The following is a 56318-nucleotide window of genomic DNA, read 5'->3' as shown; positions in this document are numbered from 1 at the left end:
ATGGCGACGCGCGTCGGGCCGCCTGCGCCGGCCAGAATCGGTACCTTGCCCTTGCAAACTTCAGTCGCGGTACGCACCACGTTCGAGTAGTCGTTATGCGTCAGCGAGAAGAACTCGCCCGTGCCGCCTGCAACGAACAATGCCGACGCGCCATACGGAGCCAGCCATTCCAGGCGCTCGGCGTAAGTGTCGGCGCGGAAATCGCCGTTTGCATCAAAGTCGGTGACCGGGAAGGAGAGGAGGCCTTCCGAAACGATCTGCTTGAGTTCCTGCGGTGTAGTCATGATGTATGTATCCGGGCGTCGCTATGGGTTGGGATCGGTTGGACCGGGTTATCGATAGAAATGAAGATTTCTTATACGTCATCGTACAACAACAATTCGGCTAACTCAACGGGGTTTTCGCGGCATAATGCTGGTCATAGGGTAAATACGGAACATCCGGGCAAACATGTATGTTGTAGGATGACGTATGAATAGCTGGCGCAGAAGGCGTAAATCGCCATAAGGATCGATGCAATGGAACTCTCACCGCTCTACATTCGCGTTCACCCCAACGACAATGTCGCGATCGTCGTCAACGACGGCGGCCTGGGCGAAGGCGCGGTTTTTCCCGACGGCCTCGTGCTGCGCGAGCGCGTCCCGCAAGGGCACAAGGTCGCGCTCGCCGACCTGGCCGAAGGCGACGAGGTCATCCGCTATAACGTGGTGATCGGCTATGCGCTCAAGGCGCTGCCCAAGGGTAGCTGGATCAATGAACACGTGATCCGCATGCCGAGCCCGCCGGGGCTCGAGGACCTGCCTATCGCCACCATCAAGGCGCCGGAAATGCCGCCGCTGGACGGCTACACGTTCGAGGGCTACCGGAACGCCGACGGCTCGGTGGGCTCGCGCAACATCCTGGCGATCACCACGACCGTGCAGTGCGTCGCCGACGTCGTCGAGCACGCGGTCGTGCGGATCAAGTCCGAACTGCTGCCGAAATATCCGAATGTCGACGACGTAGTGGGCCTCGGCCACACCTACGGCTGCGGCGTGGCAATCGACGCACCGGACGCAATGGTGCCGATCCGCACGGTGCGCAACATCGCGCTGAATCCGAACTTCGGCGGCGAGGTGATGATGGTGAGCCTCGGTTGCGAGAAGTTGCAGCCCGAGCGTCTGATGCCTCCGGGCACGATCCCCATCGCCGCGGCGCAGAATCCGAGCGAAATCGCGGATATCGGCGATCTCGGCGCCGACGAGAACGGCGACGTGGTCGTGCTCCAGGACGAAGCGCACGTCGGCTTTCAGTCGATGATCGAGTCGATCATGAGAACGGCCGAAGGCCACCTGAGGCGGCTGAACAACCGGCGTCGTGAAACCTGCCCGGCGGCGGATCTCGTCGTCGGCGTACAGTGCGGCGGCAGCGACGCGTTCTCCGGTCTCACGGCAAATCCAGCCGTCGGCTTCGCGACCGACTTGCTGGTGCGCGCCGGCGCCACGGTGATGTTCTCGGAAGTCACCGAAGTACGCGACGGCGTCGACCAGTTGACGGCGCGCGCGGCGAACGCGGACGTCGCTCAGGCGATCATCCGCGAGATGCAGTGGTACGACGATTACCTGAAGCGCGGCGGCGCCGACCGCAGCGCGAACACCACGCCGGGCAACAAGAAGGGCGGGCTGTCCAACATCGTCGAAAAGGCGATGGGCTCGATCATCAAATCGGGTAACTCGGCGATTTCGGGCGTGTTGTCGCCGGGCGAGAAAGTGCGCCAGAAAGGGCTGATCTACGCGGCCACGCCGGCGAGCGACTTCATCTGCGGGACGCTTCAGCTTGCGGCCGGTATCAACCTGCACGTCTTCACGACTGGCCGCGGCACGCCGTATAGTCTCGCGGAAGTACCCGTCATCAAGGTCGCTACGCGCTCGGACCTGGCGCGCCGCTGGCATGATCTGATGGACATCAACGCCGGCACGATTGCAACAGGCACGGCAACGATCGAAGAAGTGGGTTGGGAGCTGTTCCGCTTCATGCTCGACGTCGCAAGCGGCCGCAAGAAGACCTGCGCGGAGAAGCTCAAGCTGCACAATGCGCTGGCGCTCTTCAATCCGGCGCCGGTGACCTGATTCCCAGATCCAGCGGGCCGCGATTTCGCGGCTCGTTTTACTTTGGGCTTGACGGCTCGTCGCATGACTGGCTCTATTCGCCTTTCTCGCTTCACTGACAGTGGCTATCAATAACTAGAAAGACATGACTGATTCGAATTCTGACCGCACGGCTGCACAAAAACCTTTCCGACGCCTTCTGCTCACCGGTGCGGCGGGCAATCTCGGCACTCAATTGCGTGGCGCGGTCGCGGCGTGGGCCGACGTTGTGCGCGTAACCGACATAGCGCCGCTCGGCGAAGTGGCGGAGCACGAAGAAGCGTCGATCGTCGACCTCGCAGACGAAGCCGCGGTGCACGCGCTGCTCGAAGACGTGGACGCGGTGATCCATCTTGGCGGCATCTCGGTCGAGGCGCCTTTCGAAGATCTGCTGGAAGCGAATATTCGCGGACTGTACAACCTGTATTCGGCTGCGCAGAAACAGGGCGTGAAGCGCGTCGTGTATGCGAGTTCGAATCACGCGGTAGGTTTTCACCCAGTGACCGAAGTGGTGGATATCGACGCCCCGTTGCGCCCCGACAGCCTGTACGGCGTGACCAAATGCTTCGGCGAATCGCTGTCGCGCTACTACTTCGACCGCTTCGGCCTGGAGACGGTGTGTCTGCGGATCGGCTCGTCGTTCGAACAGCCGAAGAACCCGCGCATGCTCGTCACGTATCTCAGCTTTCGCGACTTCATCGAGCTGGTGCGCTGTTCGCTGTTCACCAATCGCGTCGGCCACGCGATCGTGTACGGCGTATCCGACAATCGCACGAAGTGGGTCGATAACACGAAGGCGGCGTTCCTCGGCTTTCGTCCGCAGGACAGCTCAGTCCAATTCGAACATCTCTTCCCCGTCGCGGCTCCGACCGCCGATCTCGACGATCCCACGCAACGCTTCCAGGGCGGCGCCTTCGTGCTGGCCGGACCGATGGAGCCGAAGCGATGAGCGCGGCGGGCAATCCGCGCGTCGAGCGTGTCGAGGCAGCGGGGCAGGCGCCGGCTCTCGTCGGTGAAAGTCCGGTCTGGCGTGTTGCCGAACAGGCGCTTTACTGGGTGGACATTCCTGCGCGAAAAATCGTGCGGCTCGTGGTGGAGACGGGCGAGCGCTCCGAATGGCTGTTGCCCGAGAAGGTCGCGTGCATCGCGTTCGACCGTCGCGGCACGGTGCTGGCAGGCTGTGAGACCGGACTCTTTGCGGTGACTCTGAGCGAGATTTCGACCGACGCCACGGCGCAAGCCGTGCGCGCTAATGAGCCCGTCGAAGTAACCGGACGCAAGCTCGCCGCGCCTGTATTCCCTTGTGGCGACATGCGTTTCAACGACGGCCGCTGCGATCGGCAAGGTCGCTTCTGGGCCGGAACGATGGTGCAGGACATGGCCGCAGCAAATCCGGCCGGTGCGCTCTACCGGTTCGACGCGCAGGGCGTGCTCTCGGCGCCGGTTGTCGACGGGCTCATTACGCAAAACGGTCTGGGCTGGTCGCCGGATGGCAAAACCATGTATCTGTCCGACTCGCATCCGCTCCGCAAACAGATATGGGCTTTCGACTACGAAGTCGAGACGGGTGAGCCGGGCAACCGCCGTGTTTTCGCGGATCTGAACCACTATGTGGGCCGACCCGATGGCGCCGCTGTGGATTCCGACGGCTGCTACTGGATCTGCGCGAACGACGCGGGCGCACTGCTGCGCTTTACGCCGCAAGGCAAACTCGACCGGCAGATTGCCGTGCCTGCGATCAAGCCGGCCATGTGCGCGTTCGGCGGGCGCAATCTCGACACGCTCTTCGTCACGTCGATTCGTCCGGGCGCGGGCGCCAGCGAACATGACGGGCATCTTTTCGCCGTACGTCCTGGCGTGAGCGGCTTGTCTGAGCCGGAATTCGGCGGCGAGCTCTAAGCCGCTGCGCAGTGTTGTCCAGTAGGGCGCTGGCCTGCGACCTGGCCGGTGCCCGATGTTCACGTCCAGCTATTCATCACTCGTCATACAACATTGTCGTGCAAATGCGACATTTGCGGGTGCGACGGGTGGATCTGCGCCGGTTCAAAACCTCTCTTCAGTTCTCCGCGCAATCGACCGTACGGCCTCGCTCGAGCCCGTACGGCGCCCCTTTAGGTCATCTGTACCGAACTGTTGTTTCCTCGGGTAAATACCGTCTGTACAACTCAAACTGCGTTTAATAGACTTCGTATGTCGTCGTACAACGTATAAGCGCAAACAGATAGCTTTCTGCGCTTTTCGAGATGGCAGCGCGATGAGTGGCGCACTTTAGCGCGCGCAATCGCTCGTGCGAATGTGCGCCGACGCAGCAGAAGTACAAGAAGTCGAGTTGTCCGACAGGAGTGCTGATCATTGTGCCGGGGACGTTGCACGGACAGCACGGCAAAGCGTTCGCCAACGGTAGGAGACCACGAGCGCCGCGCCGGGAGACCCAGCAAAACCATGTCACATCCGGGACGGCCGTCCCGGACTGGCCGTCCGCGACTGGCCAGCCGTCAGCGGCCTTCCGCATCGATTGGGTGTCTATTTTTCAAGGAATGTCATGATGAACAAGAAGTTCGCCTCTTCCCGTGTTTCGTTGATCGTCGCCGCATCGGTGCTGGCCTTTGGCGCCATGTCGGCGCAAGCGCGCGTGTTCCGCGTGTCGGACGTGCACGGCGACACCTACCCGACCAATATGGCCGTGAAATACATGGGTGAGCAGATCAAGACGGCAACCGGCGGCAAGGATTCCGTGAAGGTCTTCGGCAACAGCGCACTTGGTTCGGAGAACGACACAATTGACCAGGTGCGCATCGGCGCGCTCGACATGGCGCGTGCAAACGGCGCGGCATTCAACGAGATCGTGCCCGAATCGATGATTCCGTCGCTGCCGTTCCTGTTCCGTGACATCGACCATTTCCGCAAGGTCATGTACGGCCCGGAAGGCCAGAAGATTCTGGACGCCTTCAAGGCAAAGGGAATGATCGCGCTGACGTTCTATGAAAGCGGTGCCCGTTCCATCTACACGAAGAAGCCGATCCACACGCCGGCCGACATGAAGGGTCTGAAGGTCCGCGTGCAGCCGTCCGATCTGATGGTCGACGAAATCAGGGCAATGGGTGGCACGCCGACGCCGATGCCGTTTGCCGAAGTCTATACGGGACTGAAGACCGGCCTCGTCGACGCAGCGGAAAACAACCTGCCTTCTTACGAAGAGACCAAGCACTTCGAAGTCGCGCCGATCTATTCGCAAACCCAGCATTCGATGACGCCGGAAGTTCTGGTCTTCTCGAAGAAGGTCTGGGACACGTTGTCGCCGCAAGAGCAGGAAATCATCAAGAAGGCCGCGGCCGACTCGGTGCCTTACTACCAGAAGCTGTGGACCGCGCGTGAGAACGACGCGAGCAAGACGGTGACGAAGGGCGGCGCGCAGATCGTCGCATCGTCGCAGATCGATCGCGCGGCTTTCGTCAAGGTGATGCAGCCGGTTTGGGCGAAGTACGAGAAGACGCCGCAAATGAAGCAACTCGTCGACGAGATCCAGGCAATCAAGTAACGCTCGCATCGCGCTTTGGCGACAGCGGAAAAGCCTTGCAGAAAAACTGCGAGGCTTTCCGCTGTCTGCCGGTTGCGTAACTGGTGACGGAAAGTAGCGAAAGTAGCATTACTAACGAGTAAAAACGGTCCGTCGTAGGCAAGAATGGGGTCAAGAGATTCATGAAACGCCCAAACGATTTTATCTTTCGCGCGCTGGCTGTCGTCGCCTCGCTCAGCCTCGCAGCGCTGAGTCTGCTGGTGATCTACAGCGTCGTGATGCGCTACGTGTTTAGCGACGCTCCCGATTTCGTCGAGCCGATCGCATTGCTGCTGGTGATCGTGATCGCAATGTTCGGCGCGGCGCTGAAGGTCCGCGAAGGCGGCCATATCGGGCTCGATTCGCTGGTGAAGAGCTTGCCGGAAAAAGGTCAGCTCGCCGCGCACACGTTCCAGCATCTGTGTCTCATCGCGCTCGCCGTGGCGATTTTCTTCGGCTCGCTGCAGATGGCCGAGACCACGCTGCATGACAAGATTCCAATTCTCGGCTTGCCCGAAGCTCTCCGCTACGTGATCCCGGTCATTGCCAGCGTCTGCATCGCGTTGTTCTCATTCGAGAACCTTCTGACGCTTTTCGCAAAGAAACACAAATAGAACAATCATGGAACTTGCACTCCTCTCTATCAGCTTTATCGTATTTCTGGTGCTCGGCGTTCCTGTTTCGTTCGCGCTGGGGCTGTCCTGCGTGCTGACGTATCTGTATGAAGGGCTGCCCGCGGCCACCGCGATGCAGTCGATGATCTCGGGGATGAACGCGTTCTCGTTCCTCGCTGTGCCGTTCTTCATCTTCTCCGGCGAACTGATGTTGCACGGCGGCATCGCCGATCGCATCCTGCGTTTCGCGCAGGCAACGGTCGGGCATTTCCGCGGCGGCCTCGGCATGGCGAACGTCGTCGCATGTACGCTGTTCGGCGGCGTCTCGGGTTCGCCCACGGCGGACACTTCGGCAATGGGCGGCGTCGTGATTCCGCTGATGAAACGCGAGGGTTACAGCGCGGCTTACGCGGTCAACGTCACGACGCATTCGTCGCTCGCGGGCGCGCTCATGCCAACGTCGACGAACATGATCATCTACGCGTTCGCGGCGCAAGGCATTACGGGCACGCTGAACGGTGTGCCGATGAGCGGCGTGTCGATCGGCGATCTGCTGTTCTCGGGGCTGTTGCCCGTGTTGTGGGTGATGGGCTTCGTGCTGATCGCCGCGTACTGGCAAGCCGTGCGCTATGGTTATCCGCGCCGTCCCGACGGTTCGACCGGACTGCAGCGCTTCCCGGGCTGGATGGCGGTCGCGCGGACTTTCCTCGGCGCATTGCCCGGCCTGATGGTGATCGCGATCATTCTGGTCTGCGTGGCGAAGGGTATTGCAACAGCGACGGAAGCCGCTGCTATTGCGGTGGCTTATTCGCTGGTGCTGACGGTCGTGGTGTATCGCTCGATGACGCTGAAGAAGCTCGCCTTCGCATTGTCGAAGGCAGCGAAGACCACAGGCGTCGTGCTGCTGCTGATCGGTGTATCGAACATGCTGCGCTACCAGATGGCGTATCTGGAGATCCCGGATGCAATCGAGCACATGCTCGACGGCGCGACGAGCATCCCCTGGCTGATGCTGCTGTATATCAACATCATTCAGGTGTTCCTCGGCACGTTCGTGGACATGGCGGCGCACATTCTCATCACCACGCCGCTGTTCCTGCCGATGGCGATGCATAGCGGCGTCGGTCCCGTGCAGTTCGGCATCATGATCCTGCTGAACTGCGCATTGGGTCTCGTTCACCCGCCGATCGGCTCGGTGCAGTTCATTGGTTGCGCGATCGGCAATGTGTCGATTGGGGAAACTACCAAGGTGGCTTGGCCTTATTACCTCGCTATCTTCAGCGCCATCAATATTGTGACTTACGTGCCGATGTTTTCCACGTGGTTGCCGAGCGTGATTAATGGACACCCGGTCTTCTGACCTGAAATCCCCGATTCACCGGTTGCGCGGTTCAGACAATGACCGGTAGTCAAGAACAATTTTTTAAAGAGGAGCATAAATGAAAAAGGCACTAGCAACCTCCGCCCTTGGCCTGTTCGCCCTTGGCGCACACGCTCAGAGCAGCGTGACGTTGTACGGTATCGTCGATACGGGGATCGGATATCAAAGCAGCTCGACGACGCTCGGCTCGACTTCGGGCGGCCGCTCGGTTGTCAAGATGAACAACGGCATCTGGGCGGGTAGCCGCTTCGGCCTGAAGGGTGGCGAGGATCTTGGCGGCGGCACGAAGGCCATTTTCCAGTTGGAGCAGGGCTTCAACAGCGCAACCGGCGCACAGAGCGTGAACGGCCTCGGCTTCAGCCGCCAGGCATGGATCGGCGTGACGAACCCCGCGTACGGTACGCTGACGGCCGGCCGTCAGTACACGTCGTACTACACGATGCTGTCGCCGTATAGCCCGACTACGTGGCTGACGGGCGCTTACGGCGCGCATCCGGGCGATCTCGATTCGCTGGATACGATCTATCGCGCGAATAACTCCCTCGTGTACACGTCGCCGAGCATGTATGGTCTGACGGTGAGCGGTTCGTACTCGTTGGGCGGCGTGCCGGGCAGCTTCAACGCCGGCTCGACGTGGAGCGCCGCGGTGCAGTACCTGAACGGTCCGTTCGGTATCGCAGCAGGCTTCCAGCGCATCAACAACTCGACGCCTGGCGGCGGTCTCTGGGGCCCCGATTCGACTACGTCGAACAACGGCGCGACGAGCGGCCCGGGTCTGTCCGGCATCACCAACGGTTATCGCACGGCGCAGGCTCAGCAGCGCGTCGCGGTTACCGGCGGCTACGCGTTCAACTCGCAATGGGACGTGTCGTTCTCGTACTCGAATGTGCAATACATTCCGGGTATAAATTCGTCTTTCCGTCACCAGGCGACTTTCAACACGGGCGGCGCGGTGCTGCACTTCAAGCCGATCGGCGCACTGGATCTGGCAGCTGGCTATAGCTACACGCGTGCGACGCAATCGAACGGCATTTCGAGCGCGGCGAGCTATAACCAGTTCAACCTCTCGCAGTACTACAGCCTCTCGAAGCGTACCGGTCTGTATGCGGTGGAAGCGTATCAGCGTGCGAACGGCCAGACGATCGGCAACAACGGCGTGAGCATCATCAACGCGACGGCCAATATCGGCGACGGTCAGAACAGCGCGCCGTCGTCGTCGCGCAGCCAGGTTGCAGGCGGCGTGGGTATCATTCACCGCTTCTAATGGCCTTAGGGTAGCGGCGGCGTGTTGTTACGCCGCCACAGCGACGCATTTTATTCATGCGTCGCGGAGCAATAAAAACGCTGCGCGCACCACGCGCGCAGCGCTTCAATTCAACTTCCGCTGTCGGACCACAAGCGTCCTCCTGTTGCCCAATTTTCGCGCTTCACGTCGGTAAGAATGATGTCCACCGAATTCGGCTCGACGCCGAGCGACTCGCAAGTCGCTTTCGTGATTGCTTCGACGAATTGGCGTTTCTGTTCCAGCGAACGGCCTTCGAACAGTTCAATATGAAACGTGGGCATGGGGTTCAGCTCCGTTGAAAATGTAATCGACGCCGCGCGCCGCATAATCAGTTGCGGTATTCATCGCGCGGTATTGTCAGGCGTAGTTCACGTATTAGTTGCCTATTAGTCGCCTATCAGTCGCGATAGGTTGGATCGAGACGATCCAGCTTGCGCAGCAACGCAGGCCATTCAAGTGTTCCTTCAATTGCGCCGCCGTCATGCAGTCGCTCGGCCGTACGCGTGGCGACCGCGTCGTCGGGCACGACCAGTGGGGCGCCGCAAGCTTGTGCCTGCAACTGGATCTCGCACGCTTTGAGCAACGTGGCCATCAGCACGTACGCTTCGGCGACGGTGCGGCCCACGGTCAGCGGACCGTGATTGCGCAGCAGCATGGCCGGCTTGTCCGCCAGATGCTCCACGAGGCGCCGGCTCTCGGCCGGCGTAAAGGCGAGGCCGTCATAGTCGTGATACGCGAGTTGCCGATAAAAACGCAGCGCGTGTTGTGACGCGGGCAGCAAGCCCGCGGGCTGTGCGGACACGGCCACGCCTGCCGTGCTGTGCAAATGCATCACGCAGAACGCGTCTGCGCGAGCCGCGTGCACGGCGGCGTGAATGGCGAAGCCGGTCACGTTCACCGCATGTTCGCTCGCGCCGACAATGTTGCCGTCGATGTCGATCTTCACGAGATTCGACGCGCTCACCTCGTCGAATGCAAGGCCGAATGGATTGATCAGAAAGTGGCCCGGCTCGTCTGGAACGCTCGTGGAGATGTGCGTGTAGATCAAGTCGTCCCAACCGTTGAGCGCGACGAGGCGATACGCGGCGGCCAGGTCGACGCGAGTCTGCTGCTCCGCTTGCGACGCCGGCCCGGATTGCGCAATGCGGCCTGCGGGTGTGTGGATGAAAGACATACATGTCTCCTGAGGTTGTCTGGTATTCCCCGATCTTGCCTGACGGCCGGAGTCTCAGCGAATGGTACGCTGCCTCAGCCATTGCACGCTCCACGTTGCAGCGACGAAAGGCGCGCTTAGCGCTGCGAAGCCGACGTAAGCCGCTGCCGCTTGCAACGCCACAGAAATAGCCACGCCGCCGAGCATCCACAAGACGCCGCAATCGGTCAGTGCGAGTGCAGTGAGGGCGCCGTTGAATCCTAGCAGGCCCGCATCGAACGAGCTTGCCGCCGCGCCCAGCAGAATATGCAGGCTGCTTGCGAGTGCCGCGCCAATCAGCGCGCACAGCGCGTGTCGTGTCGATGCCGCCGCGATCCCGATCAGCACGAATGCACCGGCCATTGCGCCCGACGCGAAGCCGGTTTGCGCGAGACCGGCGAGCACGCCGCCGCCGAGATGCGCCGCGTCGAGTGTAGATGTTGCTGCGAGACGCGCCGGCTCAGGTCCGCTTGCCACCATCGGCAGCCAGAGCCACGTGACGATCAGGAACGGGCTTGAGAAGTAGCCCAGTTGACGCGTGCGCAGCCATCGCGACCACGGTTCGAGAAGCCATGCCGTGCCTGTGGCTGCGAGAATCGCGATTGCGGCGGCGGTCGCATTGTCGGCAATGAAGCTGAACGCGGCGAGTCCGGCCAATGCGCCGTTAAAGCCGTGCAAGCCGGCGCGCAGGTCATCGTCGGAATAAGCGGTCAGCACCGCACTCACGTTGGCCGCGACCGCGCCGATCAAGGCGGCACATGCAAGGCGCGGGTCACAAAGCAGCCAGCCGGCAACGAGGCACGCGCCCGTGAATGCGTTCGCCTGGAGCACGATCTGCCCAAGGCTGCGCATCAGTGTGCGCAAGGCGGCGGGGTGCGCTTCGGTCGCGGCGGCGTGCATGGTTTCCGGTCGATGAGCGTTCGGCGGCGCGCGTCTTTGGAATCGAATGGCGCGCCAGAGGCGAACAGTTGCGAAACGCGAGCATAGGGCACTGGCGCGGCTGCGTGCATGGTCGCGCGTTGATAGTGGCTATTTGCAGAGCCTTCGCACGACGTGGCGGTAGGACGACGTATCGCCGATTGTCCGGCGTTCGCGCTACGATATGAAGCGCGGCGCGCTTGCCGCGCGTTTCATCATACGGAGGCGATCTGATGCGGGAACTACGGTGGGCATCGCAAGAGGGCGACGGAGTCGAACACCTGTCGTTCGACGCACGCGACGACGGCTTTGAAGTAGAAAGCGTCGTGGTCGGGCAGCGCTACGGCAAGGCCTACGGGTTGCACTACAAAGTGCGCTGTGACGCGCAATGGCGCACGCGTTACGCATGGCTGAAGATCGTGGCCGGAGGAGAACTTGAATTGCACGGCGACGGCGAGGGCAATTGGCGCGATGGGCACGGCCTGCTGTTGAGCGCGATTGAAGGATGCATTGACATCGACATTGCCGCCACGCCGTTTACCAACACGTTGCCGATTCGCCGGCTACAACTCACGCAAGGGGAGCGTCGGCCTATCCAGGTCGCGTACATATCTACACCGGACTTGCAGGTGACGCGCGTCGAGCAGGCGTATTCGTGTGTCGAGTTGAACCTCGAGTACCGCTATGAAGGCATCTTCCGCGACTTCACGGCGAACATGAAAGTTGACAATGATGGCCTTGTAATCGACTATCCCACGCTATTCACTCGCCTGCCGCGCGAGCGTTGAACGAGGACGTGACCGAGCCACCCGGCCCGGTCAGATGCCGCGCGACAAAGCGTTCGATATTTGCAGCAACTAGTTGCGGCTCTCGCAGCGCGACCCAATGACCTGCGTCGAGTTCGACGCGGTCATAGGGTCCCAGCCAACTTTCCTGACCTACCGATAATTCCGGCCCGACATAGCGGTCGTGCAACGGCACGATGAACTGAACGGGCGCATGCGCGTGGCGTGCGCGCGGATGCAAGAGTTTGTCGATGACATTCGCGCGGTAAAGGTTCAGGCCGTTGATCGCGTTGCGCATCTGCATGGGGTCACGCGACGCGTCAACGCGTTCGGTCACTCGCAGCCACAGCGGCCACCTGCGCGCTCCGCCCATGCGCCACACGAGTTCCGGCAGCCACGGCAGATGAAAAAAGAAGATGTACCAGGATCTGAGCATTTGACGAATACCGACGCGCGACGATCGCTTCGTCATCCTATGTTTGTCGTGAGCGTCATGCCCGCCGCGCAACCCGACCGACGCGTGATCGAGGCACGGGCCGGATATAGAGGTAAATGACCTAATGCGGCCTTTGAATTGCGGGTCGGTTACTGCTTCCCAGCTTTGAATGGAACCCCAGTCGTGGCCGACCAGATGAAAGGGCTGCTGGCCGCAGGCGGCATTCGCGACTGCGCAGAGATCGGCGGCGAGTCGTTCGATACGGTATCCGTCGCGTGTGGCCGGCGCCTCCGATGCGCCGGCGCCGCGCACGTCGTAGCTAATGACGCGGTAGCGCGAGTCGAGTTGCGCGCGAACGGGCTCCCATACCGCGGCCGAGTCGGGATAACCGTGAACCAGCACGATCAGGGGCGCGTCACGCGGGCCGCTCACGTAGGCCGCGAGCCGCACGTCGCCGGCATCCACCAGCAACGTGTCGCGTATCACGCAGCCGCCTGCACGCCGCGCCGTGCTGCTCTACGCGAATCCGGTGCGGCCGCGTTGGAGGCGTCGACCGCCGCTACGAGACTATCGATACGCGCCAGTTGCGCGCGATTGTCGTGATCCCACGGATGAAAGCCGGGCCGGAAAAAGCTCAGCCATTCAGCGGCAATACGTGGAAAGACGCCATGACGCGGGCCGTAAAGGTATTTCACGACGCGCCACATGCCGCGCAGATGACCGCCGCGTTTGCGGTCTGCAATCAGGAGGCGTACATGGAAGTCGAACACGATCAGCCAGAAAGTGATGGTGGTGGCGAGCATGACGCCTGTACGTAGCAGATAACGCCCGAGTCCAGGCTTGAGTACCGTATTCCACACGTCGTAGGAAACGGCTTTGTGCTCGGTTTCTTCGAGCGCGTGCCACGTCCACATTTGCGCATAACCGTCGACGGACCCTCCGATGCGCGACGCGTCTTCGAGCAGCAGGCCCGCAAGCATGGCCGTGTAATGTTCGAGGCACACGGTAACGGCCAATTGATACGAATGCGGCAGCACCTTGCGACCGAGGTTGAGAATCGCCCACAGCTGTTTGTCGAGCTTGTGCGCAGGCAAGCCGGCTTGTTCCAGCAGATCGTTGTATTCGACGTGCTCGCGCGTGTGCATTGCTTCCTGGCCGATAAAGCCGAGTACCTGCTTTTTCAGCACTGGGTCGTCGATCTGATCGCGATAGTTGCGCACGCTGTCCATGAAAAAGCGCTCGCCAGCGGGAAAGAGCAGCGAAAGCGCGTTGAAGAAGTGTGTCACATGCGAGCCTTGCGCGTGCCAGTCGCATGCGCGGTCCTGCGGGAGGTTGAAGCGTAAGTCGCGGCGAATGGGCATCATGGCCTTTCTCCTCGTAATTCTTTGAGCGTCTGGATGGTACTGTCAGGCGCCGTACATCAAGCGCGCCTGCCGCCGGCAAGCTGCGCCGCGCGCCGGGCGCGTTTCTCCGCGATGCGCTTCATGCGCCGCGTTTGCAGCACGACAAGTGCCTGGTAAGCGGCGGGCAGCGTGCGCGCGAGCCAGTCGGCGGCCCGCGCATCGCGGCCGATCAGCACGCGCCGCTTGTTCCTGCGCACACCGTCGAGAATCACACGGGCGGCTTCGTCGGCGGTGGTGATGAAGAACTTCTCGAAATCGTCCTTGCCTTGCTGCTCGTTCTCCAGCATGAAGCCGACCATGTTCGGCGCAATGCGGCTCGACTGCGCGATGCTTGTACGGATGCCGCCCGGATGCACGCACGTAGCCGAGACGCCGCATTTCATCAGGTCGAGTTCCTGGCGCAGTGCCTCGGTGAAGCCGCGGACCGCGAACTTCGTCGCGTTGTAGCCGCTCATGCCAGGCTGGGCGAAAAGGCCGAACACACTCGACGTGTTGACGATATGGCCTTCGCCCGACGCCTTCAAATGCGGCAGAAACGCTTTGGTGCCATGCACGACGCCCCAGAAGTTGATGCCGACGATCCACTCCAGATCCGCGTATTCCATGCCTTCAATCGTACTCGAGAGCGCGACGCCCGCGTTGTTGAACACGAGGTTCACGCGCCGATGCTGCTCGACGGTTTCCGCAGCCCACGCGAACATTGCGGTTCGGTCCGAGACATCGAACACAGCGGTGGTGATCAGCAGCGGCGCGCCGACGATATGCGGCGCGGCGGCCTGCGCAAGGCGAGCGGTCTCCTCGAGGCTCGTCGCGTTGCGGTCGGCGAGGGCCAGGTGGCAGCCTTCTCGCGCGAGCCGGATCGCGAGCGAGCGGCCCATGCCGGAGCCCGCGCCTGTTATCGCGGCGACCTTGTCGTTGAAATGCTTCATTGGTTTTATCTCCCGTCCTCTCTGAAGGTGCGTTGTCGTTATGTGTGTTTTCAGCTTGCTTCAGCCGACGCGGAAGCCTCCGCGCTACCGTGCACGCTATGCGGCGAGGCCGTATGTGTGGCTGGTGTCTCTGGCGCGGACGTAAAAGCGAAGTAATCGTCCATGCTGAAGGTGCTGGTGGCCTGGCGGAATTTGTACGCGAACCCCGGCCACAGCGTGGTATTCCTGCCTGTTTTCGGATCGAGATACCAACTCTTGCATCCGCCCGTCGACCAGATTGCGCGGCCAAGTTTGTGCTGGATCTTTTCGTTGTATGCGCGCTCCACCTGCGGGCGAACATCGATCGCCTCGGCACGCTCGCTGCGCATGGTCTTCAGCGCGCGCAAGATGTACTCGACTTGCGACTCGATCATGAACACCATCGAGTTGTGGCCAAGTCCCGTGTTCGGACCCACGATCATGAAAAAGTTTGGATAACCAGGCAATGCCGTACCGAGGTATGCATGTGCGCCGTCGCGCCATGTATCGACGATGTCGACGCCGTCGCGTCCGCGCACCACGCCTTGCGGGAAAGGATCGGCGACCTGGAAGCCGGTGCCGAAGATTAGGCAGTCGACCGGATGACGCGCGCCGTCGCTCGTGATCACCGCGTCTTCGTCGATGCGCTCGATAGCGCTCGCGGTCACCGTTACGTTCGCACGCGACAGGGCGGGGAAGTAGTCGTTCGAGATCAGAATGCGCTTGCAGCCCATTGTGTAATTCGGCGTGAGCGTCGCGCGTAATTGCGGATCGCGCACCTGCCGGCGTAAATGCCGCTCGGCGACTTTCTGCGCGGTCTTCATTAGCGAGGGATGAATCGCGAAGCCGAGCGCGCGCGATTCGAGCATGCAGTAGAGCGCCGAACGCATGATCTTTTGCGTGACTGGCACGTGTCTGAATAGCCACTGCTCGAACGGTCGCACCGCGCGGTCGGCCTTCGGCATGATCCACGGCGGCGTACGCTGGAATAAATCGAGATGCGCGACGCGAGAGGCGATTTGCGGCACGAACTGGATCGCGCTCGCGCCGGTGCCGATCACGGCCACGCGTTTGCCTTCGAGCGGATACGCATGATCCCAATGCTGCGAGTGAAACGCGTTGCCCTTGAATCGTTCGATGCCGGGAATGTCGGGTATCGACGCGCGCGAGAGGCCGCCCATCGCCGGGATCAGTACGCGCGCCGACCACTGTTGTCCGTTGGCGAAGCGCAGGTGCCAGCGGTGGCGCGTGTCGCCGTAGACCGCGCTCACGAGTTCATGACCAAAACGGAGATGCCGCGCGACGCCGAAGCGTCGCGCGCATTCCTCGAGATATGCGCGGATTTCCGGCTGACGCGCGAACATGCGGCTCCAGCGCGGATTCGGTGCGAACGAAAACGAATAAACGTGCGATTGCACGTCGCACGCGCAACCCGGGTAGTGGTTGTCGCGCCATGTGCCGCCGACCGAATCGGCTTTTTCCGCGACGATGAAATCGGTGAAGCCGGATTGCCGCAAGCGAATCGCCATGCCCAGTCCTGCAAAACCGGTCCCGATAATGGCGATGTCCGTCTCGATAGGCGCGATTGCGCCGTGGTCGGCGGCGTCGTGTGGCATGCGTGCGTTCATCCGGATCGCCTCCTTATTACGCTCTTAACTGTTACATTGATTGATGTAACCATAGGGCGTAAAAACGGACGACGCAAGAGGACGTCTAGACGCCAAACTCTAGGGGTGAGGAGCGCGGGGGCTCACGCGATTGTCAGTGACGCGCCGACCGGCGCATCGGACTATTTCTTCGGCCGCTTCGTTTTGCCGGCGGAGCGGGCCAGCTTCTTTTCCATGATGGCCGCGACGCGATCGCCGAGATAGTCGCCGGAGGCCTCTTCTAGCGCACGATTCATCTCGCTTTCGACGAGCACCATAGCGAGAGGCCGCACGCGCCAGATCGCCTCCACGAGGGCCGGCACGTCGGCGGGCGGCGGTAGCGCATCGGGATCGTAGCGGTCCAGTTGGCGGACTACCAGATCGACTAGCGCGTTGGCGATTGCGCTGAAATGCGGCCGCGCGACGCCGACGGCGTCGAGCAGATCGGCAAGCGGAATGCCTTCTTTCGCGAGCGCGGCGCCGGCGGCGAGAGCAGTGGGGCTGCCCGACACGAACGACAGGCCGTCGCGTTCCAGCAGGCCGAGATCGACCGCTTTCGCGAGGGCGCTCGGAGAAGCTTTGTCACCGAACATTTGCAGCAGTTCGACCAACGAATACTTCTTTGGATGTTCGCGCGACCAGCGCCCGCCAATCGCGGTTTCGAGGCCCAGAATGGAGCGAAGATCGTGGCCTTCGTCCACGGCCTTGATCAGATCCTGGATGTTCGCGAGCGTGTACCCGCGAGAAAGCAGATGATTGATCAGCTTCAGACGCGACACGTGCGTGTCGTCATACACGCCCACCCGGCCGCGTTTTTCCGGTGGCGCGAGAAGGCCGCGGTCCTGATACGCCCGCACGTTTCGCACCGTGGTGTCGCTCACACGCGCGAGTTCGTCGACGGTGTACTCGTTGCGCGGCGCGGCGCCTGCGGACATGTCCGAGGCGCCGGGCGAGGATGACGGCGAGGTGGAGGGCGGCGTGGCGGGCGGCGTGTTAGGCATGCCCGGAATTTTACCCCGCTGTATGGAGGCGGACCAGTACGACGCTCGGGTTGCGGCGTCAGAGTCCGCGGTCCGGCGGCGTAGAAGCACCCGCACCCAGGGTCCGTTGCATCAGCGTGGTGTCGAGCCATCGGCCATGTTTGAAACCGACTGCCTTCAATGTGCCGGTCAACTCGAAACCCAACTGCTTATGCAGCGACAGTGATCCGCCGCTGCCGCCGTCCGCGATCACGGCGACCATCTGGCGCCACGGCCCGGTTTCGCATCGCTCGATCAGCGCTTGTAGCAGCACGCGGCCGAGGCCTCGTCCGCGAAAGGCGTCGCTCACGTAGATCGAATCTTCGATGGTGTTCCTGTACGCGGCGCGAGGGCGGTACGGCGTCGCATAGCAGTAGCCCGCGACCTCGCCGCCGATCTCGGCAACCATGTACGGCAGTCCATGGCTGCGCACCGACGCGAGCCGCATGCGCAGATCGTCGACGGAAGGCGGCACTTCTTCGAACGACGCGACGCCGGTCAACACATGGTGCGCGTAAATGGCCTGGATGGAGGGCAGGTCGGCTTCGGTTGCGTCGCAGATAAGCGGGTCGCTGTCGGGCGACGCGGCGGTTGCAGCGGTTGCGTCCGAGGCGCCGGATGCGGGGCGGGCTGTGCTCATACGTGGTCCTGGTGCGGCCGGGTCGGGCCTGTCGTGTCTCTTCTTCTGAGGATACGTTTGACTATGCCCGCCGCGCGCGCAAATTTGAAGCCCGTCAAAAATCGTTGCGTGAAGACGCAACGCGGGTTCAGGCCGCGCGGCGCGCGGGCGTCGCCCTGGAGAAGCGCCGGGCGCCGGCCACGCACGCCACCACCGCGACGGTGACGGCGATCATCGAGGGCGGAACCTGTTCGTGCAGCAACAACCCCGCAAGCACCAGTCCGAAAAACGGCTGCAGCAATTGCAACTGTCCGACTCCCGCGATGCCGCCAAGCGCGAGTCCGCGGTACCAGAATACGAAGCCGATCAGCATGCTGAACAGCGACACATAGGCGAGACCCCAAAGCGCCGCGTGGCTGACGCCCTCGAACGAAGCCGGGCGGGTCCACCATGCGAGCGGCAGCATCAGCGGAAGCGACAACACCAGCGCCCACGAAATAACCTGCCAGCCGCCGAGATGCCGCGACAGCCGCGCGCCTTCTGCATAACCCAGCCCGCAGACGACGATCGCGGCGAGCATCAGCGCGTCGCCCACCGGAGACGCGTCGAGACCGTGGCGCATCGCGAACGCGACCACCGCGCCGCTGCCGAGCGCCGAGAAGAACCAGAAGGCCGCTTGCGGACGCTCGCCGCCGCGCAGCACGCCGAAGATCGCGGTGGCAAGCGGCAGCAGCCCGACGAACACGATCGCGTGCGCGGAACTGACATGGCGCAGCGCAAGCGCGGTCAAGAGCGGAAAACCGACCACCACGCCGAGCGCGACGATTACGAGCGGAACAATGTCGCGCCGCGCCGGACGCGCTTCGCGGAATACGAGCAGCAGCAACAGACCGAGCGTGCCCGCGATGGTCGCGCGTGCCACCGTCAGGAACACGGGATCGAGCCCTTGCACGGCGATGCGAGTGGCGGGCAGCGAGCCGCTGAAAATCAACACGCCTATGAGCCCGCTCAGCCAGCCGTTCGTTGTCTTGTCCATCGAAAGTCCACGCGTATTGGAATGAAGCGTATAGCATCCGCTTCCAGCGCGAAAAGGTTAAGCTACGGATCAGTACAATTCATGCAAACTGTATCGACGAAGGAGCAGTACAGATGGAGCAAGGTGGGCAGACGCAAGGTATTGAGAAACCGCAAGGCACGCGTGTAGGCATCGTCATGAACAATCTGCGCGAACGCATTGCAAGCCGCTCGCTGATGCCGGGCTCCCGAGTGCCGTCGATCCGCGTCATGACCGAAGCGCTCGGTGTGTCGAAGTCGACGGTCGTGGAGGCGTATGACCGGCTCGTTGCAGAAGGCGCGATCGTGGCCCGGCGCGGCTCGGGATTTTTCGTTTCAGGCCATGCACCGCCGCTCGCGCTCGCCGATCTCGGGCCGCGTCTCGATCGTGAGGTGGATCCGCTGTGGCTCACGCGCCAGTCGCTGCAGCCTGGCTCCAAGGTGCTGAAGCCGGGTTGCGGCTGGATGCCGGCCTCCTGGCTGCCCGAGGACGGCGTGCGTCGCGCGTTGCGGGCCATAGCGCGCGATCCGCAGTCGCCGCTCGCCGATTATGCGAACCCGTATGGCTTGCCCGCGCTGCGTCAGCAGCTTGCCTGGCGCCTCGCGCAGCATGGCGTGGAAGCGCCGCCTGAACAGATCGTCCTGACCGACGGCGGCACGCATGCGCTCGACCTCGTGTGCCGCTTTCTGCTCGAACCGGGGGACACGGTTCTGATCGACGACCCGTGCTATTTCAACTTCCAGGCGCTGTTGCGGGCGCATCGCGCGCGTATCGTCGGCGTGCCTTATACGCCGTCGGGCCCGGACCTCGCGACCTTCGAGCGGGCGCTGATCGAGCATCGTCCGCGGCTTTATGTGACCAATTCGGCGATTCATAACCCCACCGGCGCGACGCTCGCGCCGGCGGTCGCGCATCGGCTGCTTAAGCTCGCCGGCGAACACGATCTGATCGTTGTCGAGGACGATATCTTCGCGGACTTCGAAGACGAAGCCGCGCCACGTCTTGCCGCCTTCGACGGGCTCACGCGCGTGGTGTCCATCGGCAGCTTTTCGAAGACGCTTTCCGCGGCGGCGCGTTGCGGCTATATCGCCGCGCGCGCCGAATGGATCGAGCCGCTGATCGACCTGAAACTTGCCACGTCGTTCGGCAATGGGCAACTCACGGCGAGCGTCGTGCATCGGTTGCTGGTGGACGGTACTTACCGGCGTCATCTCGAGTCGATGCGCGCGAAGCTCGCGGACGCAATGGGCGAGACCATGCGCCGCCTGGGCTACGCGGGTCTCGATGTATGGACGCAGCCGCGTGCCGGCATGTTCGTGTGGGCGCGTTTGCCCGACTCGCTCGATGCCGCCGATATCGCACGCCATGCGCTAGGCGCAGATGTCGTGTTCGCGCCGGGCAATGTATTCAGCGTCTCGCAGTCGGCGGCGGGTTACCTTCGTTTTAACGTGTCGCAATGCAACCGGCCGAAAGTGTACGAGGCCTTGCAGCGCGCAATGGAAAGCGCTGCCGCATCCGGCGAGCGCAAGCGGGCGTGATCGCGGGAGGAGCACTCACATATGCGTTAGCGCTCCGCACTCGCATGCATTTACTTGCACAGCAGAAGCAGGCGCTCCTGATTCGTGCAATTGGTGCGCGGCTTTTCCGCGACCTGAGCCGGGGCCGCGTTGATACCTGCGCTCCGGTTCGCAACACACGCGCGTAAATGCTTCTCGACCGGCGGGTAATATTTCCAGCCGCGCACGAGGCTGGGCAATTCCAGCTTGACCTGCTTCCATTTGGGATGCCCATGCTCCTGCAGATTGTCGAAGTTCGCGCATAGCGAGTCGGCGAAATGATTCAGGTTGCCGACGGTGTCGCGCAGACCATAGTCATAGGTGACGAGGAAGGCCTTGACCGTCAGCGTCGGCACGTCTTCTTTCAGCCAGTTTGGATAGCTGCTTGCACGGATCGTGGCGGGGAAATAAGTCTGCTTCGCGCGAACGGTTTCGGGTGCCGTGGGCTCCGCTTTCAGCAGACGGATCTGCTGTAGCAGTTCCGGGTTCATATCGTTGAACAGTTTTGCCGGCTGGCCGACCACGATGATCGCGACGTCCACTTTCTTGACGATCAATGCGGCAAGTGCATCTTCGTTGCTCAGGTGCTGGATGTTCTGTTCGGGAATGGCCTGACCGAACATCAGGCGATACAGGGTAGTCGCCGATTGTGCGGTCCCGCTGCCGAGCAGACCGACGCTGATGGTCTTGTCCCTGATGTCGCCTAAACTTTTGAGCGGCGAATCCGCGCGCACCACGACGTTAATCTCTTCGTCGTAGAGCGGCATGATGAGCCGCAGAGGGCGGATCGCCGTACCCGCGTCGGGATTGCCCGAGTTGGCCATGTCGACGTAGGCCTGATACACGTCGGACTGCACCAGCGCGAGTTTCACTCCCGGCTCGAAGCGCATGCGCTGCACGTTCTCGGCAGAACCCTTCGACGCGACCACCGTGAGATCGATGCCTGCCGGCTGAGCGACCCATTTCGACAGGTCCTGACCGATCTGAATGTACGTGCCGCGTTCCGGGCCCGTGACGATCTTGTAGTGCGCGGGTTCGGCACTCAGCAGCGAAGACGTGATCAGCAGCATCGCTCCCAGCCATCCCGTCAGGAGTCTCTTTAGCATGGTCTGCACCTATCGGGTCAGGTTGGCAAGTTTTCGGCCGTTAGATTCGGTATCCGAACTATTGGACGGGGGGCTGCCGCAGCAGCTTCGCGGTGGTCGTTGTCTGTGAATTGAGCGGCGCCCAGCCGGTTTCCCGAATCACCCGCTCGAGGATCGTCTTTGCCGCGTCGTTGCCGGTGTCTAGCGCGAGAGCCTCATTCGCATGCTCCCGTGCACACGGCCATGTTTGGTGATCGGCACACATCTGCGCCGCCAGCAACGCGGCGTCGCGGCGCGCGGTCAAAGGCTTCAATTCGGCGGCGAGACTTTGCGCTTCGCTGCTATCGGGTTGCAGCGATTGCACTGCGCCGAGCGCCGCTTGCGCCGCGCTCAGATCGTTGGCGTGCAACGCGGCGCGAGCCGCCCGCACGGCTTGCGCGCCGTCGCGGAATTGCGGTGTGGCCGGTTTCGCTGAAACCACCGCTATCGGTACAGTGGCCGGTATTGCCTGTACGGTGTTTCGCACGCCGTCCGTGCTGGTGGATTTGCCGGGCATTGCCGCGAGGCGCGAGTCGGCTGCCTGATCAGGCGAATATCGCGCGATGGTACCCGTTGTCGTTCTGGCGTCGTGAGCGGTCTCTGCGGATTGCTCGCCCTTGCTGTAATGCAAGTCGCGGCTGTCGTTGAATAGCGCATAGCCGACATACGCCAGGCCCGCGGCGACAATGGTCGCGCTCGCGAGCAGCGCGTGGCGCACGCGCAGACCCGCGTGATGCGTGAGTTCGGCAGGATCGGCGACGGGCAGCAGCGGCGTGTCTGGCGAGAGTAGCGACGAAGACGACGCCTGAAGCGCGCCTGCCGGAGCGAGATTGAGGCCGGCATGCAGCGCGCCGCCGGGGAAGTCGGGCTCGTTGAGCGCCGGCGCGCCGAAGCCGTCGTGCAACGTCGACATGCTCATCGTGCTGGCTCGACTCTCGTGCAGTGCGCTGCGTGCAGGTGCGCGTGCGTCGGCATCGAGCGGATGAACCGAGCCGCAATACGGGCAATGGTCCACTCGCCGGTAGAGGGCACCGCCACATTGTTTGCAGGGCGTCGGAAAGCGATCGCCGGCTAAGGTTTGAGTGGACATGCTATGGCTCCAACTGAGGAAAACAATGCCGTTACGGCATGCTCCCGATCGCGTTGAAGCGGTATGGGTATCCGCGGAAATCACGATCTACATGCGCCAGAGAGTCCGGGCAGGCAAGCGAGCGATGCTTGCGTGCCGTCCGTTTCAATATGTGGCGTTTCGAGACGGACGTCAATGGACGATCGACCCTATGTTGTGTGCGCTAGCGCACATTACCAGGTAGGACGAATGATCGTGCACACCGTGAGGACGAACGCGCGCGATTCTTTTTGTGGTAGGGCGCGCATTTCGCAGACGAATTTCGGGCGTATGCAATCACTATTTTCATGAGGCGCCGACGAAGTGCGACGCTTCAATGCTGACGCAACGGATGGTCCTTGAGCAGCCATGCGAGGACGAATGCGACGAGCACGACACACGCCGCGGACAGATACACCGTATGCAACGCACCGGCGAATGCTTGCAGATAGTCGGCGCGCAATGCGTCAGGCAAATGGCGGATCGCGGCGGGCCCGAGTGCGTGCGGCAATTCCGTGTCCGGTGGGATCAGCTTTTCGAGCCGCGCGGCAAGGCCGTTGGAGAACACGGCGCCGAACGCGGCCACACCGATCGACCCGCCGATCGAACGAAACAGTGTGGCGCCCGATGTGGCCACACCCATATGCTTGAACTCGACGGTGTTCTGCACGGCGAGAATGAGCACCTGCATCACCATGCCGAGACCGCAACCGAGCACGCCCATGTCGAGATACATCACATGAATCGGTGTGTCGATCTGCAGGCGTGCGAGCAGCAACATGGCGATCGCCACGAGCAAGGTGCCCGCAATAGGGAACATGCGATAACGGCCAATTTTGCTGATCAGGCGACCTGTCACCATCGACATGATGAAGAGGCCGCCCATCATCGGCAGCATCTGCATGCCGGCTTGTGTCGGCGTGGAGCCCTTGACCACCTGCAGATAGAGAGGCAAAAACGTGACGGAGCCGAACATCGACACGCCCACGATGAAGCCGATCAGACTACTCAGCAAAAACGTGCGCTGCCTGAAAAGTTCGAGCGGCATGATGGGTTCAGCCGCGCTGCGTTCTTCGTGGATGAAACCCCAGATCGCGACGAGCCCCATGCCAAGCGTGATCCACAATTGCGGCGACGACCACGGCAAGATCGTGCCGCCCTGACTCGTGAACAGAATGATGCAGGTTAGCGCGCCAGCAAGAAACGCAGCGCCCATATAGTCGATGGTGTGCTTCACGTGCTGCAGATGCGGCTTGAAGACCGCGCCGATCACCGCGAGCGAGACGATGCCAAGCGGCAGGTTGATATAGAAAATCCAGCGCCACGTAAGGTGTTCGACAAGAAAGCCGCCGAGCAGCGGACCGACTACCGTCGCGAGACCGAACACGCCGCCGAACACGCCTTGATAGCGGCCGCGCTCCGCGGGCGGAATGACGTCGGCGATTGCGGCCATTGTCACGACAAGCAGACCGCCGCCGCCGAGCCCTTGCAACGCGCGCAACACGATCAACTGGGTCATGTCTTGCGCTATGCCGCACAGCGCGGAGCCGACGAGAAAGAGCACGATCGCCGTTTGCAGCACGATCTTGCGGCCGAACAGATCGCCGAATTTGCCGTAAAGCGGCACGACGATCGTCGAGCTGAGCAGGTAAGCGGTCACGACCCAGGACAGATTATTGAGTCCACCCAGTTCGCCGACGATTGTCGGCAGCGCGGTCGACACTATCGTCTGATCGAGGGCGGCGAGCAGCATTACCAACAACAGCGCGGGGAACAGCAGGCGAATCGGCGGGTGATCGGCGGCGCGTCCGCTCGACTGTTCCTGAGGCGCCGACTTGTCTCGCGACACAGCGGCATGCGGACCGCCGTTCAGCAGTCGATGCGGCTGCGTGAGCATGGGTTGTCGAGCGGCTTGTTGCGTGGGCTGTTGCATGGCATTAGCGCCTTGAAATTAATTAACTCGAAGATTAATATATGCGACATTCTATCGTCCGTCAAACGAGTGCAATGGCAAGGATTCCGTCAGTTGATAAAAAGGTGAGCGGCGCGAAGGCTTCCGCCGGCAGCACTTCTGCGGCGAAGCCGCGCAAGAGTGCGGGGCAGACGGCGACCGTTGCCGCGGGCCCCGCAAAAGGCGCTTCGCCGAAAACCGCTGCGGTTAAAGCGGCGTCAGAAGGCGCATCTTCAAGACGGCCGGGCAGACCGCCGGGCGCCGCGCGCGGAGCGGAGCAGCGCAACCGTCTGCTCGACGCGGCGCTTGTGTTGTTCGCGCGGCAAGGCATCGTCGATACGACGCTCGGCGAGATTGCCCGCGAAGCGGGCTTCACCCCGGCCATGATGCATTACTACTTCAAGACGCGGGACCAACTGCTCGACGTGCTGATCGACGAGCGCTTCGGCCCGTTGCGCGCGAGTCTCGGCGTGCCGTTCCAAGAGCATGCCGACGATCCCGTCGCGGCGATCACGCAGCTCGCGGAGCGCATGGTGCAGGCGGCGGTCGAACGGCCGTGGTTTCCCTCGTTATGGGTGCGCGAAGTAATCAGCGATAGCGGCCTGCTGCGTCAGCGCATGCAGGAGCGTTCCGGGGACGCAAATCAGAAGACGTCGCTTGCCACCATCGAGCGATGGCAGAAGGAAGGGCGTTTGAACCCGGCGCTCGAGCCGTCGCTGATGTTCGTCACGCTGCTCGGGCTGACGCTACTGCCTCTCGCCACGTCGAAGCTATGGCGCCGCGATCCCAAACGTCGCCTGATTGGCGGCGACGAGATCGCCCGCCACGCGGTGGCGCTTCTCGTTCAGGGCATTAATCCGAAGAAACCCGGCTAACCGGTGCGGACCATCTCCTGTACGGCATGCGATGCGCGGCACATAACGTGCTACTCATGGGGTAAATGCGATCGCCGCGCAACGGGGCTGCCGGCGTCGCAGAAGAAATCGGCAGGAATGAAGAAAAGACGCCACGGCGGCAAGTCACAGCAATCAATGCACATGCCGCCGCGGCGAATCGGGTGTCGGCACCGGTCGCCGTGGAGATGGACGCCGGGAGCCGTTTTTTCATTGGCGTGCAATTTTGGCGCGTTACTGTGCGCGCGTTGCATGAGGCCATGTCTACAATCGTGGGCCTTTTTTGCAACTCGGCACATGAATTCGAGTCGGAACCATGAACAGCACTATCGCGGCCGCGCAAATCGGCGGCAAGCAACCCTGCCAGCAGGGCGACACCTTGGCCAAGCCTGACGGCCTAACCGGATTTTTAGAGCAACAACAGAAAATGAACGGAGCATTGAGACTCGATCAGGCCACGATCGTGCTCGTAGAAGACGACCCGGACAGCCGGGAATCGCTGACCTTGTTGCTGGAAGCGGAAGGGGCAAACGTCGTTGCCGTGGCGGATGCGGAAGAGGGTGTCGAAGCGGCCGTCCGGCTGCTGCCGGATGCGGTGGTCTGCGACCTCGAACTGCCCGCCATGGACGGCTTCTATCTGATCCAGCGGCTGCGTGATCACGAGATTCGCGGCGATCACGCGCCTTCGGTAGCGGTGGCGCTCACGGGGCATACAGACGACGCCTATCGTCTGCGAAGTATCGGCGAAGGCTTCCAGCATTTCATGACGAAACCGGCGTTACCGGAAGCTCTCGTGACTCTGCTGCACGACGCCATAGGTGCACGCGGGGCTCGCTGAGCGGGTCACAGCGCGGCGCGAAGCGTGAAAAGCTTTGCGCCGCAGCCACAACACATTGCCGCTATTTAGCGGCGACGGGCGCCGTCGATCCCGTCTTCGACGCAGCCGCTGCGGCCGCCTCTGCCGCTTCAGCCGCCTGACAGGCGGAACACAATCCCTTCAGTTCGATTTCGTCGCTTGCGATCCGGTAACCCGCGTCTTCGATTTGCGCGACGAGCGCCTGGCGCAGCTTCGGCTGATGCAGTTCGGTGACGTTGCCGCACTGCTGGCAAACCACCAGAATGCCGTGCTGGCATTGCGTCAGATCGTGGCACACCGTGAATGCATTGATTGATTCGATCCGATGCACAAGACCTGCTGACAGCAGAAAGTCGAGCGCACGATAAACCGTGGGCGGCGCAGAGCCGGGATGAATCTGGCGCATGTCGTCGAGCAGCGAATACGCCTTGGTGGCGCGTCCCGAATTCAGCAGCAATTCGAGCACTTTGCGGCGGATCGGCGTGAGCTTCTCGCCGCGTTCGCGGCAATACTCTTCCGCAAGAGCCAGCGCGGCCTCCGGCGAGTCGCCGTGCATATGCCCCGGCGACTGAGCAAGGGCGTCCGCGGAAGCAGCGGGTTTCTCCGTGTGCGCGGGACTGGCTGAGTTTGCGGCGTTAGCGGCGGCGGGCTTGGCGTTCTTCATGCGTCGATTATAAAGGCCAACCAGGTCCAACGCGTGTTGCCGCGGCGGCTTGCGTCGCCGCGGCGGCTTGCGTTGCCGCGACGGGCGCGGTTATGCCGGGCGACGGCGACCGGCCGGCTCCGCGGTGCTGCGGATCGCGCACCGCCTGGCCGCGCTAGTTCACGTGAGCGGAAAGTCGACGTATTTCTTGAAGCCCGGGCGCGTCGCAATGCGCGAATACCAGCGCTCCAGATTGGGTAACGGCGGACGCTCCACGCCGTCCAGGCCGAACCAGCGTTTCGCATACGCGCCGATCACGATATCGGCCAGCGTGAACTTGTCGCTTTCAAGGAAAAAGCGCCCTTGCAGATGCGTGTCGAGAAGCTGCCACAGCGCGGTGACGTTGCGGATGTCGTCGGCGAGTCTGGCCGCGTCGCGCTGTTCGGGCGGCGTGCGCACGAGCGTCCAGAACACCGGCCGCTCCGCCGGTTGCAGCGTGGACAGCGACCAGTCCAGCCAGCGGTCGATGCTCGCGCGTAGTCGCGGTTCGGCGGGATACAGCGGACTGCCCGCGCCGTACTGCAGCGCCAGATAGCGCAGGATCGAGTTCGATTCCCACAGTTCGAAGTCGTCGTCGACCAGCGTAGGAATCTTGCCGGTCGGGTTCATTGAAAGGTACGCGGGTTCGTTATTGCGGCCGAATTGCATGCCCGCGTCGATGCGCTCGTACGGCAGCACCAGTTCATCGCAGCACCACAAGACTTTTTGCACGTTGACTGAATTCGTGCGTCCCCAGATCGTAATCATCCGGTTAATCCTTTTTTGTCGACAGTTGGCAAGCCGTGCATCGCGCGCGGCGTTCAACCAGTAACGATACACGATGCGCATGCGTTTGGATGCGCGCGCAGCGAATGCGGCCACCTCGCAACGAAACACCGCAGCGCCGGCCGCTCAATGCGTTGCGTACAATGAGCGCACCGAAATACGACGAGGCACCGCATGGCCCGCATTGTCCCCGACGACTGGAAGAGCCTCGCCGCCACCGGCGCGGCGTCGCGCGAGCGGGAAACGCTCGCATTGCTGGAACAGGCGCTCCCCGACGATTACACGGTCTATCACGGCGTGCACTGGACGCGGCTCAATCAGAACTTTTCTGTATTCGGAGAGGCCGATTTCGTGATCGTCAGTCCGGCCGGGCGCGTAATGATCGTCGAACAGAAGACGGGCTTTCTGCGGGAAACGCCGAAGGGGCTCGTCAAGGTTTATCTGCAGACCGAGCGCAATGTGGCAATCGCGCTCGCGCATACCATCGAAGGGTTGCACCGGCGCTTTACCGCCGCGTTCGGCGCGGGCACCTATTTCGTCGAAGAACTGCTGTATTGCCCCGACCATATCGTGAAGGACGCCGCGATTGCCGGCGTGAATCCCGCCCGGATCGTCGACGCGACGCGCCGCGACCGGCTCTCCGCGGTAATTCGCGAAGCGTTGCCGGCCGACGAACCGCGCCTGCCGTGCGCGTCGAAAATCCACCACTTTCTCGCCGATGAACTCGCACTCACCCCCGACGCAAGTGCTCTCGTCGGCCAGGCGGGCACGCTTGTCACGCGGCTCGCGGGCGGCCTTGCAACATGGGCGCGGCGGCTCGAATTCTCGCCGTTTCGCCTGCGCGTGATCGGCACGGCCGGCTCCGGCAAGACGCAACTGGCGGTGCAGGTAATGAAAGACGCCGTCGCGCGCGGCCAGCGTCCGTTATATGTATGCTTCAACCGGCCGTTGGCCGACCATATCGCGCGCGTGGCGCCGCCCGAGGCGAAGGTCGCCAACTATCATCAACTGTGCGACTGGATCGCGCGCGATGCGGGCCGCGAGCCCGATTTCGAGTCAGGCCAGGTGTTCGATCAACTCGAAGCGATGTTTGCGGAAACGCCGATCGACGCGCGCTGGCAATTCGATGTGCTGATCGTCGACGAAGGCCAGGATTTCCAGGAGCCGTGGGTCGCCGCACTCGAACGCCTGCTGCGCCCGGGCGGCGCGTGGTGGTGGCTCGAAGATCCGCTGCAGAATCTGTACATGCGCGAACCGGTGGCGCTTCCCGGCTGGACCACGCTGAAAGAAACCACCAACTATCGCAGCCCACGCGACATTCTCGATTACGTGCGCGACGTGGTCGGCGCAGCGGTGCCGGTCGCGTCGGCGCTGGCGTCGGGTAGTCCGTTCGACGGCTCCGACATTTCGCTGTCCGTCTACGACGAAGCGAACGCCGCCGAGGGCAGTATCGAAGCGACCAAGCGCGCCATCACGCAGGCTCTGTCGCTCGGCTTTCGCAAGCAGGACATTGCGGTGCTGTCGTTTCGCGGACGCGAAGGCTCCGCGATGACCGCGCAAGATCATCTCGGCCCGCATCGGCTGCGCAGCTTCACCGGAAAATACGATCTATTTGGCAATCCAGAATATCGCGACGGCGACGTTCTGTTCGAATCGATCTACCGTTTCAAGGGTCAGGCGGCGCCCTGCGTCATTCTCACTGAAGTCGACTTCGATGCATTCGACGAACGTATCGCACGCAAGCTGTTCGTCGGCGCCACTCGGGCAACGATGAAGCTCATCATCGTCGCTTCGCAACGCGCGGCCCAGCATCTGCATCTGCGCGACGGCAAGGAGAGAAAGGAGAGCAAGGAAGCGCGCGAAGCGTGACGCGCGCCCAATCTCACTCCGACGCCCACGCGCGCGCGCCGACCAGCATGCCGGTGTGCGTATGTGCGTCCCACCAGATCACGCGCAATAGCGGCGCCTGCTGCGCGATCAGCAAGGCCTGCACCGGATCGCTTTCCACGAAGTGCGTGACGCCGCCCGCCAGCGCCGCAGCCGCTTTGTGAGCGGCCGCGCCGGCCGGGCTTTCGTCGTGCGTGCCGGGCGTGCGCATCACCAGTTGCATGTGGCCGAAGCCGTGCCGCTCCAGCCATGCTTGCGTGCGCGCGCGGTCCATTTCAGGCCGGCCCGTGATGATCGTGCGAACGCGCTTGAGGTCGATGCCCGGTAGCACTTCGAACGGCAGCAGTGCATCGCGTTCGAGCAGCGCCGCGGCGAGATCCTCGTCGTAGCGCGCGAGCGGCACATCGGGCAGCAGAATGCCGTCGAGGTCGATCGCATAAGTCGCGTAGTGGTGATCGTCGGCCATTGCCGGCGCATCGCCGGCTTCGACGCGCGCCCAGTCGTCGCGATAGCGCTCTGTGTAGGCCTGGCGTTCCCACGGGAATAGCGCGAAGTAGCCGCGCGCGTCGATTGCATAGTCTGGCTGCGTGCGGCTCAGGTCGTCGACGGCGCCCGTCAGTGTTTTCACATCGAGGCCATGCTGTTTGAGGAACGCAAGGCAATCCACGAGCGTAAAGCCGCGGCCCGCAATGTCCTCGCACAGCAGAACCTTCGAACCGGCCGGCGGGATGGGCAGCGTCGAGTCCCACGCCACTGTGCGCGACGTGCGGTCATAGCGCAGAAACGCAACCGGCGCGCCGGCCGAGTGCGAGACCATCAGTGCGAGCGGAGCACCGCCGCGCAGAATGCCGATTGCCATCGCAAAACCTTCGGCGAGCAACGCGGGTTGCAGCGATTCGATCCAGTGATCGAGTTGCTCATAGGTGAGGGGCAAAACCGGCTTGTTCATAACGCTCGTGGGGTCGCGCAACGCGTGTGGGATGACCGCCGCCTGAAGCGCGACGCGCGTTGGCAAATAGCGCGGCGGCGGGCCGTCATTTTTTCCTGCAAAGAATTTTGACGATATTATGCATGCCGTTCAGCGATCGCGCGTCGGGGGTGGCGCGCGTTACGGCAAACGCGGGGCGATGCGCCGCAAGAAAAACAACAGACCACGGAATAAGAAAGCAGATGACCAAAGTGACTGCAAGACTGCAACGCAGATTTGGCGCGCAGGCACGCGCGCGGTGGGCCATGGGATTGATGTTCGCGCTGTTCGCCTGGAGCGTGCATGCGCAGACGGACGCGACGGCGCTCTCGCTCGACGTCTCCGGCAAAATCGGCAAGACGAACGACGCGGCGCACCGTTCGTATCGCTTCGCCGAGGCGCAGCTGCTCGCGCTGCCCGCCCACTCGATCACCACCGCCACGACCTGGACGCCGCGCTCCACCTTCACAGGACCGCTGCTCGCGGATATTCTGAAGACGGTTGGTGCGTATGGCACGCAAGTCGAAATCCGTACGCTCGACGACTACACCTACACGGTCCCGGTATCGGATTGCGACCGCTACGGCGTGGTGGTGGCGTACAGCATGAACGGCCGGCGCCTGAAGATCAGCGACTTCGGGCCTCTGTTCCTCATCTATCCGCGCGACGCGTTCCCCGATGAACTCGCGGGCGCTTCGGGCGATTCGAAATTCGTATGGCAGATCAAGGCACTCATAGTCAAGTAACGCGCCGTCCGTGGCGCCGGGTTTTTTATGTGCTGATCTGGCTCACTGCGCTCGCCGCGCCCGCGGGCGCGATCGGCTATCTGCTCTACGCGAACCTGCTCAATCCGGGCACGACCGAGTCGCTCACAGGCTCGTACGACGGCTTCTATTGGGACGCGGCGCAACTGCAAATCGCCTACGCACGCTTCGAGAATCAGCTGTTGCTCTACCAGGCCGGCGTCGATGACGACTATCAGCGGCTCACGTTGCGCTACCAGTTGCTGCAATCGAAACTGCACGTCATGGAAGGCTCCACGCTCAGGCTCACGACGCAAGTCGCGCTGGTGCAACGGCAACTCGACGAAATCCACGCGCTCGACCGCATGCTGACCGGCCTGGCCCCGCAGGTCGCGTCACTGCCGAACGATCCGGGCGCGGTCAACCGGATCGTCGCGCAATTGCGCCAGCACTGGAACGAAGTGAACGATCTCGCGCTGAGCCGCCGTTTCGCCGATGTCGCCGACCGCGAGGCGATGAACCGCGATTTCATCGACAAGCGCCGGCTGCTTTTTGCGGGCGGCATGATCCTGCTGCTGCTGTCCGCTGCGGCGACGCTGCTGCTCGTGGTCAACGGCCGGCGTCGCACGCGACTCATGCATCAGCAGCACGCGGCGCTCGAAGCCGAGCACCAGGCGAGCCGCGCGGCGCGCGAGGCGAGCCTCGCGAAAGACGCGTTTCTCGGCATGATCAGTCACGAGCTGCGCACGCCGTTGCACGCGATTGTCTCGTCGATCGAGTTGCTTGGTTTCAACTATCACTCGGAAGCCGACCGCAAGGTGATTCAGCGGCTCGAAACCGCGGCGCGGCATCTCGAAGCGCAGATGAAGGACCTGACCGATTACGCGCGCCTCGGCGCGGGCAAGCTCGAACTGCGTCACGAGCATTTCGAGCCGCGCGAACTGCTGGCGTCGATCGTCGACGAACATGCAATGTCCGCCGCCGCGCGCGGTCTGAAGCTCGAGAGCGAGGCGAGCGGCGCGAGCGGGCTCGTCGATTCGGACCCGCACCGCATTCGCCAGATCGTCAATAACCTCGTCACCAACGCGATCCGTTATACGGAACGCGGCACGGTGCGCGTGAAGCTGATGCAGCGGCCGGCGCTGTTGAGCTTCATAGTGAGCGACACGGGACCGGGCGTGCCGCAGGCGCAGATTCCGCTGATCTTCGAAGAGTTCACGCAGCTGGACAGTTCGCGCACGCGCCGCTTTGAAGGCGCGGGCATGGGACTCGCCATCGTGCAGGGACTCGTGAGGTTGTTCGGCGGCAGTGTCGAAGTGTCGAGCATGGTGGGCGAGGGCACCACTTTCACCGTGACGATTCCTGTCACGCCGGTCGCGCTTGCGCAGGCGCGGGGCGTCACTGCGCAGGCCGAGCCGGGCGGCGCGCGGCCCAGCGTGCTGATCGTCGACGATAACCGGCTGATGCGCGAGTCGCTCAGCGAAATGGTCGCGCATATGGAGTTCGACGCGCACGCGGTCGCCAACGCCGACGATGCCCTCGCGTGGCTCGATGCGCACCGTTGCGATGTCGTGCTGCTCGATCTGCATATGCCCGAGCGCGACGGCTATGCGTTTCTCGCGGATCTGGCTGCGCGCGGCGGGCCGTCGTCGGGGGTGCCGGTGATCGTGGTCAGCGCTTATGCGCCGGAGGCCGGCGCGGGGCAGGATGGGGAGACAGAGAACGGCACGCTGCCGTTCTTCGAGGCGTTATTAAAGCCGGTACATTACGGAGATCTGCGCAACGCATTGCAGCGCGCGCTGGCTTCGCGGCATACCGTCTAAGACAGCGCTGGCCGGTTCAGGACCCGTTCATGGCCGGTTCAGCCGCTTGGACAAATCGGCCACCAGAATCGCCATGCGCGCGGGCTTTTCATAGCAGGCGACGTCGTAATTGCGGATCACCTGGCTGATCTCCGATTCGCTCGCCTTGCCGGTCAGCAATTCGCCGGTCAGAACGAAGATCGGCGCATCGGGATTTTCCGACGCGCGCACCGCGCGAATCGCGGCCGCCGAGGTCTGCGAGCCGAACAGCCAGTCGATCACGATGCCGTCGAACACCTGGGTTTGCAACTGTTCGGCAAAGGCCGAAAGTCCGTAAATCGCCACTGCGGCGAAGCCGCTGCGCTCGAGATAATCCCGGAGATTGTCGGCGCTCGCCTGATCGTCGTCGACAACGGCGATGGTCGGCTTGTCCGTTTCCGCGCGGCGCGGGTAAATCTCGATCTTGTGGACTTCATAGGCGCTTTGGTAGAGCGCGCCGTCGTGACGCGCGACGCGCCACTGGCCGAGCTTCGAGTACGCGACGAACTCCGGCCGGCTGCCTGGTTCAAGCGCGGCGCCGACCCAGGCGGTGCACGGCAGCTCGATCGCGCCGATGCAGAACATGGCCTCCTGCGCAATCGCGCCGACCATGCCTGGGTCGAGCGATTGTGCGCCGAACAGTTGCGCGGCGGGCTCGCCGTATACCTCGGCGACCTTCTTGATTTGCGACAGGGTCCACGGGCTATTGCCGCGCAGCTTGCGGTGCCCCTGCGAAAAACTCAGATCGAGGATGCGGCAAAGTTCTGTGGTTTGCTGTCGCTTGCCGATTCCATGCCGGCTCATCAACTCGCGCACGCGCTCGGCGACTGCGATGGAGTCTGGTGAGTGTGTTTCGTTGGTCATACTGCGTGAAAATCCGCCGTCTTAAAGGGCTGTGGGGGCGATACGGCAGGCGTAACGCGGCCGTGCATCATGGATACAGGGCAAAGCAGTACGCGGGGGACAGCAAATGTACCGTAAAAACATCGCGGTCAGGGTTTTTGTAAAGGCGCCGCTGCCTCTGTCAGGGAAAGCCGGAAATCCGACAGATTTAACGGTCATACTCGCGCACCCGTTATGCGTAGCGCATAAAACACATTTTACCGATGAAACCGGGCCGTATCCACCGAGCGCCCCAGGCGCCCCCAGGCGCCGTCAGCTCGCCGGCATCTTCGCGAGTTTCGCGGCAGAGTTCCGCAGGCCCTTGAAGATCCGCTCGGCGACCTTGCCAGGAAATCGGTCGGGTAATTCCGCCGAGACCTGTTCGATCACGTTCGGCGTCTGCCCGATCAGGCGCTCGATCAGTGGTTCGGCGCTCGCGCCATACGAGCACTTGAGCGCCATTGTGTTGAAGTGGCGCCGCTGCACGTCGCGAAAAGCGTCGTGCTTGCTGCGCGACCACATGCCCATTGCGAGGCGCGCCTTGAACCACGACCATTGGTTAGGGCCGTTGCCTTCCACCGGCCAGATCGACATGACGTCGTAGAGCGGCGTCAGCCGGTATTGGCCGCCCGCCAGCAGGCGAATGCTGAAATTTTTCGCGTGGCCGTCCGGCGCGGCGAGCATCCAGAAGAGAATCTGGCTCGCGAGCAGCGTTTCGATGTCTTGCACGGCCGCGACCGACTGCTGCAGAACGCGCGCGAGATCGAGCACGCCCGGACCGCCTTCGTTCTCATACTTGCGATGCGAAGGCACGCCATACACCTGGCAAAAGTCTTCCTGAGGCAGGCGCAGCAGCCATTGCCCGCTCGAATGCAGTTGCCGGTCGAAACGCTCGACGCTCAGCACGCGTTGCTTGCCAAATGTCACGATTTCCGTGTTCGCTACCGGCAAGCCGTAAGCGCGCAGTATGCGCAGGCACAACCATTCGTTTTCGACCGAGGTGCTCAGGTCCGCCAGCTTGTTGCCGACGAGTCCGAGCGGCAGCTTGAAGATATGCGTGGTTGGCGTGGCGCCGTGCGGCCGTTTCCATTGTTCGTCGTGCCACAGCAGCGCGGTTTTCTCCTGTGCGCCGGCGAGCGAAATGCGGAAATCGTCGCTTTCCTCTGTCGCGCCGAGCGCGGGTGCGCTGACCGTGCGTGTCAGCATGGTCTCGATTTCGGCATCGGTCAGCGGCGTGCCCTCGATGCGGTCCACGCCCACCGGCGCGTCGTCTTCGGGCAGCAACTGGACGGCGCCCACGCAGTCGCGGCCGATGGCTTGCAGCAGATCGAAGGCGTCCAGCGTTTCGGTCCGGTAGCGCTGAGCGATACGTTTTCTGATGATGTCGCTGTCGGGCAGCAGGTTGTCGAAGTAGTTGAGCACCCGCGGCCCTTTGTGCGCGAGGTTGCCGGGCATGAAAGGCAGCGAGAGCGACAGCGGCCGGCCGGCGGGCGAGCCGATCCATGCGGCGTCGTAAGAAAATTCCATCGGCCCGCGGGCCGGAAGGCGCCAGACGCCGACGCGTTCGCCGTTCGCCCAGACGGAAAGCGCGCGTGAGTGGGTTGAGCGGGCCATGCTTACCATTCGGTCGAAAGCGCCGGTTCGGACCCCGGCTGGTTCTTGTCACGTAGCTGCAACTGCAACCCGTAGGCGCCGCACAGCGATAGCAACTGCGCGACGGTCAGCGCGGCGGCGTCGGTTTCCCACGCTGAAATGCGGCTTTGACTCACGCCGACACGCGCGGCGGCTTCGGCCTGCGTAAGACCCGCTTGCCGGCGGCTTGCAGCAAGCAGTTGGGCGATTTGATCCGGCGTGGCGATGAGATGCAGCATGGCTAAATATCCGTCAAACGAATAAATGTATTTTATTCGTCACGCGAATATTTGGCAAATATTCGCGTGACGAATATCCGGAAAATATCTGTCACGCGGATATTTGCAATTTATTCGTCTCGCAGATAAACCGCGTCCTGGCTGCACCGGGCGAATCGCCTGGTCGCGGAGCGGCTCCCGCAGCGCTTCGCGCGCCGTTGACATGGCGGACATTGCGGACAATCGGTTCGCCTGCGAAGATTACGCTCGCACTTAAAACCACTCCGCCGATGACCACGACTTATCCGCTGCACGCCGGCTTTACCGTCGCCGACCAACCGTTTCCCAAGCACGCAGACGTGGTGATCGCCGGCGCCGGCATCATGGGTTGCGCGGCAGCCTACTACCTCGCGCGACGCGGGTTGTCCGCGGTCGTACTCGACAAGTCGCGCATTGCCGGCCAGCAGTCGTCGCGAGCCTGGGGTTTCGTGCGCCAGCAGGGCCGCGAATCCGCCGAAGTCCCGCTGATGATGGCGAGCATACCGTTGTGGGAAACGCTCGAGCGCGAGTTGAACTTCGATCTCGAGTGGCGTCAAGGCGGCTGCCTTTACGTGGCGAGCAGCGACGACGACTGGACGTCGTTCCAGCAATGGATGGACGTCGCGCGAGAACACGGACTCGACACGCGTACGCTCGATCGAAAGCAGATCGATTCGGTGGTGACCGGCATGCAAGGCCCAGCGCTCGGCGGGCTCTATACCGCGAGCGACGGTCAGGCCGAGCCGCGCCGCGCCGCTGCCGCTTTCGCGGCGCGGGCGGCGGAAGCGGGCGCGCTATTTTTCGAAGGCTGCGGCGTGCTCGGTGTGGAGCGCGCGGGCGGCGCGATCGCCGGCGTCGTGACCGAGCGCGGAACCATTCGCACGTCGCGTTTCATTTGCGCGGCGGGCGCAAGTAGCTGGCGTCTTCTGAAAACACTGGGCCTCGAATTGCCGCAGCAGGCGGTGCGCGGCACGTGCATGCGCACGAATCCATTGCCGCCCGTCACCGCGTCCACGTTCTGGGGACATGGCCTCGGCGTGCGGCAACGCGCGAACGGCGCGATCAATCTCGCCGACGACATGCAGGTCGACGTCGACATGACGTTCGGCCATTTTCGTGCGCTGAAATGGTTTGTGCCCGAACTGTGGAGTCAGCGCCAGAAGTTCAGTTTTCATCTGAACGGCGCCTGCTTGCGCGACTTGCGCGACCGTCTGCCGGGCAGCGTGCCGCAGAGCGAGCGCGTGCTGCATCCGCGCGATCCGCATCCGCAACCTAACGTGAGCCACGCGCCCCGCGCGCTTGCCAAACTGCGCTCGCTGTTTCCCGCGCTGAAGGACGCGCAGGTGGTCGAGTCATGGGCGGGTTTAATCGATGTGCTGCCCGACGGGATTCCGGTGATCGACGCCCCGCCGCAGGTCAGCGGTCTCACGATCGCCACCGGCTTTTGCGGCCATGGTTTCGCCATGGGCCCTATCGTCGGCAAGCTGCTTGCGGAAATGAACGACGGCGGTCAGGCGTCGCTGGATCTGTCGGCATTTCGCCTGCAGCGTTTTTTCGACGGCACCATGCAGCGGCCTCGCAGCATGTTGTAAGCGCGGCTGCCGTTTTCACGTCCCACACTTTTCATTGATCGCGTCAGAATGAACGAACCGACCCTGCGCCACGCCGGCGTGCCGTATCACACGCAATGGGGCAGCCCCGAATGGGTTCGCCATATCGTCGAGCAGAACGGCGATCCCTGCGACGACCCCGGCTGGCAGAAGAGCGGCTTCTCCGACCCCGAGCGCTACCGCTTCTGGGCCAAACGCCTGTGCGGTCTGACGTGCCTCGAATCGGCACTCGACTACTGGCGTATCGAACACCCTCCGCGCGCCGCGCTGCTTGACGAAGCGCTCGCGCACGGCGTGTATCGAATCAGGGACGACGGCGGCGTCGACGGTCTTATCTATCACCCGTTTGCCGCGTGGGTGCAGCGGGCGTTCGGGGTGCGCGTCGACGTGCTGTCAGAGGCTACGCTCGAAGAGATCGCCTCGCGCCTGAATTCGCGGACGCTCGCCATTGTCTCCGTCAGCCCTGAGATTCGCTATCCGGAGCGGCCGAATCAGCGCCAGGGCGGGCATCTGATTCTGCTGCATGGACGCGACGCGAACGGCGTGTGGTTCCACAATCCATCGGGGATCGGGCCGCAACAGGCCGACGTCTATCTGCCGTTCGCGACGATGACGCGGTTTTACGCCGGCCGCGGGATGGTGCTTGGTGTGGGTGAGGGCTGAGGGCGAGGGCGAGGGCTGAGGGCGAGGGCGAGGGCGAGGGTGAGGGCGAGGGCTGAGCAGCGAGCGCGGCAAGGCGGTGTGGCACGCCCAACCGGCCCAACCGGCACAATCACGCCGCGCCGCAGTTGTTCAGGCCCGTTTTCTGCTGTTACGCGCTGTATCGACATTGCGATACAAGACCCGACATGACTCGAATCCACACCCTGCTCCCCGCGAGCCTCTTAGCACTCGGCGCACTCGGCGCACTCGGCGCCGTTACCGCGGCACATGCCGCGACACACGACGAACAGGCCAAGGCCTGTCGCGGCGACGCGATGCACTTTTGCGCCGCGGACATTCCCAACAAAGCGAAAATCACGGCCTGCATGAAGCAGCACATCGACGAACTCAGCCCGCCGTGCCGCGCAATGTTCAAAGGCGGCAAAAAGTCCGGCGACAGCAGCGGGAATTCGGGCGCCGCGCAGTGAGTCCGCTGTGAGCGAGCGGGACATGCGCGACACCTGAGACACGCGCGGAGTTGCAGCGCCGTCATGCCTGGCGTCATGGCTACCTTCGCGGCTACCCGTCATTGCCACAGCCTTCGCGAGAGATCGTATTGCGTGCTCGGGAGGCGGCGAGGCGTCGTAGAATCGCCTGTCTCCACCGCGACCAGACATCCGCTCATGACCCGTCCGACCACGCAGATTTTCGACGCCGCCGCGACCGCGCGGCTCACACCGTATGCCGCACTCGTCGACGCGTTAAAGAGCGCGAGCATCGAGTACGCACAGCAACGGATAACGAGTCCTGAGCGGCTTGTCGTGCCGCTGAACCAGGGCGGCATTCTGCTTTCGATGCCGGCAACCGCGCCCGATCTCGCAATCCACAAGCTCGTCAACGTGTGTCCCGGCAACGGGCCGCGCGGCTTGCCGACGATCCACGGCCAGGTGATGGCGTTCGACGCCGACACCGGCGAGACGCTGTTCATCCTCGACGGCCCCACGGTGACGGGCCGTCGTACCGCTGCCATGTCGATGCTCGGCGTCCGGACGTTTGCCGCGGCCACGCCCCGCGAGTTTCTGTTGATCGGCACCGGCACGCAGGCGCTGAATCATCTGGAAGCGATAGGCGAGCTCTACCCGGACGCCCGCGTATGGGTGAAGGGCAGTGCGCCGGCGCGCGCCGAAGCGTTTTGCGCCGCGCATCGCGGCAAGGCCTTCGAGGTCAGGCCGCTTGCGGCGCCGGATGCAGCGCTGCCCGAGTCGGTCGACACGGTCATTGCGCTGACCACGAGCCGGCAACCCGTCTATGACGAAGCTCCGCGCACGAGCCGCCTCGTGATCGGCGTCGGCGCGTTCACGCCCGAGATGGTCGAAATCGGCGCGCGGACGATCGCGGGCAGCGCGCTTTTCGTCGACGACGAGGCCGGAGCGAAACACGAAGCCGGCGATTTCATCCAGGCAGGCGTGGATTGGAGCGACGTTCGGGGCATCGCGGCAGTGCTGGATAACTCGGTGCCGTTGCAGGCGCAAACGCCGATCGTTTTCAAAAGCGTCGGCTGTGCCGCGTGGGATCTGGCCGCGTGCCGGGTTGCGCGCGAGGCTTTGTCTGGCGGCTGAGCCTGGTATGGCGCGGCGGGCGCGGCATGCCCGCACCGAAGGCATGAATGGCAAATGGCCCAAGTGGCCCCGGTGGCCTAGGTAGCCTAGGTGCCCACTGAGCCCACTGAGCCCACTCAGCCCGTCAGCCCCACAACGCCCACCGCCTCCAGCCCAATAAGAAAACCCCGTCAAAACAGAGGCTTGCCGAGCCCGTTGGCATATTGCGCCAACCTGCGGCGCATGTTGCCGTGCAAACAATCGCAAAACGTTGCACCATAGGCGTTTGCCAGAAAAATGTGCCGATCAGCGTGCCACGAGCCGCGCATCCGCTTTTTCTGCCTTTGCCCCAGGCCCCGGCTCCCATGGTCCGTTGGCTCCTGGCAACGCCTTCTTTCTCACGACGCTGCGACCGCGCTATGACGACCCAACACGCTTCTGCGACTCCCGACCTTCCGCTCGACATGATCATCTTCGGCGGCACCGGCGACCTGTCGTTTCGCAAGCTGCTCCCCGCGCTGTACATGGCGCATCTGCACTGCAATCTGCCGCCGGAGACGCGCATCCTCACGATCGGGCGCAAGCCGTGGTCGCGCGAAGAGTACATCAACGAGTTCATGGAGCAGAAGGCCAAGCCCTTCATCGAAAAGAAAGCATTCGATGCTGCCGCGTGGGACAAATTTCTCGCGCTGTTCGAATACGTGCGCATGGACGTCGACTCGCCCGAAGACTATCTGCGGCTGAAGGAAGCGTCGCGCGAAGGCGTGCGCCGCGTGTTCTATCTCGCGACATCGCCCGATCTGTTCATGAACATTTGCGAGAACCTCTCCGGGGCGGGGCTGGTGGACGACAACTCGCGCGTCGTGCTCGAAAAGCCGCTCGGCCACGATCTGGCGTCCGCGCAGGAGATCAACACGGCGGTCGGCAAGCATTTCAGCGAAGCGCAGATCTACCGGATCGACCACTACCTCGGCAAGGAAACCGTGCAGAACCTGATGGTGCTGCGCTTCGGCAATCCGATTTTCGGCCCGCTGTGGCAGGCGCCCTATATCAAGCGCGTGCAGATTACGGTGGCCGAAACGGTCGGCGTGGGCAGCCGCGCCGGCTTCTACGACAAAACCGGCGCGTTGCGCGACATGGTGCAGAACCACCTGCTGCAACTGCTGTGCATCGTCGCGATGGAGCCGCCTGTGTCGCTCGATCCGGACGCGGTCCGCGACGAAAAGCTCAAGGTGCTGCGCTCGTTGCGGCCCATGACGCCCGAGGACATCGCCCGCGATACCGTGCGCGGTCAGTACACCGCGGGCGCGGTGGACGGCGAGGCGGTGAAGGGCTATCTCCAGGAAGACAACGTGCCGGCCGGAAGCCGCGCGGAGACGTTCGTCGCGTTGCGCGCGCATATCAACAACTGGCGCTGGGCCAACGTGCCGTTCTTCCTGCGTACGGGCAAACGCATGCAGAAAAAGGTGTCGGAGATCGTCATCGAATTCTCCGAACTGCCGTTCTCGATCATTCCGAGCGGCGGACGCAACTACGGCAACCGTCTCGTGATCCAGTTGCAGCCGGAAGAGTCGATCCAGTTGCAAATGCTCGCGAAGGAACCGGGCAGCGGCATGCACATGCTGCCGGTGAATCTGAATCTCGATTTGCAGCAGGCGTTCACCGAGCGTCGCGCGGAAGCCTACGAGCGTCTGTTGATCGACGTGATTCGCGGACGCCTCACCCACTTCATGCGCCGCGACGAACTGGAAGCTGCGTGGGCGTGGGCCGAGCCGATTCTCGAAGGCTGGGCGAAGTCGGGCGAGCGGCCGCGTAACTACACAGCGGGTACGTTCGGGCCGGCTGCGTCGACGGCGCTGATGGCGCGCGAGAATGCGGTGTGGGCGGAGGAGTCGCAGTAAACGGTCTTGTCTGTCGCGCAATGAAAAACGGCCCGCTCAATCCACGCGGGCCGTTTTACCTGTATCGCACGGACCTCAGGGTAACGAGATCGTTAGCGTGGCCGATTGCGGCCCCAGCTTGACCACCTGCGAATAGGGCGCCAACGTGCGCAAGGTCTGATCGCGCAAATACGTGTTCAGGCCAAGATAAGCCAGCAGTCCCACCAGCGCGAACACAGCGCCGATCGACCACAACGGCACTTCGCGCTTCAGACGGTGCGCGACCTGATCGGGCAACGGCCAATGCGGTGCGAACGGCGCACGCTTGCCCTTCATGTGCGCGATTTCGTCGCCGATGCGCGCAGTCAGATACGCAAGCTTCTCCGGCCCTTCCAGCAAGTACTTGCCTTGAAAGCCGAGCAGCAGGCACATGTGGAACACCTCGAGCGATTGCAGACGGGCCGCCCCTTGCGCGCGGCATTCCTCGAGATACTGGAAGAACTTTTCGCCCGCGAGCTGCTCGCCGAACAGCACCAGTTGCAGCGGCCGCCGCTCCCATTCCGTGCGAATCTTGAACGTGGACGACAACACCGACTCGTCTATCGCCGCACAGAACGCAAACTTCGACGCGTAGACATCTTCTGCTGAGGCATTGAGCTTTTTCGCGCCGCGCTCGAAGTCGCCGAGAAACTGCTGAATGCGCTGGCTGAATTCGTGCGCTTCGCCAGGCTCGCGGCCGTTTTTCAACAGGAACAGCATGAAGAAGCCGTCGTACAACAGGTCGAGTAGCGAACGGACCTGATAGCTCGGCTCGGCCGCCGGCGCGGGCGTCGCGGCAGGCGTGCTGCCGCCGAAAAGTGAAGGCGCGTAGCTCATGATGTGACCGCGATCAGTTCAAGTTGAAGATCGTTGATGCCCGAGGGCGCATAGATCATTGCCGATTGCGCTTGCAACATGCGCTCATACAGCGCGCCGCGCGGCTCGAACGAGAAATAGCACGCGCCCGGCCGCACCGGAATTGCAGGCGGCACTTGCGGCGTGTAGACGAGCCGCACGCCGGGCATGGCTGAGAGCACGAGCTTGTCGACGTCGTCGGGCGCGCCGACCTTGAAGCGCGCCGGCACCGCTTCGACCAGTTCGGCGGTGGGCATGTCGGCGGACACGGCAATGTAGAACAGCGTCTTGTCGTCGATCTTGCCGGAGTCGAGCCGGCCCGCATGGAACGACGGGCGCACTTCTTCGAGCGCGATCGCGAAGTAGCGTGTGGAGATCACGGTCTCCAGCAGATCGCGCAAGATCATATCGAGCCGGGCGAAGCCGGGGCCCGGATCGTCGTGACGATAAGCCGGCAGGTCGGACAGCGCGTAGCCCTTGGAAAACGTCATCAACTGGCCGGCGAGGCGCAGCAACTCCTGAAAGAGCCGCTCCGGATGCAGCGCCGAATGCTGATACAGATGAGCGAGCGACGCGAACGCCGCGCTCGCCGTGTGCAGCAGCCAGAACGAGGCAATGTCGCCCGAACGGAACTCGATGATGTTCTTGGTCGGTTCGCGGTGAAAGCCGTACAGCGCGTTGACCTTGGCCTGCAGCGCGTCGATCAGCTGGCGCAGCCGCTGATGCAGAACCGGCGAAGCGTCGATTGCGAGGCACGGCGGCACGAAGCTGTCGTCGATTTCAAAGCCCGACGTGGCCGTGCGGCGTACGCGCACGAGCGGCACCGAGAGCAGCTGATCGCGCGGCTCGCTGTGCGCGATCAGCTTGACGCTCGTTTTCAGGAACGTGATGTCGGCTTCGGCGGCGTCGGTGAAATGATCGGCCACGGGCGTCTGCTCGCTCACGTAACGCGATACGAAGCCCGCGTTGCTGTCGTGCGAATAGTTGGCGCCTGTCTCGCGCAACGGATGCAGCGCGAGATAAAACGTAAATTCATTGATGCCGTCGGGTAACGTGTCCAACGCGATGGGCGGCGGCAAGTCGTCCGCTTGTGGCGCCGAATACAGTGCGCCGTCGGGAAACACCAGCGAAAGTTCGCTCACGCGCAGCACATTGCTGCCAAGTGCGTCACGGTCGAAGCGCGCCGAACGCACGCCCCAGTTGTACGGCTGGATAGCCTGAATGGACTCGAACAGGCGCGCCTCGTGATAAGCGTCCTGACGCTGAAAATGCTGCGGCCTCAGAAACAGGCCTTCCCCCCAGAGCACTTTTGCGGAATAACTCATCTCAAACCTGTTATATGGGTTCAGCGTGCGGCGCGCCCGCAATAAGCCCATTCGGGCGCCGCATTGTTAATTCTCTGGAAAATGTTAAATCTCGTTGTTCCCGCATCTTTCGCGGCATGTTTTAACCGCAGCTAACCGCGGAAAGCATATTCAGCGGCTGCGCGGGCAATCCCTGTTCTGGCGGGATCACCGTGCCGTTGGTCACCGTCATTGCGCAGTTATGCAGGCCGATCATTATGCCGGATTTCTCCGACTTCGCCGGGTCGAAGGCGAATTTCCAACGCTGCATGGCCGGATCGCGGAATAGAGCGACGATACCGAAGGCCTGCGCTTCACGCGATACCTTTTCGGTAACAACGTAACGCTGCCCTGGGATCAGCGTAACTTCACGCACGCCCAGCAGATCGCCGCCGAGTATGGTCTTTTCCTTCGCCGGATCGGTAAATGCGTCGAATGGCGCCTGCTGGAATGAAGTGGGATCTTTCAACGTGTAAAGCCGCACCACCAGCGCAAATGGCCGTTTGTCATTTGCCGCATTCAGATTGGGCGCCGCATATAACGTGAGGCCGACATTGCGCGGCGGCTTCTGCGCGTCCGGCAAATCCGGCTTGCCGAGGCCGCTTGCCTGCAAAGCCGCGTTGGCAGCGGCTCCGAGCACGGTAACGCCTGCGGCGCAACCGCCTAAAGCGGCGCATAAGGCGGTGTTTGCAATCAATAGCGATGCATGGCGAACAAGACGCGAATTCATATACATCGACCGGCTGGCCGCCGTCCCCCGTCTAAACATCGATAAAAAAAGTTTTCTGCAAAACTTCAGCAACTAATGCCGCTTTCTGCCGTTTACTGCCTCGCCATGCCGTTTGCATGTAATGCCGTGCATACGCTGGCTTTGCGCCGGGTTAGTGGCAAATTTTCCCGCACACCCGGCTGCGCGTATTGCGCCAGGAAACAATTTCTGCGTGCCTGGTTTTAAAGATCCACGCGTATTTTTTTCGTGCAATGCTTCTTCACATGAAAGTTGAATTATCGAAAATTGGCCTGTACTATACCCGCGCACTTGAAGCAAAGCAAAACTCCGGTTTCTCCTTGAATTAAAAAATCGCACGTCGGTGAAAAACGATGAATGACCGTCTGTTAGTAAAACTATCTGGGGTAGTGTTGGCATGCGGCGTGATGGCCGGTTGCGCGACACAAGGCAACAACACGGCGACCACACCGGAGGCTTTTAATAAGCAACTCGCGGACGCGGATACTGTAGCGAAAGGCGGCGATCAGGATCGTGCTATCGCGCTTTATCAGCAGCTTTCAAAATCAGATCCGACGCGCGAAGAACCGTGGTCGCGCATTGCGCAAATCCAGTTCACGCAAGGTCATTACGGCCAGGCTATCGTCGCCGCGCAAGAGGCGCTGCAGCGTGACCAGACCGACCGTCAGGCAAAGAGCGTACTGGCCGTGGCCGGCCTGCGCGTCGCCACGCAATCGCTCGGCGAATTGCGTCAGGACGCGTCGCTCGCGGGCGACGCCAAGTCGGACGCGCAAGCGCTCGCCAAGCAGTTGCGCGACACGCTCGGCGAAGCCACGCTGTTCCCGCCCGACCCGAGCGACAAGTCGGCACCAAAGAAAAAGCGTGTGATTCGCCGCGTCGCGAAGAGCAAGACAGTGGAGGCGCCGGAAGCGAGCACCACCGCCGCGGCTCCGGCCGCCACCCCGGCAGCTCCGGCGGCTCCTGCCCCTGCGGCACCCGCAGCGCCCGCCAAGGCCGCGCAAAGCGGCGGCGCGTCAGATCCGTTCAGCGCGCTGCGCTGATCTCCACGTCTCATCATCAGCATTCGGGAGCCGACGATGGCGAAGAAAGAAAGCATACAAAAACGCTTGCAAAAAGTGCGGCCGCCCCGCGTGCAGCTCACCTATGAGGTCGAGCGAGGCGATGCGATCGAGGTGAAAGAGCTGCCGTTCGTCGTCGGCGTGGTGGCCGATCTGGCGGGGCAGTCCGAAGTCGATCAGCCGAAGCTGCGCGATCGCAAGTTCGTCAACATCGACCGCGACAATTTCGACGACGTGATGAAGGCGATCGAGCCGCGCGCGGCGTTCCAGGTCGAGAACCGCCTGAGCGAAGCCGGCGGCAAATTTGCTGTGGACCTGCGTTTCAAGTCGATGGCCGATTTCAATCCGGACGAAGTAGTCGCGCAAATCGAGCCGCTGCGGCGTCTGCTCGAAGCACGTTCGAAGCTCGCCGATCTGCGCAACAAGCTCGCCGGCAACGACAAGCTCGAAGATCTGCTGTCCGAAGTGCTCAACAACACGCAGCAGTTGCAGACCCTGGCGAAAGACCAGGGCAATGCGGCGGACCAGAACGGCGGCGCGCCGGATCACGACAAGCAAGGCGAATAAGTACGGGGTGTGAGATGAACCAGCAAACGGCAGCAGCCCAACTCGCCACTGCGCAAAGCGGTACGGAATCCACGCTGCTCGACGAGATCGTCGAGAAAAGCCGCGTGGCGAAATCCGATTCCGAACATGCGCGTGCGAAAGACCTGATCGGCGAACTCGTGCACCAGGTGCTCGACGGCACGGTCGTGGTCTCCGACAACCTGTCGGCAACGATCGACGCACGCGTTGCGGAACTCGACCGCCTCATTTCCGCGCAGTTGAGCGCGGTGATGCACGCACCCGAATTCCAGCGCATGGAAAGCACCTGGCGCGGTCTGGACTATCTGTGCAAGGAGAGCAACACCGGCGCGACGGTCAAGATCAAGGCGCTGCATGCGCCTAAGCGCGATCTCGTGCGTGACTTCAAGACCGCGATCGAATTCGATCAAAGCGCGCTCTTCAAGAAGATCTACGAAGAAGAGTTCGGCACATTCGGCGGCTCCCCCTTCGGCGCGATCATTGGCGACTTCGAGGTCACGCGTCAGCCCGAAGACGTGTATTTCATCGAGCAGATGTCGCATGTCGCGGCGGCTGCGCACGCGCCGTTTATCGCTTCGGCGTCGCCCGAATTGCTGGGCCTCGAAACGTTTGCCGATCTCGGCAAACCGCGCGACCTCGGCAAGGTCTTCGATACCGTCGAATACGCGAAGTGGAAGTCGTTCCGCGACTCCGAAGATTCGCGCTATGTGGGGCTCACGCTGCCGCGCTTTCTCGGCCGCTTGCCGTTCAATCCGAAAGACGGCGCGACGGCAGAGGGCTTTAACTTCGTCGAAGACGTTGACGGCACCGATCACAGCAAGTACTTGTGGTGCAACGCGGCGTGGGCATTCGCTGCGCGCCTCACGGCTGCATTCGACGATTTCGGCTGGTGTGCCGCTATTCGCGGCGTGGAAGGCGGCGGTCTGGTGGAGGATCTGCCGACCCACACCTTCAAGACCGACGACGGTGAAGTCGCGCTCAAATGCCCGACCGAAATCGCCATTACGGATCGCCGCGAAAAAGAGCTGAGCGACCTGGGTTTCATTCCGCTCGTGCATTGCAAGAACTCCGACTACGCCGCGTTCTTCGCCGCGCAATCGGTGCAAAAGCCCAAGAAGTACAGTACCGACAGCGCAAATGCGAATGCCGTTCTGTCCGCGCAATTGCAGTACATCTTCTCGGTATCGCGCGTCGCGCACTACCTGAAGGCAATGATGCGCGACAAGATCGGCAGCTTTGCATCGGCGCAGAACGTCGAGGTCTTCCTGAATCGCTGGATCTCGCAGTACGTGCTGCTGGATGACAACGCAACTCAGGAACAGAAAGCGCAATTCCCGCTGCGTGAAGCATCTATTCAGGTCTCGGAAATTCCGGGCAAGCCCGGCGCATATCGCTCGGTTGCTTTCCTGCGCCCGCATTTCCAGCTCGACGAACTGTCGATCTCCTTGCGGCTCGTCGCCGACCTGCCGAAACCGGCCAATTCATAAACGAAGTCAGAAAACCCGGGCCGGCCGCCCGGGTTAGCTGTTAAAACCACCTCTTTGGGGAGTCGATGAGTTATGAAGGACATCTATTTAAAATTCGGCAATCCGGCGATCAAAGGCGAGTCCGCCGATAAAGATCACGCTGGCTGGATCGAAATCGATTCGTGGAGCCACTCGATCACGCAACCGCGCTCGGCCACGGCTTCGACCGCGGGCGGCCACACGTCCGAGCGTTGCGAACACGCGGACATGCAGTTCACGAAAGACATCGACGTAGTCAGCCCGCTGATCTATCAGCACGCATCGGGCGGCACGACGTTCGACGAAGTCACGATCGACTTCATGCGTTCGGACGGGGAAGGCAATCGCATCAAGTACCTCGAAGTGAAGCTGAAGTACGTGATCATTTCGAGCGTGACGCCGAGCGTCGTCGGCGAAGGTCTGCCGACCGAGCAGTTCTCGCTGAAGTACGCTGCCGTGCAGTGGAAGTACACGCAGCAAAAGATTGGCGGCAACCAGGGCGGCAATGCGCAAGGCGCGTGGAGCCTGACGAAGAACGACAAGACGTACGCAGTCTGATGCATCGGCGCACGCGGCGCGCGGTCCGCAAGGGCGGCAGCGCATGGCGTGCGCGTTGCATCTAACCGCTTCTTCGGACGCCGATGAAACGCTTCGAACCCAGCTTTCTCGACAAGCTGTTCGACGACGAACCGCATCTGCCGGCTTCACCGGCGATGCGGCAATTGTCGTTGGAGGAATTGAAGGGCACGGTCGCGCGCGACGTCGAAGCGATACTCAACACGCGTATCGCGCTGACCGAGCACGAGCTCGCGGCTTTGCCCGAATGTCAGCGCTCGGTGCTCACGTATGGCCTGAACGACTTCGCAGGATTGAGTCTCGCGAGCCACTATGACCGCACGTTCATTTGCAAATCGATTCAACAGGCAATTGCGCGGCATGAGCCGCGCTTGCAGCAGGTATCGGTCACGCTCGAACTGAACGAACAATCGACCAACGCGCTGAATTTTGCGATTCAGGCGCTCCTGGTCGTTCATCCGGCAGAAGAACCGGTGAGTTTCGATGCGATGTTGCAGCCGTCCACATTGCAATACTCGGTGACGCGCGCACGCGCAAAATTGTAGACGCTGTTTGTTGCTTAATACCGCTTGGCTTCAATACCGCTTTTCCGCCGCCACGTGCACCGGTGGCAGTAGTGAAGCGGAGAATGTTCGGGTCCGGGGATAGATCGATGGAAGAATTGCTGCCGTATTACGAGCGCGAATTATCATTTTTGCGACGCTATTCGCGCGATTTCGCGGAGCGCTACCCGAAGATCGCCGCCCGTCTTGCCATGTCGGGCGAGCACTGCGAGGACCCGCATGTCGAGCGTATGATCGAGTCGTTCGCGCTGCTCGGCGCACGCATCAACAAGAAGCTCGACGACGATTACCCCGAATTCACCGAAGCGCTGCTGGAAGTGCTGTATCCGCATTATCTGCGGCCATTTCCATCATGTTCGATTGCTCAATTGGGCAACTCCGCCGCGTTGAGTCATCTGACGGAACCGGTCACGATCGAACGCGGTACTGAACTGAAGTCGCGGCCCATTCGCGGCGTGCAATGCCGTTTCCGCACCGCGTACGACGTCACGCTCGCACCGGTCCGTATCTCCGAGGCGAAGTACACGTCAGTTGCAATGGCGCCCAGCGCGACCGTGTTGCCTGGCAATGCGACCGCAATCGTGTCGATCACGTTCGAATCAACCGCCGCGCAACTCGATCTGTCCGCGTTGAAAGTCGGTACATTGCGCGCGCATCTGCACGGCGAGCAGTCGTTCATTGCGGCGCTCGCCGACTGCCTGTTCGTCAATGCAATGGCCACATATGTCGAAGCTGACCGTCGCGGCGTGTGGACGCAATTGCGCACATCGCCGCTCGCACAAGCAGGCTTCGACGAAAACGACGCGCTCATCGACTATCCCGCCAAGTCGCATCCGGCTTATCGGCTCCTCACCGAATACTTTGCATTCCCGGAAAAATTCAATTTCGCCGACTTCGATCTGACCGCAATGACGCGCGCGACAGGACGCTGCCAGCGCCTGACACTGCACGTCGTGCTGAAAGAAGTGCGCAGCGATTCGCATGTGGCCCGGCTTCTCGATGCTTTGTCGGCGCATCATTTCCGTCTCTTCTGTACACCGGTGGTGAATCTCTTCGAACAGCACGGCGAACCGATTCGCGTGACCCATCAGGCGGTCTCGTACCCCGTGATCGCTGAAGCGCGCCGCGCATTTGCGTATGAGGTTTATTCGATCGATTCGGTAAAGCTCGTGCGGCAACAGGCGCATCAGGAATCGGTCACCGAATTCAGGCCGTTCTATTCGCTGCATCACGGCGAAGCGGCACGCGCCGGACACTACTGGTTCGCGCGCCGCAACGACTGGGTCGCGCAAAAAAGCCCCGGCTACGAGACTGAGATCTCGATTGTCGATATCGACTTTGAACCGGCGGCGCCGCAAACCGACACGCTGAGTCTCGATTTGACCTGTACGAATCGCGACTTGCCTGCGGGACTCGCCGTAGGTCTTGAAGGCGGCGATCTTTTTCTCGAAGGCGGGTCGCTGACCGGCAGCATTACGATGTTGCGCCGGCCCACGCCGACTGTGCGTTTCGAACGCGGGCGGGCCTCGCATTGGCGGCTCATTTCGCATCTGGCGCTGAACCATGTGTCGCTCGCGAATAGCGGACTTTCCGCGCTGAAGGAAATGCTGGTGCTCTACGATTTGCGTCGCACGGCGGTGTCGGCGCGGCATATCGACGGTCTTGTCGGAATCGAGCAGCGCGCGGCCGTGCAATGGCTGCCCGGCAAACCGTTCGCCACATTCGTGCGCGGCATCGAGATTCGCTTGACCATCGACGAAGAACATTTTGTCGGCACGAGTCTCGCGTCTTTCGTGCGCGTGATAGACACATTCTTTGGGCTGTACGTACATCTGAACAGCTTTGTACAACTGGTCGTCGTGTCGAAGCGCACTGGCGAGGAGATCTTGCGATGCAAACCGCGCAGCGGCGAATCGATCCTGGCGTAGTCGAGCAGCTTCTCGACGAACCGCACCGCTTTGAATTCTTTCAGGCGGTGCGGCTGCTCGAAAAGTGGTTCGCACAGCAATCGCCGTCTGAGGCCAGGCGTTCCGGCGATATCGTCGCGCAGCGCATCGCCTTTCGCAATTCTCTGTCGATGTCGTTTCCGCCGAGCGAAATCCACGGCGCGCAATCGTACGACGACGAAGGCACTGCGCTGAAGGAAAAAACACAGCGCACGGCAGCGCTCGAAGACGGTTCGCTCGAAAAAGTGGATATCACGCCGGCGTTTTTCGGTTTGCTCGGCGGGCAGGGGGCGTTGCCGCTGCATTACACCGAGCAGATCGTCGCCCGTGAGCAGATCAAGCGGGACCGCGCCGCGCGCGAATTCTTCGATGTGTTTTCGAATCGCGCGACCGCGCTTTTCTACGCGGCGTGGAAGAAGTACCGCTTGCCGTTTCACTACGAACTGGATCGCGACGAACGCTACTTGCCGTTGCTGCTTGCGCTTGCGGGCGTTGCGGACAACGACACCCGCACCAGTCTGCAAACTGGCGAGGGCGCGCTATTCGACGAAGCGATTGCCGGCTATGCGCTGCCCGCGCGACACAGGCCAGTGTCGGCAGCCTATTTGCAACGCGCGTTGTCGGACTACTTCAAGGTGCCCGTGCGCGTCGAGCAGTTCGTCGGAAAATGGTATGACGTGCCGCGCGATCAATTGACCGTACTCGGCAGCGTCAACGCGACACTTGGCGCCACGGCGCTCGCGGGCGAGCGGGTCTGGCAGCGCGACATGCGCGCGCGGCTCGTGATCGGACCGCTCGGCAAAGCTGACTATGAGGCTTTTCTGCCTGGTGCGGACCGCGCCGTTGCGCTGGAACGCATGCTTACGCTGCTAGCGGGCATCACGCTCGAATACGAAGTGGCGCTGGTGCTGCGCCGCGAGGCCGTGGGCCCGGCGCTTCTGAGTAACGGCGCGCGCCTCGGCTGGGACGCGTTTCTCTGTACACGCGATGCCGAGCGCGACCGCATGGATGCGCGTTACGAACTGCACGTGATTCACTGACCATAACGATAGAACCTGACCGGATCGCACGACATGAGCACGTCCCTCAATACCCTGATCGCGAAACTGAATCCGACTTGCCGGCAAGCAGCATTGCTGGCGGCGAACAACTGTCTTGCACGCGGTCATTACGAGGTGGACCTCGAGCATCTGCTGCTTGCGCTGCTCGATGAACCAGCAAGCGATGTTGCGCTCGTGCTGCGCGCAAGCAGGATCGATCCACATGCGTTGCGCGCGGATATCGAGCGCGAGTTGCAGCGTCTGAAAACCGGCAATACGCGTACGCCAGTGTTCTCAAAGCAGCTGATCGATCTGCTCGAACAGGCATGGCTGATTGCGTCGCTCGATTCGCAGATTGGGCGCATCCGTTCCGGGCATTTGCTGCTCGCGTTGCTGAGCGCACCCGATCTCGCACAGTTCGCCGAGCGGATGTCGCCGTTGTTGCACGATGTGCGAGTGACGGATCTGAAGCATAAGTTCGACGAGTTGACGGCAGGCTCTCGCGAAGTGGAGCGCAGCAATGCGGCGCATGGCCTCGAAGAAAGCGCGAGCAATGCAGCGAGTGATGCAGCGAATGAGAATGCGGCTGCGGGCGCACCCTCGAAAACGCCGGCACTCGATACCTACACCAGCAACCTCACGCAGCGAGCGCGTGAAGGAAAGATCGACCCGGTGATTGGCCGCGAAGCCGAGATTCGCCAGACCATCGACATACTAATGCGGCGCCGGCAGAACAATCCGATCATGACAGGTGAGGCGGGTGTCGGTAAAACCGCTGTGGTCGAAGGGCTCGCGCTACGCATTGCGGCAGACGACGTGCCCGCGCCGCTCAAAGGCGTGGCGCTGCATGTACTCGACATGGGGCTCCTGCAAGCGGGTGCGAGCGTGAAAGGCGAATTCGAGAACCGCCTGAAGAATGTGATCGACGAGGTCAAGAAGAGCCCGCACCCGATCATTCTTTTCATCGACGAGGCGCATACGATCATCGGCGCGGGCGGGCAGGCCGGACAGAACGATGCGGCGAATCTGCTGAAACCGGCATTGGCGCGCGGCGAATTACGCACGATCGCGGCAACCACCTGGAGCGAGTACAAGAAGTACTTCGAGAAAGACGCCGCACTCGCACGCCGTTTCCAGGTCGTGAAGATCGAAGAGCCGAGCGAGACGCTTGCGGCGGCGATGTTGCGCGGCATGGCGTCGTTGATGGAAAAGCACTTCAACGTGCGGGTGCTAGACGACGCGATCACCGAAGCAGTGCGCCTCTCGCATCGCTACATTAGCGGCCGGCAACTGCCGGATAAGGCGATCAGCGTGCTTGACACCGCTTGCGCGAAAGTCGCACTCGCGCATAGTTCCACACCGGCCGCAATCGACGACACGAAGAAACGCCTTGAACGTATCGATGCGGAAATTGCGGCGCTCGAACGCGAAGTGGCGAGCGGTGCGCTTCACGACGAACGGCTCGCGCAGTTGCGCGAACTGCGCGAAGAAGACGTGAAGCAGCTCGCCGAAGACGAAGCGCGCTACGACAAGGAGCGCGCTTTGGTAAGCGAGATCGTCGGCTTGCGGGCGGAGATCGACGCCGCGCGAGTGAGCAGCACGGACGCGGAGCAAGCGGCGAAGGCACAACAGGCGCGCGAAACGCTCGCGGTTCGCGTCGCCGAACTGCATGCATTGCAGGGCGGTCAGCCGATGGTGCCGTTGCAGGTAGACGCGCACGTCGTCGCGGAAATCGTCGCTTCGTGGACAGGCATTCCGCTCGGCCGCATGGTCAAGGACGAAATCCAGACTGTGCTCAACCTGCAGCCGCTGCTTGCCGCGCGGGTGATAGGACAGGATCATGCACTGGAAGCCATCGCGCAACGAGTGCGCACGGCAAGCGCGAATCTCGAAGATCCGAACAAGCCGCGTGGTGTGTTCATGTTCGTCGGGCCTTCGGGTGTCGGCAAGACCGAGACGGCACTCGCACTCGCCGATGTGCTATACGGCGGCGAGCGCAAGATGGTCACGATCAACATGAGCGAGTACCAGGAAGCGCATAGCGTGTCTGGCCTCAAAGGCTCGCCGCCGGGCTATGTCGGCTATGGTGAGGGCGGTGTGTTGACAGAAGCGGTGCGCCGCAACCCGTATTCGGTCGTGTTGCTCGATGAAGTGGAAAAGGCTCATCCCGATGTGCTCGAAATGTTCTTCCAGGTGTTCGATAAAGGCACGATGGACGACGCAGAAGGCCGCGAAATAGACTTCCGCAATACGCTGATCATTCTCACGTCGAATGTCGGTTCCCAAGCGGTCATGCAGGCTTGCCTGAACAAATGCGCCGAAGAATTGCCTGACACCGATGCACTCGCGGAGACCTTGCGTCCGCAACTGTATAAAGCATTCAAGCCGGCCTTTCTCGGGCGCATGAAGGTAGTGCCGTACTATCCGATTTCCGACGACGTGCTTGCCGAGATCATCGCGTTGAAGCTGGAGCGGATTCGCCGCCGCATAGAATCGAATCACAAGGCGGTGTTCGAGTGGGACGAGTCTCTCGTCGATGCGGTCCTCGCACGCTGCACCGAAGTGGATTCCGGCGCGCGCAACGTGGACCATATTCTGAACGGCACGCTGTTGCCCGAAGTCGCGCAGCATGTGTTGGAGCGCATAGCCAACGGCGTGGCGATCCAACGTATTTCTGTGCGCGCGAGCGAGGCCGGCGAGTTCGAATACGCCGTCGCATAAGCAATTTCACGAATGCATTTTGATAGCTCTGTGCCATGCCCACCAATCTGAACACGCTGCTCGCTCCAATCAGTGAAGCCGCGCCCTGTGGCGAAGATCTGCTGTTCTCCGCCGACTTCGATGCGATCCAGCACGCGCGGCGTTTCGAAGACCCGTCGCTGGATCAAGGCGAATGGATCACCGAGATCAAGGAAGCCGACTGGCCGTTCGTCATCGAGCGTTCGAGCGCTTTGCTGCAAACGCAGACCAAAGACTTGCGGCTCGCTGTGTGGCTCACGGAGGCGCTTGCCATAGAAGAGGGCGTGAGCGGACTCACGCAGGGTTACACGCTGCTGGCGGGGCTGTGCGAGAAGTTCTGGGAGACGGTCCATCCGCTGCCGGAGGGCGACGACACAGAGTATCGTCTCGGCAACGTCGCATGGCTTGTAGGGCGCACCGGCGATCTGCTGCGCGCGATGCCGCTTACGTCGTCGCAAGGCAACCTTTACAGCACGATCGATTGGGACGTGGCCACCCACGTTGCGCAAGCTGTAAAGCGCGATCCCGATCATGCCGACGACATTGCGCGCGGCAAGCCATCCATCGAGCAGATCGACGCATCGAAACGTGCTACGCCGCCCGCGTTTTACTCGACACTGTTGGCCGAGCTCAAGGCGTTCGAAGCGGCAATGCTCGCACTCGAACAGGAACTGGACCGCCGCGCCGCTGATTCGGCGCCGAGCTTCCGTCAGGCGAAAGATGCGTATGAAAGCGTCTATCGTCTGGCCGAACGTTTTGCGCGCGAACTGGGCGTGAATGCGGATGCGCAGCACACGTCCGTCGATAGAACGAGTGCGTCCACGCAGCACGAGCAGGAACGGGCCGAGCCCACCTTCAAGACTTCACCGCAACGCGAGGAGCCTGTGTTGACGACGACAGCGACCAACGCAATCGCAGGAATCCAGAGCCGCGCGCAGGCTGTCGCGCAGTTGCGCGCGGTGGCCCGGTTCTTTCGCACTACGGAGCCGCATAATCCCGCGGCTTACTTCGCCGAGAAGGCCGCCGAGGCTGCGGACATGCCGTTGCATCAGTGGCTTTCGACCGTGGTGAAGGACGACGGATCGCTCGCGCATATTCGCGAGTTGCTCGGCGTAAAGCCGGAAGAAAACGGCTAGAGGTCCGCGCCAAAACGAAAAAACCTGGCTTCGAGTCGCTTGACCGAGCCAGGTTTTTTTACGCGAGCAGTTCAAGTGCCGACGCGTTGGTCCGCTCAGGAACCCGCGCGAAACTCGATACGGCGATTGCGTGCGCGCCCATCGGCGCTGTCGTTCGATGCAATCGGCTGATCGGGCCCGACGCCGGTCGTACTCATTTGTTGCGGCGGGATGCCTTTCGCGACGAGGTAACCCTTCACGGCATCGGCGCGTGCCTGGCTCAATGCGATATTCGAGGTTCGGTTACCCGAGTTGTCGGTGTGACCGATA

General features: G+C 62.2%; 52 protein-coding genes (2 of these 52 only partly in view). 27 read left to right on the top strand and 25 right to left on the bottom strand.

Annotated elements, in window-relative coordinates:
• A protein-coding gene (gene kdgD, locus JMY24_RS25235) for a 5-dehydro-4-deoxyglucarate dehydratase (protein WP_128596652.1) crosses the window boundary here: on the bottom strand, positions 1-284 show its 5' end (the start). The gene continues 634 nt to the left of window position 1, outside the view; 284 of the gene's 918 nt are visible here — the first part of the coding sequence; the start codon lies at positions 282-284; its stop codon lies off the left edge, out of view.
• Positions 285-518: 234 nt separating this feature from the next.
• Between kdgD and garD the strand changes: the two genes are divergently transcribed.
• From garD to JMY24_RS25200, 7 genes are all read left to right on the top strand, one after another.
• On the top strand, positions 519-2108 hold the full coding sequence (gene garD, locus JMY24_RS25230) for a galactarate dehydratase (RefSeq protein WP_128591418.1): 1590 nt from the start codon (positions 519-521) through the stop codon (positions 2106-2108).
• A 124-nt stretch (positions 2109-2232) separates the two neighbouring features.
• Complete coding sequence (locus tag JMY24_RS25225) at positions 2233-3075, top strand: NAD-dependent epimerase/dehydratase family protein (RefSeq protein WP_128596653.1); 843 nt, start codon at positions 2233-2235, stop codon at positions 3073-3075.
• Entirely contained in the window at positions 3072-4025 is a 954-nt protein-coding gene (locus JMY24_RS25220) for an SMP-30/gluconolactonase/LRE family protein (protein WP_128596654.1), read from the top strand. The genes JMY24_RS25225 and JMY24_RS25220 overlap by 4 nt, the downstream gene beginning before the upstream one ends.
• Before the next feature lie 646 nt (positions 4026-4671).
• The gene (locus tag JMY24_RS25215; protein WP_128587178.1) at positions 4672-5664 is read left to right on the top strand and encodes a TRAP transporter substrate-binding protein; all 993 of its coding nucleotides are present in this window, start codon (positions 4672-4674) and stop codon (positions 5662-5664) included.
• Between the two features lie 161 nt (positions 5665-5825).
• Positions 5826-6296: a TRAP transporter small permease gene (locus tag JMY24_RS25210; protein ID WP_128587179.1), complete on the top strand. Its 471-nt coding sequence runs from the start codon at positions 5826-5828 to the stop codon at positions 6294-6296.
• A 7-nt stretch (positions 6297-6303) separates the two neighbouring features.
• Positions 6304-7656: a TRAP transporter large permease gene (locus tag JMY24_RS25205; protein ID WP_128596655.1), complete on the top strand. Its 1353-nt coding sequence runs from the start codon at positions 6304-6306 to the stop codon at positions 7654-7656.
• 79 nt (positions 7657-7735) lie between these two features.
• A complete protein-coding gene (locus JMY24_RS25200) occupies positions 7736-8941 on the top strand; it encodes a porin (RefSeq protein WP_128596656.1) in 1206 nt (401 codons plus the stop codon).
• Positions 8942-9051: 110 nt separating this feature from the next.
• On the opposite strand, the gene JMY24_RS25195 is transcribed toward JMY24_RS25200, so the two are convergent.
• The 3 genes from JMY24_RS25195 to JMY24_RS25185 form a co-directional block, all read right to left on the bottom strand.
• A complete protein-coding gene (locus JMY24_RS25195; protein WP_128587183.1) occupies positions 9052-9243 on the bottom strand; it encodes a 4-oxalocrotonate tautomerase in 192 nt (63 codons plus the stop codon).
• A 116-nt stretch (positions 9244-9359) separates the two neighbouring features.
• Positions 9360-10136, bottom strand: coding sequence for a class II aldolase/adducin family protein (locus JMY24_RS25190; protein ID WP_128596657.1), 777 nt, complete (start codon positions 10134-10136; stop codon positions 9360-9362).
• Positions 10137-10190: 54 nt separating this feature from the next.
• A complete protein-coding gene (locus JMY24_RS25185; protein WP_128596658.1) occupies positions 10191-11054 on the bottom strand; it encodes an urea transporter in 864 nt (287 codons plus the stop codon).
• Positions 11055-11305: 251 nt separating this feature from the next.
• Between JMY24_RS25185 and JMY24_RS25180 the strand changes: the two genes are divergently transcribed.
• Complete coding sequence (locus JMY24_RS25180; RefSeq protein WP_128596659.1) at positions 11306-11860, top strand: putative glycolipid-binding domain-containing protein; 555 nt, start codon at positions 11306-11308, stop codon at positions 11858-11860.
• Here JMY24_RS25180 and JMY24_RS25175 read toward each other — a convergent pair.
• The 7 genes from JMY24_RS25175 to JMY24_RS25145 all read right to left on the bottom strand — a co-directional run bounded on the left by JMY24_RS25175 (position 11835) and on the right by JMY24_RS25145 (position 18963).
• Positions 11835-12779, bottom strand: a complete 945-nt coding sequence (locus JMY24_RS25175; protein WP_128596660.1) for an alpha/beta fold hydrolase — start codon at positions 12777-12779, stop codon at positions 11835-11837. The genes JMY24_RS25180 and JMY24_RS25175 overlap by 26 nt on opposite strands.
• Positions 12776-13657 carry a metal-dependent hydrolase gene (locus JMY24_RS25170; protein WP_128596661.1) on the bottom strand — a complete coding sequence of 294 codons (882 nt, stop codon included), beginning with the start codon at positions 13655-13657 and terminating at the stop codon, positions 12776-12778. Before JMY24_RS25170 ends, JMY24_RS25175 begins: the two co-directional genes overlap by 4 nt.
• 56 nt (positions 13658-13713) lie before the next feature.
• Complete coding sequence (locus tag JMY24_RS25165) at positions 13714-14625, bottom strand: SDR family NAD(P)-dependent oxidoreductase (RefSeq protein WP_201703127.1); 912 nt, start codon at positions 14623-14625, stop codon at positions 13714-13716.
• A 50-nt stretch (positions 14626-14675) separates the two neighbouring features.
• Complete coding sequence (locus JMY24_RS25160) at positions 14676-16271, bottom strand: flavin-containing monooxygenase (protein WP_128596662.1); 1596 nt, start codon at positions 16269-16271, stop codon at positions 14676-14678.
• 161 nt (positions 16272-16432) lie between these two features.
• The gene (locus JMY24_RS25155) at positions 16433-17290 is read right to left on the bottom strand and encodes a MerR family transcriptional regulator (protein ID WP_201703125.1); all 858 of its coding nucleotides are present in this window, start codon (positions 17288-17290) and stop codon (positions 16433-16435) included.
• Between the two features lie 58 nt (positions 17291-17348).
• Entirely contained in the window at positions 17349-17948 is a 600-nt protein-coding gene (locus JMY24_RS25150) for a GNAT family N-acetyltransferase (protein WP_193425269.1), read from the bottom strand.
• Positions 17949-18075: 127 nt separating this feature from the next.
• Complete coding sequence (locus JMY24_RS25145) at positions 18076-18963, bottom strand: DMT family transporter (RefSeq protein WP_201703123.1); 888 nt, start codon at positions 18961-18963, stop codon at positions 18076-18078.
• Between the two features lie 113 nt (positions 18964-19076).
• On the opposite strand from JMY24_RS25145, the gene JMY24_RS25140 reads away from it, so the two are divergent.
• Positions 19077-20519: an aminotransferase-like domain-containing protein gene (locus tag JMY24_RS25140; RefSeq protein WP_128596664.1), complete on the top strand. Its 1443-nt coding sequence runs from the start codon at positions 19077-19079 to the stop codon at positions 20517-20519.
• A gap of 50 nt (positions 20520-20569) precedes the next feature.
• Here the strand turns inward: JMY24_RS25140 and JMY24_RS25135 are convergent, their stop codons facing one another.
• From JMY24_RS25135 to JMY24_RS25125, 3 genes are all read right to left on the bottom strand, one after another.
• Complete coding sequence (locus JMY24_RS25135) at positions 20570-21643, bottom strand: TAXI family TRAP transporter solute-binding subunit (RefSeq protein WP_128588279.1); 1074 nt, start codon at positions 21641-21643, stop codon at positions 20570-20572.
• Positions 21644-21701: 58 nt separating this feature from the next.
• Positions 21702-22751, bottom strand: a complete 1050-nt coding sequence (locus JMY24_RS25130; RefSeq protein ID WP_164853692.1) for a hypothetical protein — start codon at positions 22749-22751, stop codon at positions 21702-21704.
• 352 nt (positions 22752-23103) lie between these two features.
• The gene (locus JMY24_RS25125) at positions 23104-24702 is read right to left on the bottom strand and encodes an MDR family MFS transporter (protein WP_236597501.1); all 1599 of its coding nucleotides are present in this window, start codon (positions 24700-24702) and stop codon (positions 23104-23106) included.
• 74 nt (positions 24703-24776) lie between these two features.
• Here JMY24_RS25125 and JMY24_RS25120 point away from each other — a divergent pair, with 74 nt between their 5' ends.
• Complete coding sequence (locus tag JMY24_RS25120) at positions 24777-25595, top strand: TetR/AcrR family transcriptional regulator (RefSeq protein WP_128596668.1); 819 nt, start codon at positions 24777-24779, stop codon at positions 25593-25595.
• Positions 25596-25929: 334 nt separating this feature from the next.
• Positions 25930-26451 (top strand): response regulator, encoded by a 522-nt coding sequence (locus JMY24_RS25115; RefSeq protein WP_128596665.1) that lies wholly within the window; start codon positions 25930-25932, stop codon positions 26449-26451.
• 61 nt (positions 26452-26512) lie between these two features.
• Here the strand turns inward: JMY24_RS25115 and JMY24_RS25110 are convergent, their stop codons facing one another.
• Both JMY24_RS25110 and JMY24_RS25105 read right to left on the bottom strand, forming a co-directional pair.
• Positions 26513-27133: a Fur family transcriptional regulator gene (locus JMY24_RS25110; protein ID WP_128596666.1), complete on the bottom strand. Its 621-nt coding sequence runs from the start codon at positions 27131-27133 to the stop codon at positions 26513-26515.
• A 159-nt stretch (positions 27134-27292) separates the two neighbouring features.
• On the bottom strand, positions 27293-27919 hold the full coding sequence (locus tag JMY24_RS25105; RefSeq protein ID WP_128596669.1) for a glutathione S-transferase family protein: 627 nt from the start codon (positions 27917-27919) through the stop codon (positions 27293-27295).
• A gap of 192 nt (positions 27920-28111) precedes the next feature.
• Between JMY24_RS25105 and JMY24_RS25100 the strand changes: the two genes are divergently transcribed.
• A complete protein-coding gene (locus JMY24_RS25100) occupies positions 28112-29806 on the top strand; it encodes an ATP-binding domain-containing protein (RefSeq protein ID WP_128596670.1) in 1695 nt (564 codons plus the stop codon).
• Positions 29807-29819: 13 nt separating this feature from the next.
• Here JMY24_RS25100 and JMY24_RS25095 read toward each other — a convergent pair whose 3' ends face one another.
• Positions 29820-30773, bottom strand: coding sequence for a phosphoribosyltransferase (locus JMY24_RS25095; protein ID WP_128596671.1), 954 nt, complete (start codon positions 30771-30773; stop codon positions 29820-29822).
• A gap of 221 nt (positions 30774-30994) precedes the next feature.
• Between JMY24_RS25095 and JMY24_RS25090 the strand changes: the two genes are divergently transcribed.
• On the top strand, positions 30995-31537 hold the full coding sequence (locus JMY24_RS25090) for a putative pterin-binding protein (RefSeq protein WP_128596672.1): 543 nt from the start codon (positions 30995-30997) through the stop codon (positions 31535-31537).
• Complete coding sequence (locus JMY24_RS25085; RefSeq protein ID WP_201703121.1) at positions 31507-33357, top strand: ATP-binding response regulator; 1851 nt, start codon at positions 31507-31509, stop codon at positions 33355-33357. The genes JMY24_RS25090 and JMY24_RS25085 overlap by 31 nt, the downstream gene beginning before the upstream one ends.
• Positions 33358-33384: 27 nt before the next feature.
• Here the strand turns inward: JMY24_RS25085 and JMY24_RS25080 are convergent, their stop codons facing one another.
• From JMY24_RS25080 to JMY24_RS25070, 3 genes are all read right to left on the bottom strand, one after another.
• Entirely contained in the window at positions 33385-34239 is an 855-nt protein-coding gene (locus JMY24_RS25080; protein WP_128590611.1) for a helix-turn-helix domain-containing protein, read from the bottom strand.
• 291 nt (positions 34240-34530) lie between these two features.
• Complete coding sequence (locus JMY24_RS25075; protein WP_128596675.1) at positions 34531-35871, bottom strand: type II toxin-antitoxin system HipA family toxin; 1341 nt, start codon at positions 35869-35871, stop codon at positions 34531-34533.
• A 2-nt stretch (positions 35872-35873) separates the two neighbouring features.
• Positions 35874-36128 (bottom strand): helix-turn-helix domain-containing protein, encoded by a 255-nt coding sequence (locus JMY24_RS25070; RefSeq protein WP_128590615.1) that lies wholly within the window; start codon positions 36126-36128, stop codon positions 35874-35876.
• Between the two features lie 269 nt (positions 36129-36397).
• Between JMY24_RS25070 and JMY24_RS25065 the strand changes: the two genes are divergently transcribed.
• Positions 36398-37738 (top strand): NAD(P)/FAD-dependent oxidoreductase, encoded by a 1341-nt coding sequence (locus JMY24_RS25065; protein ID WP_201703119.1) that lies wholly within the window; start codon positions 36398-36400, stop codon positions 37736-37738.
• Between the two features lie 48 nt (positions 37739-37786).
• Positions 37787-38419: a C39 family peptidase gene (locus JMY24_RS25060; protein ID WP_128596676.1), complete on the top strand. Its 633-nt coding sequence runs from the start codon at positions 37787-37789 to the stop codon at positions 38417-38419.
• A 221-nt stretch (positions 38420-38640) separates the two neighbouring features.
• On the opposite strand, the gene JMY24_RS39625 is transcribed toward JMY24_RS25060, so the two are convergent.
• Positions 38641-38910 carry a hypothetical protein gene (locus JMY24_RS39625; protein ID WP_201703118.1) on the bottom strand — a complete coding sequence of 90 codons (270 nt, stop codon included), beginning with the start codon at positions 38908-38910 and terminating at the stop codon, positions 38641-38643.
• Between the two features lie 171 nt (positions 38911-39081).
• On the opposite strand from JMY24_RS39625, the gene lhpI reads away from it, so the two are divergent.
• Together lhpI and zwf are read left to right on the top strand one after the other, a co-directional pair.
• Positions 39082-40017, top strand: coding sequence for a bifunctional Delta(1)-pyrroline-2-carboxylate/Delta(1)-piperideine-2-carboxylate reductase (gene lhpI, locus JMY24_RS25050; RefSeq protein WP_201703117.1), 936 nt, complete (start codon positions 39082-39084; stop codon positions 40015-40017).
• 398 nt (positions 40018-40415) lie between these two features.
• Positions 40416-41897, top strand: a complete 1482-nt coding sequence (gene zwf / locus JMY24_RS25045; protein ID WP_128596677.1) for a glucose-6-phosphate dehydrogenase — start codon at positions 40416-40418, stop codon at positions 41895-41897.
• A gap of 75 nt (positions 41898-41972) precedes the next feature.
• On the opposite strand, the gene icmH is transcribed toward zwf, so the two are convergent.
• The 3 genes from icmH to tssJ all read right to left on the bottom strand — a co-directional run bounded on the left by icmH (position 41973) and on the right by tssJ (position 44843).
• Complete coding sequence (icmH, locus tag JMY24_RS25040) at positions 41973-42752, bottom strand: type IVB secretion system protein IcmH/DotU (RefSeq protein ID WP_128589560.1); 780 nt, start codon at positions 42750-42752, stop codon at positions 41973-41975.
• Positions 42749-44095, bottom strand: a complete 1347-nt coding sequence (tssK, locus tag JMY24_RS25035) for a type VI secretion system baseplate subunit TssK (RefSeq protein ID WP_128596678.1) — start codon at positions 44093-44095, stop codon at positions 42749-42751. The genes icmH and tssK overlap by 4 nt, the downstream gene beginning before the upstream one ends.
• 121 nt (positions 44096-44216) lie before the next feature.
• Positions 44217-44843, bottom strand: a complete 627-nt coding sequence (gene tssJ / locus JMY24_RS25030; RefSeq protein ID WP_128596679.1) for a type VI secretion system lipoprotein TssJ — start codon at positions 44841-44843, stop codon at positions 44217-44219.
• A gap of 371 nt (positions 44844-45214) precedes the next feature.
• Here tssJ and JMY24_RS25025 point away from each other — a divergent pair, with 371 nt between their 5' ends.
• From JMY24_RS25025 to tssA, 9 genes are all read left to right on the top strand, one after another.
• On the top strand, positions 45215-45901 hold the full coding sequence (locus tag JMY24_RS25025; RefSeq protein ID WP_201703116.1) for a tetratricopeptide repeat protein: 687 nt from the start codon (positions 45215-45217) through the stop codon (positions 45899-45901).
• Positions 45902-45937: 36 nt separating this feature from the next.
• Complete coding sequence (gene tssB / locus JMY24_RS25020; protein WP_027779365.1) at positions 45938-46486, top strand: type VI secretion system contractile sheath small subunit; 549 nt, start codon at positions 45938-45940, stop codon at positions 46484-46486.
• 14 nt (positions 46487-46500) lie between these two features.
• Positions 46501-47991: a type VI secretion system contractile sheath large subunit gene (tssC, locus tag JMY24_RS25015; protein ID WP_128588113.1), complete on the top strand. Its 1491-nt coding sequence runs from the start codon at positions 46501-46503 to the stop codon at positions 47989-47991.
• Positions 47992-48063: 72 nt separating this feature from the next.
• Entirely contained in the window at positions 48064-48567 is a 504-nt protein-coding gene (locus JMY24_RS25010) for an Hcp family type VI secretion system effector (protein ID WP_020070381.1), read from the top strand.
• A gap of 83 nt (positions 48568-48650) precedes the next feature.
• A complete protein-coding gene (tssE, locus tag JMY24_RS25005; protein WP_020070382.1) occupies positions 48651-49130 on the top strand; it encodes a type VI secretion system baseplate subunit TssE in 480 nt (159 codons plus the stop codon).
• 107 nt (positions 49131-49237) lie between these two features.
• Positions 49238-51076: a type VI secretion system baseplate subunit TssF gene (gene tssF / locus JMY24_RS25000; RefSeq protein ID WP_128596681.1), complete on the top strand. Its 1839-nt coding sequence runs from the start codon at positions 49238-49240 to the stop codon at positions 51074-51076.
• Complete coding sequence (tssG, locus tag JMY24_RS24995; RefSeq protein ID WP_201703115.1) at positions 51040-52134, top strand: type VI secretion system baseplate subunit TssG; 1095 nt, start codon at positions 51040-51042, stop codon at positions 52132-52134. Before tssF ends, tssG begins: the two co-directional genes overlap by 37 nt.
• Positions 52135-52167: 33 nt before the next feature.
• Complete coding sequence (gene tssH / locus JMY24_RS24990) at positions 52168-54855, top strand: type VI secretion system ATPase TssH (protein WP_128596682.1); 2688 nt, start codon at positions 52168-52170, stop codon at positions 54853-54855.
• A 35-nt stretch (positions 54856-54890) separates the two neighbouring features.
• Complete coding sequence (gene tssA / locus JMY24_RS24985; protein WP_128596683.1) at positions 54891-56009, top strand: type VI secretion system protein TssA; 1119 nt, start codon at positions 54891-54893, stop codon at positions 56007-56009.
• Between the two features lie 95 nt (positions 56010-56104).
• Here tssA and JMY24_RS24980 read toward each other — a convergent pair whose 3' ends face one another.
• Positions 56105-56318: the 3' end of an OmpA family protein gene (locus JMY24_RS24980; RefSeq protein ID WP_201703114.1), read on the bottom strand. Its footprint extends 752 nt past the window's final position; 214 of the gene's 966 nt are visible here — the last part of the coding sequence; its start codon lies off the right edge, out of view; its stop codon occupies positions 56105-56107.

This window comes from Paraburkholderia kirstenboschensis (assembly GCF_904848585.1).
Classification (GTDB): Bacteria; Pseudomonadota; Gammaproteobacteria; order Burkholderiales; family Burkholderiaceae; genus Paraburkholderia; species Paraburkholderia kirstenboschensis.
Note: the sequence above shows the minus strand (reverse complement) of the source record. Positions and strands in the feature narration are given on the sequence as shown.

Excerpts from the sequence above, each read along its gene's own strand:
- JMY24_RS25075 (WP_128596675.1), bottom strand. The coding sequence starts at position 35,871 with ATGGCCCGCTCAACCCACTCACGCGCGCTTTCCGTCTGGGCGAACGGC.
- tssE (WP_020070382.1), top strand. The coding sequence starts at position 48,651 with ATGAAACGCTTCGAACCCAGCTTTCTCGACAAGCTGTTCGACGACGAA.
- JMY24_RS25190 (WP_128596657.1), bottom strand. The coding sequence starts at position 10,136 with ATGTCTTTCATCCACACACCCGCAGGCCGCATTGCGCAATCCGGGCCG.
- tssC (WP_128588113.1), top strand. The coding sequence starts at position 46,501 with ATGAACCAGCAAACGGCAGCAGCCCAACTCGCCACTGCGCAAAGCGGT.
- tssA (WP_128596683.1), top strand. The coding sequence starts at position 54,891 with ATGCCCACCAATCTGAACACGCTGCTCGCTCCAATCAGTGAAGCCGCG.
- JMY24_RS25220 (WP_128596654.1), top strand. The coding sequence starts at position 3,072 with ATGAGCGCGGCGGGCAATCCGCGCGTCGAGCGTGTCGAGGCAGCGGGG.
- JMY24_RS25205 (WP_128596655.1), top strand. The coding sequence starts at position 6,304 with ATGGAACTTGCACTCCTCTCTATCAGCTTTATCGTATTTCTGGTGCTC.
- zwf (WP_128596677.1), top strand. The coding sequence starts at position 40,416 with ATGACGACCCAACACGCTTCTGCGACTCCCGACCTTCCGCTCGACATG.
- tssF (WP_128596681.1), top strand. The coding sequence starts at position 49,238 with ATGGAAGAATTGCTGCCGTATTACGAGCGCGAATTATCATTTTTGCGA.
- JMY24_RS25115 (WP_128596665.1), top strand. The coding sequence starts at position 25,930 with ATGAACAGCACTATCGCGGCCGCGCAAATCGGCGGCAAGCAACCCTGC.
- JMY24_RS25110 (WP_128596666.1), bottom strand. The coding sequence starts at position 27,133 with ATGAAGAACGCCAAGCCCGCCGCCGCTAACGCCGCAAACTCAGCCAGT.
- JMY24_RS25150 (WP_193425269.1), bottom strand. The coding sequence starts at position 17,948 with ATGAGCACAGCCCGCCCCGCATCCGGCGCCTCGGACGCAACCGCTGCA.
- tssB (WP_027779365.1), top strand. The coding sequence starts at position 45,938 with ATGGCGAAGAAAGAAAGCATACAAAAACGCTTGCAAAAAGTGCGGCCG.
- JMY24_RS25105 (WP_128596669.1), bottom strand. The coding sequence starts at position 27,919 with ATGATTACGATCTGGGGACGCACGAATTCAGTCAACGTGCAAAAAGTC.
- JMY24_RS39625 (WP_201703118.1), bottom strand. The coding sequence starts at position 38,910 with ATGTCCCGCTCGCTCACAGCGGACTCACTGCGCGGCGCCCGAATTCCC.
- tssH (WP_128596682.1), top strand. The coding sequence starts at position 52,168 with ATGAGCACGTCCCTCAATACCCTGATCGCGAAACTGAATCCGACTTGC.
- JMY24_RS25165 (WP_201703127.1), bottom strand. The coding sequence starts at position 14,625 with ATGAAGCATTTCAACGACAAGGTCGCCGCGATAACAGGCGCGGGCTCC.
- tssJ (WP_128596679.1), bottom strand. The coding sequence starts at position 44,843 with ATGAATTCGCGTCTTGTTCGCCATGCATCGCTATTGATTGCAAACACC.
- JMY24_RS25145 (WP_201703123.1), bottom strand. The coding sequence starts at position 18,963 with ATGGACAAGACAACGAACGGCTGGCTGAGCGGGCTCATAGGCGTGTTG.
- JMY24_RS25185 (WP_128596658.1), bottom strand. The coding sequence starts at position 11,054 with ATGCACGCCGCCGCGACCGAAGCGCACCCCGCCGCCTTGCGCACACTG.
- JMY24_RS25085 (WP_201703121.1), top strand. The coding sequence starts at position 31,507 with ATGGCAGATCAAGGCACTCATAGTCAAGTAACGCGCCGTCCGTGGCGC.
- JMY24_RS25160 (WP_128596662.1), bottom strand. The coding sequence starts at position 16,271 with ATGAACGCACGCATGCCACACGACGCCGCCGACCACGGCGCAATCGCG.
- JMY24_RS25195 (WP_128587183.1), bottom strand. The coding sequence starts at position 9,243 with ATGCCCACGTTTCATATTGAACTGTTCGAAGGCCGTTCGCTGGAACAG.
- JMY24_RS25200 (WP_128596656.1), top strand. The coding sequence starts at position 7,736 with ATGAAAAAGGCACTAGCAACCTCCGCCCTTGGCCTGTTCGCCCTTGGC.
- garD (WP_128591418.1), top strand. The coding sequence starts at position 519 with ATGGAACTCTCACCGCTCTACATTCGCGTTCACCCCAACGACAATGTC.
- JMY24_RS25065 (WP_201703119.1), top strand. The coding sequence starts at position 36,398 with ATGACCACGACTTATCCGCTGCACGCCGGCTTTACCGTCGCCGACCAA.
- JMY24_RS25025 (WP_201703116.1), top strand. The coding sequence starts at position 45,215 with ATGAATGACCGTCTGTTAGTAAAACTATCTGGGGTAGTGTTGGCATGC.
- JMY24_RS25135 (WP_128588279.1), bottom strand. The coding sequence starts at position 21,643 with ATGCTAAAGAGACTCCTGACGGGATGGCTGGGAGCGATGCTGCTGATC.
- JMY24_RS25070 (WP_128590615.1), bottom strand. The coding sequence starts at position 36,128 with ATGCTGCATCTCATCGCCACGCCGGATCAAATCGCCCAACTGCTTGCT.
- JMY24_RS25060 (WP_128596676.1), top strand. The coding sequence starts at position 37,787 with ATGAACGAACCGACCCTGCGCCACGCCGGCGTGCCGTATCACACGCAA.
- JMY24_RS25155 (WP_201703125.1), bottom strand. The coding sequence starts at position 17,290 with ATGCCTAACACGCCGCCCGCCACGCCGCCCTCCACCTCGCCGTCATCC.
- JMY24_RS25180 (WP_128596659.1), top strand. The coding sequence starts at position 11,306 with ATGCGGGAACTACGGTGGGCATCGCAAGAGGGCGACGGAGTCGAACAC.
- JMY24_RS25130 (WP_164853692.1), bottom strand. The coding sequence starts at position 22,751 with ATGTCCACTCAAACCTTAGCCGGCGATCGCTTTCCGACGCCCTGCAAA.
- JMY24_RS25215 (WP_128587178.1), top strand. The coding sequence starts at position 4,672 with ATGAACAAGAAGTTCGCCTCTTCCCGTGTTTCGTTGATCGTCGCCGCA.
- icmH (WP_128589560.1), bottom strand. The coding sequence starts at position 42,752 with ATGAGCTACGCGCCTTCACTTTTCGGCGGCAGCACGCCTGCCGCGACG.
- JMY24_RS25210 (WP_128587179.1), top strand. The coding sequence starts at position 5,826 with ATGAAACGCCCAAACGATTTTATCTTTCGCGCGCTGGCTGTCGTCGCC.
- lhpI (WP_201703117.1), top strand. The coding sequence starts at position 39,082 with ATGACCCGTCCGACCACGCAGATTTTCGACGCCGCCGCGACCGCGCGG.
- JMY24_RS25170 (WP_128596661.1), bottom strand. The coding sequence starts at position 13,657 with ATGATGCCCATTCGCCGCGACTTACGCTTCAACCTCCCGCAGGACCGC.
- JMY24_RS25010 (WP_020070381.1), top strand. The coding sequence starts at position 48,064 with ATGAAGGACATCTATTTAAAATTCGGCAATCCGGCGATCAAAGGCGAG.
- JMY24_RS25100 (WP_128596670.1), top strand. The coding sequence starts at position 28,112 with ATGGCCCGCATTGTCCCCGACGACTGGAAGAGCCTCGCCGCCACCGGC.
- JMY24_RS25225 (WP_128596653.1), top strand. The coding sequence starts at position 2,233 with ATGACTGATTCGAATTCTGACCGCACGGCTGCACAAAAACCTTTCCGA.
- JMY24_RS25120 (WP_128596668.1), top strand. The coding sequence starts at position 24,777 with ATGGCAAGGATTCCGTCAGTTGATAAAAAGGTGAGCGGCGCGAAGGCT.
- JMY24_RS25095 (WP_128596671.1), bottom strand. The coding sequence starts at position 30,773 with ATGAACAAGCCGGTTTTGCCCCTCACCTATGAGCAACTCGATCACTGG.
- JMY24_RS25125 (WP_236597501.1), bottom strand. The coding sequence starts at position 24,702 with ATGCAACAGCCCACGCAACAAGCCGCTCGACAACCCATGCTCACGCAG.
- tssK (WP_128596678.1), bottom strand. The coding sequence starts at position 44,095 with ATGAGTTATTCCGCAAAAGTGCTCTGGGGGGAAGGCCTGTTTCTGAGG.
- JMY24_RS25140 (WP_128596664.1), top strand. The coding sequence starts at position 19,077 with ATGGAGCAAGGTGGGCAGACGCAAGGTATTGAGAAACCGCAAGGCACG.
- JMY24_RS25080 (WP_128590611.1), bottom strand. The coding sequence starts at position 34,239 with ATGACCAACGAAACACACTCACCAGACTCCATCGCAGTCGCCGAGCGC.
- JMY24_RS25090 (WP_128596672.1), top strand. The coding sequence starts at position 30,995 with ATGACCAAAGTGACTGCAAGACTGCAACGCAGATTTGGCGCGCAGGCA.
- tssG (WP_201703115.1), top strand. The coding sequence starts at position 51,040 with ATGCAAACCGCGCAGCGGCGAATCGATCCTGGCGTAGTCGAGCAGCTT.